Here is a 43,530-nt window from a genome sequence, read left to right on the forward strand (position 1 = left end):
TCAAGCGGGACGCGCATTCTACGCCATCCGGTTTCTGTGTCAAGCAACTTTTTTAAATTTCGTTGCTTGCCGCTCCTTGAATCTTCCTGCCTTCCTGGCTGACTGGGAGACCTTTCTGCCTGCCCCGTCGAAGTGGTGCGCATTCTAGAGATTTCCGCACAACCGTCAACAGGTTTTTTAAGAAAATTTATCGTTTGGCGAGTTATTGAGCATTTAAGGCATTAAACGTCCATTTTTGCTACTATTCCTCTGTTCAAACAGCGGAATAGAGTGAAATGAGCTTAGGATTTTATAAGAAGGCATATCCCAAACTTGGCAAAAATTGTTACGTTGATGACAGTGCAGTATTAAAAGGTGACATTGAATTAGGTGATGACAGCAGTATTTGGCCATTAGTTGCGGCCCGCGGTGATGTCAATCATATCCGCATTGGTGCTCGCACTAATGTTCAGGATGGTACCATACTACACGTAACGAGGAAGTCGACGCAGCATCCGGCTGGGTATCCGCTGATAATAGGCGACGATGTCACTGTCGGTCATAAGTGTATGTTGCATGGCTGCACACTGGGCAACCGTATCTTAGTGGGAATGGGCGCCATTATTATGGACGGCGCCATCGTTGAGGATGATGTGTTTATTGGTGCCGGTAGTCTGGTGCCACCAGGTAAAGCTCTCGAATCAGGCTATCTATATGTAGGCAGCCCGGTTAAACAGGCCCGCAAACTCACCGAAGCCGAGCAGACCTTTCTTAAACAATCTGCCATTAATTATGTGGAGCTAAAAGACGATTACCTGGCTCAGGCTTGAGAAAGCGACATCCTTAATGCCTGACGAACTGGTTGTGTGTCAGGCATAATCCCACGCCATAAGTAGAAACTTTGCGCCGCCTGCTCCACCAGCATGCCAAGGCCATCCAAGGTTAATCCAGCCCCCTGTGCAGCACACCAATTGTTAAATGCAGTAATTTCTTTGCCATATACCATATCGTAACAGACGGGCTGATTAGCTATATAAGAAGAGGCTATATCAGGTGACTCACCAGATAAGCTGGAAGATGAAGCGTTAATTACCACATCAAAGGCCATAGGGGGTATCGCTTCTAATCCACTTCCCGTTACCGGCCCAAACTGGCAAAAATGGCGCGCCAGCTCCTCAGCCTTAGCCGCTGTACGATTGGCGATATGTAGCATGCCTGGCTGTTGTTTCAAAATGGGCAGCACCACACCACGGGTCGCCCCACCAGCACCTAAAATAAGTACTGCTTTATCTTTTAACCCAACACCATTAAACAGCAGGTCCTTCACCAGCCCAATACCATCGGTATTGTCTCCCAGTAGCTTTCCATCCTGGTAAATTAATGTATTCACCGAACCGGCTTGCCTGGCCGCCGGTGAAAGCTGTTCGACCAGCTTAAAAGCCTGTTCTTTGAAAGGTACTGTGACATTAGCGCCTCGCCCACCAGAGGCAATGAAGGTACTTACACTTTCCGCAAAGCCATCCAAGGGTGATAAGATCGCAGCATAGTGCAAAGATTGCCCGGTCTGCTCGGCAAACATCTTATGAATAAAGGGTGACTTGCTATGCGCAATAGGGTTACCGAAGACTGCGTATTGATCCATGGTATTAAAAAAGATGACAGATTGGCTTGCGAGCCTAACCCAGAAACAGGCTAACGACAAACCCACCAGCCTGTATGACCTGATTGGTGGTAAAGACACAACCTACAAACTCTGCCATCGCTTCTATGACATTATGCAAAGCGACCCGAAAGCCAGCGAGTTATTGGCTATTCACCAAGCGGACTTAACCCAGACCAGACAAAAGTTCTATGAATTTATGAGCGGCTGGTTGGGCGGGCCACCTTTATTTGAGCAAAAGTACGGGCATCCCAGGCTCAGAGCCAGACACTTACATGCAAAGATTAATCAACAGATGATCAACCAATGGCTGTATTGTATGAATCAGGCATTAGAGGATTGTGTGGCGGATTCACGGCTGCGCCAGGTTATCTGGCAGAATCTGGTGCCTCTGGCGCAGCATATGAAAAATCAGGACTGAGGCTCAGCCAACCAGTCAACAGCTTTAAGATAATGTTGATAAAGCTGGTCTTCACGGCTACCCGGCAAAGGTGAATAGTCATATTCCCAGCGGGCCAGTGGTGGCATAGACATCAGAATAGACTCTGTGCGACCGCCGGTTTGCAAGCCAAACAAGGTGCCACGGTCGTATACCAGATTAAATTCCACATAACGGCCACGCCGGTATAACTGAAACTCACGCTCCTGATCACCAAAAGCCAATTGTTTACGACTTTCAATAATCGGCACATAAGCATCGAGATAGCCGTTACCTACCGCTTGCATAAAAGCGAAGCTCTTCTCAAAGCCCCACTCATTGAGGTCATCAAAGAACAGCCCCCCCACACCGCGAGTCTCACCCCGATGTTTAAGGAAGAAGTAGTCGTCACACCACTTTTTATACCTCGGATAAACATCTTCGCCAAATGGCTGGCAAAGGTTACGAGCGACATTGTGCCAATGCAGCACATCCTCTTTGAAGGGATAAAAAGGTGTCAAATCAAAACCACCACCAAACCACCATACCGGTGCTTCACCTGCTTTTTCCGCCACAAAAAAGCGTACATTAGCATGTGAAGTGGGCACAAAAGGATTGTGAGGATGTATTACTAAGGATACCCCCATGGCCTGAAAACTGCGGCCAGCCAGCTCTGGGCGGGCAGCCGTGGCCGAGGGCGGCAACTGCTGACCGAATACATGTGAGAAATTCACCCCCCCCTGTTCTATCACCTGGCCTTTACGCATCACCCGGGTTCTGCCACCGCCGCCTTCCTGACGCTGCCAGTTATCTTCAACAAAGTTACCTTTGCCATCGACCAGCTCCAGGGTCTGGCAAATACTATTCTGCAAGCCCAATAAAAATTGTTTAACCTGATCAAGATTAATTTGCGACATCTGCCGTTCCTATGCTCTGACGACCTGGCCGGTCAGTCCGTTGCGAATCTGTGTAGGTTGCGCCTGCTGACCCACTTCCCCCTGAACAATATGTACGCGCCCTGCAAAAATTCGGGCTACCTCTTCCACAGTTCGGGCCGGTTCCTGTCCAGCCAGATTTGCACTGGTCGACACCAATGGCTTATCGAGAAAATCACACAATGTCCTGACAACCGGGTGAGCAGACACGCGCACCGCGATCAATGGCGAACCACCTGTGATCCAATCTGGTGCCCGTTCAGATTTAGGTAACAACCAAGTATAGGGCCCAGGCCAACTGGAGATGATTTGGGTGCGCCGGTCCATGGGAATAGCGTTGTCATTTATGTAGGGTAGTAGCTGGGAAAAATGACTGGCGATCAGGATGACACCTTTCTCCACCGGTCGCTGCTTTAACGCCAGAATGTTAAAAACCGCTGCCTCATTATCAGGGTCACACCCCAGGCCGAACACGGCCTCCGTAGGGTAGGCCAGCACCTCGCCCTGATAAAACACTCGGTGTAACTCAGCATCAATATTCAAAATGTGTTTACTCATTACCGTTTCACTAATTAGGCGGCATGTTAATAACAGAAGATAGAAGTACTATTCACTGGCCATTTTATGTTGGCAAGCCTTCTGAGGGCAAATCAGCATATTGCCTTTTCGTACCATCAAGGGCCAGTTACAAACCGGACAGGTTTTGGTAACAGGTGGTAAGTTGAGTAGGTAACGACAATGGGGGTATTGGTCACAAGCATAGAAGCTTTTGCCAAACTTATTGGTGCGCCGCAGCAACTTACCTTTGTGGCAGACAGGGCATCCAAGCTGCTCGTCTTCTTGCTGCTCAAGTTTCTCTATATGGTGGCAATCAGGAAAATTAGTACAGCCAATAAACAGACCAAAGCGCCCTTTCTTTACCGCCAGTGGTGAATGGCACGCCGGACAGGCGGTCCCCTCGATCACTTTCACCTCATGGCTTTGATATTCATGCAGGGGCTTGCTGAAATGGCAAGCCGGGTAGCGACTGCAGCCCAAAAATGGGCCGCTTTTGCCGGAACGGATCTGCAGCTTAGCCTGACACTGCGGGCAACTACCATAAGCATGCTGCAGGGCATGTTCATCGGCGTTAAAAAGTGAGTGATCTATCTTTGACATAAGCGGATTATGTCATAATCGGGGCTCGCTTAATATCTAAGCGTTGTAGAAAAGGTACGACTAGTGCAGTGGGCCTTCTGGCTCCTCAAACAGCAGATCTTCCATCTGGGCATAGGCATTTTCTTTGCCTGGCACATTAAACAGCACCATCAATACCACCCATTTGAGATCTTCCAGGCAAAATTCAGCAGCATCAATTTCCATTACCCTGTCGATAACCATCTCACGGGTACTGGCATCCAATACTTTGATTTGCTCAAGAAACATCAAGAAACCACGACATTCCACATCTAAACGCATCTCCTCTTCCTGGGTATAGATGCGAGTAACCGGCATGGCAGACATATGCGCCAGGTACGGATTGGTATCCGATTCCTGTAAGGCAGCCAATTTTTCCAGCCAGGATAATGCCTTGTAAATTTCATCATGATGAAATCCGGCACGCACCAATTCTTCGGTCAACTCGTCCTGATCGACACGAATTTCGGTTTCACTGTGGATGAAGTTCTCGAACAGATACATGAGGATGTCAAACATACTATTTTCCCCTCAATTTGACGTAACCACCGGGGACGGCAGCTACCAGGCCACGCAGCTCATATTCTAGTAATTGTGCAAGCACTTGTGTCACCGGCATGCCGCTGCGCTGTGCAATCACATCAATAGATGTGACTTCAAATTCTACACTAACCAACAATGGATCCTTTGCCAAGCCATTCCCGCTACTTTTTTCTGAGGACGGATGGCCCTGATTTTGAACTTCAAGAGCAAGATTTTGATATTCTTCGAGAATATCTTCAACAGCCGTCACCAGCTTAGCACCTTGTTTGATTAAATAATGACAACCCTCCGTTAGGGGATTGTATATATTTCCGGGCACAGCAAATACGTCCCGCCCTTGTTCCAATGCATAACGAGCGGTAATCAGTGAACCACTGCGCAGTGCAGCCTCAACCACCAGCGTACCCAGACTCAGTCCACTGATAATACGATTTCGTCTGGGAAAGTGCTCCGGTAAGGCGGATTGACCAGGTGCAAACTCAGACAACAAACAGCCACCACATTCACTGATTTGATTTGCCAGAGCAAGATGCCTGCGCGGATAAACGTTAGCCAGGCCAGAACCAAGTACGGCAATAGTCTTGCCATTAACCTTCAAAGCCCCTTTATGCGCCCAGCCATCTATACCCAAAGCAAGGCCACTGGTCACAATAAGCCCGGCGAGGGATAGCTGTCCGGCAAGCTCAAAGGCACTCTGCTGGCCACTGGAAGAAGGACTGCGACTACCGACAATAGCAAGTTGAGGACAATCTAAAATATCAGCTTGCCCCTTTCCAAACAGCAAAAGTGGCGGGCGGGATAATTGCCTGAGCTGATTGGGATAGCGTTTGTCTGACAGAGGCAGAAGAAAATGTTGCGCGTCTTTGCTGAGCCAGTCTAACGAGTCGGCGATCCATCTTTGATTGGGATTTTTCAGTTGTCGTATTTGCTCTTCATGTAACCCGCAGCGGCGCAACTGCTTAGCATCCCATTGCAAAAGCAACGGCAAATGTCCTCCTGTGTCTTGCAGGAGTTTTATCAACAGCTCGCCACTTAAGCCTGACATTTGATCCAACGTCAGCCAGGCCATCATATTGTCTTCGTTTGTCATGCCAGTCCCTGCAATGACCAATCAAGGGTGCGCGACTAAAGCACCCCGCTTAATGATTTTTGATGCCTTAACGATTAGCGCATAACTGGTGTTATCAAACACCTTAAAAATAACCAACTCCCCCACCTTTAGTGGTGGTGCGGTTAACACATCGTCATTTTCTACCATGCCAAACAGCCAACTATTGCTTTCTACATACCTGGGCTTGTCAGCTTCATTAATTGTTGGACCTTGTTGGTAAATGCCCATCACTGTGCCAGCCTGAACATTCTGCTCTGCCCCCAAATCCAGGGCCACGATATCCAGCTTACCCATCAAATTGTGTTCCCGCAGATTGCCGATAATAAAACCGTGCACATCGGTTGCCGCCTGCAACTGCAGATCCTGCATGCCAGTGAGCCGGGCTTTAGCAGTCAGACGATCCCCTTGCACGGCCTCGAAATTGGCATCTTTTACATCTACCAGCATCAGGGCCTGCTGCTCTGTAGGTAACAGCGAGGCATCTGCTACATGGCGGACCTGCACACCAATAGGATTGTCCTGCATGTCATACAAGATATTTTGTTGACGTAACAGCATCAAGGGCGATTCTGTTTCTCCCTGCTGTCCCACCACCAGGTCCCCGGTGGCATAACGCACACCGCCATCATAATCACCAAGCAACTTAGGCAAGGCTTCGTATTCTTCCTCTGCCATCACCAAGCCATGCTCGACAAAAGGCTCAATCACAGTCCAGGGCAACACCGCTATAGGGTCAGCGCTTTTCTCCAGGCGCTTGCCTGCAGGCGACAACTTGAATTCAGCCTTGGATTGGCCATTGCGATTGACCACTAGCATTGGCTCGCCATCCGCTCCCCACTCCAGTTTAAGTTCGTCCCCTGGATAGATCAGATGAGGATTCTTAATCTGCGTATTGTGTCGCCATAATTGCGGCCAAAGCCATGGCTGTTGCAGATATAGAGAAGAGATATCCCAGAGTGTATCTCCTTGCTTTACTACATAGGTTTTCGGCGCATCGGGTTTAATATCGACGGCCATACACCAGGCTGGCACGAGCCATAACCATACCAACCCAATTGACAACTTAAGTCGCATAAATCCCCCACTGAGCCTTGCATGCTCTGTCCCGAATAGCCGCTAACCCAAACAGTTACCGCGGTGTTCTTCATACCTTATCAATATCGCCAGGCTATTATGTTTTGCTGGCGATTGGGCTAGAATAACCATTAAAACCAAGTATTAAATAGCCCGTTGTGGCATTTCGTATGAGATTCCATATGCTTGGATCCATTAACTAGTGTAGCTGAATATAAGATGGCCAAATTAGAAGTTCTGCGCTTTCCGGATGAGCGCCTGCGTACCGTTGCTAAGCCAGTCAAGGAAGTCAATGCTGACATCCGTCGGTTGGTTGACGACATGTTTGAAACCATGAAAGCCGAAAATGGTATAGGTTTAGCCGCCACCCAGGTAAATGAGCATATTCGCCTGGTAGTCATGGATGTGTCTGAAGAACAAGACAATCCACTGGTCTTTATTAACCCGGAAATTACCGAGAAGCAGGGTTCCACCATCAGTGAAGAAGGTTGTCTGTCTGTTCCCAACAATTATGCCAAGGTAGACCGGGCGGAGCGAATCAAAGTCACCGCTTTAGACAGAGATGGAAAAGAGTTTACCCTTGAAGCAGAAGGCTTACTGGCAATTTGTATCCAACATGAACTTGACCATCTGCGTGGTGTGCTGTTCGTTGACTACCTGTCCCCGCTGAAACGCCAGCGTATTCGCAAAAAATTGGAAAAAGAAGCCCGTCAGTTGGAAAGAGTCTGATATCCAGTGAATACAAAACTAAACGTGATTTTTGCCGGCACGCCAGATTTTGCCGCCCGGCATTTACAGGCCCTGTTGGGTTCTACGCATAATGTCATCGCGGTCTATACCCAACCGGATCGCCCGGCAGGAAGAGGCAAGAAGTTACAAGCCAGTGCGGTTAAACAACTGGCACAGGAACATGACATACCCGTATTCCAGCCTGAGACATTGAAAACGGCCGATGCACAGCAACAATTGGCCGAATTAAAAGCCGACATAATGATAGTGGTTGCTTACGGACTTATTCTTCCACAGGCGGTTTTGGATATGCCTAAACTCGGCTGCCTGAATGTTCATGGTTCATTGTTACCCAGATGGCGGGGCGCAGCACCTATTCAGCGAGCCATTTGGGCAGGAGACACACACACAGGCGTCACCATTATGCAGATGGATAAGGGCCTGGATACCGGTGCGATGTTGTATAAAGCCAGCTTGCCTATTGGCGAGCAGGATACCAGTGCCAGCTTGTATGAAAAGTTGGCCGAGCTAGGCCCCAAGGCTCTGTTAACCACGTTGCATGAATTGGACAATCTGAAGGCTGAAATTCAGGATAACGCTCAGGCCAACTATGCAGAAAAGTTAAGTAAGGATGAAGCTCGCCTTGACTGGACATTGGATGCATTGCAGTTAGAACGCAATACACGCGCCTTTAATCCCTGGCCGGTGTGCTTTTTTGAACTTGCAGGACAACCGGTTAAAGTTTGGCAAGCACAGGTTGAGTCAGGCAAGGGGCAACCCGGCCAAATACTGGATGTCAGCAAACAAGGGCTGTTGGTAGCAACAGGCAACCAAGCTCTGCGCATACAAATCCTGCAACTGCCAGGCAAAAAAGCCATGCCTGTGGCGGATATTCTGAATGCCAGAAAAGACTTGTTTGAAGCCGGAAACAGACTGTCTTGAAAACTACATCGCTAAGAGCTGATGCAGCCAGAACACTTTTTCAGGTACTGGAGCAAGGCAAATCCCTGCGGGAATTGCTACCTGAGCTGCAAAGCCAGCATAAAGAGCAGGACCGCGCCTGGTTGCAGGAAATGTTGTACGGGGTTCTACGTCAACTACCGCTGTTACAGTATTGGCTGAGGCAATTACTTGAGAAGCCGTTAAAGTCCAACCAGAAAGCGGTAGAACACCTCATTATGCTGGGTTTTTATCAGTTGGCTTTCAGTCGGGTTTCTCAGCATGCTGCTGTGGCAGAAACAGTAGGAGCCTGCCAAAACCTTAAATGTCCTGGATTGAAAGGCCTGGTTAATGCTTGTTTGCGCAATTTTATTCGCCAGAATCTGCAACAAAACTTGCCTGACGATAAACAGATCCTCTCAGGGCTCCCCAAATGGCTATACAAAAAGCTGTTACAGCATTATCCAGAGCAACTGGATGAAATCAGTGCGGCCATGAACACTAAGGCGCCAATCTGGCTCAGGGTCAATACCACCCGCATCAGCAAAGACGATTTCACCGCGGAGTTAGACAAGGCCGACATTACTTATTTGTCAGAGGGCCTACCTGCGCAAGCGCTGTTATTAACCAAAGGAATGGATTTGACTCAGTTGCCGGGCTACCAACAAGGTTGGTTTGCTGCTCAGGATGGTGCCGCTCAGCAGGCTGCTGCACTGCTGGCTCCACAGAAAGGTGAGCACATCCTTGACGCATGTGCAGCGCCAGGTGGGAAGACCTGTCATTTGCTGGAATATCAGCCAGATATTCATTGCACGGCAATGGATTGTGACCCGGGCAGATTGCAAAGGGTAGAAGAAAACCTGCTAAGACTTGGACACCAGGCCAAGGTTGTGTGTGGTGACGCTGCCAACCCCGAAGACTGGTGGGACGGCAAACAGTATGATCGGATCCTACTCGATGCACCCTGCTCTGCCACAGGCGTAATTCGCCGTCATCCGGATATCAAGTGGCTGCGCAAAGGGGCGGATATTGCAAATCTGGCGCAATTGCAGCAAAAAATCCTGCATGCGATTTGGGCATTGTTGAAGCCTGGCGGCACCCTGTTATACGCAACCTGCTCTATTTTGCCGGAAGAAAACGCACAACAGATCACAGCCTTCCTGCAATGTCAGGCAGATGCCAGATTGTCCCCCCTGCACGAGGCAGACAATATCGATAATCCAGGCTGGCAGATACTGCCTGGCGAAATGCAGATGGATGGCTTCTATTACGCGAGGCTGATAAAGTCTTAATCCAACCCATGACTGTTATGGGTTAACAACAAGAATAGCGGGTTATGAAGATAATCATTGTGGGTGCAGGCCAGGTAGGCGGAACTCTGGCAGAAAATCTGGTAGGCGAAAAAAACGAAATCACCGTGATTGACGCCGATTACGATATATTACGTAATCTGCAAGACCGCCTGGATTTGCAGGTGGTATCCGGTTTTGGCTCCCACCCTGATATTCTGAAAAAAGCCGGTGCAGAAGATGCCGACATGTTGATCGCGGTAACTAACAGCGACGAAACCAACATGATGGCCTGCCAGGTTGCCCACAGTTTGTTTAAAACGCCAACCAAAATCGCCAGAATCCGCTCTGAACAGTACCTGGTTTATCAGGAACAATTGTTTAAACACTCGGATATTCCGGTGAATCATCTGATCGCCCCGGAGCAATTGGTGACCCGCGCGATAAAACGCCTGATTGATTACCCGGGCGCATTACAGGTCGTGGAGTTTGCCGAGGGCAAAGTCAGTCTGGTGGCCGTTAAGGCTTATTACGGTGGCCTGCTGGTTGGCCATGCACTATCAGCCCTGAAAGAGCATATGCCGAATGTGGAAACCCGGGTGGCGGCGATATATCGCCGAGGCAAGCCCATTCGCCCGCTGGGTACCACAGTAATAGAAGCAGATGACGAAGTGTTCTTTATCGCTGCCACCAAACACATACGTGCGGTGATGAGTGAGTTACAAAAACTCGAAGCCAGCTATAAACGTATCATGATTGCAGGCGGTGGTCTTATTGGTGCGGGTCTGGCCAGGCAGTTGGAAGAGAAGCACCAGGTCAAGCTGATCGAATTCAGTCAGGAAAGAGCCCGCTATCTTTCTTCCAATCTGAAAAAGACCATCGTTTTTTGCGGCGATGCATCCGACCAGGAACTGCTTCTGGAGGAGCAGGTTGAGCAGATAGACGTATTTATTGCCGTTACCAACGACGATGAGGCCAATATTATGTCTGCCATGCTGGCTAAACGTATGGGTGCGCAAAAAGCCATGGTGCTCATTCAGCGCAGTGCCTACGTGGATTTGGTTCAGGGTGGAGAGATCGATATCGCCATATCGCCGCAACAAGCCACCATCTCAGCGCTGTTAACACACGTGCGCCGTGGTGACGTAGTAAACGTTTATTCACTGCGACGTGGCGCGGCCGAAGCGATAGAAGCCATAGCCCATGGTGACGCCAATACATCCAAAGTGGTGGGCAGAACCATCAATGATATAAAACTACCGCCAGGCACCACCATAGGTGCTGTGGTGCGTAAAGACGAGGTCATTATCGCTCACGGGGATACGGTGATTGAGGCCGATGATCATGTCATCCTGTTTCTGGTAGACAAGAAGTTTATCAGCGATGTTGAAAAGTTGTTCCAGCCCAGCGCTTTCTTTTTTGGCTAGGGCTGCGGGCTGCGGGCTGCGGGCTGCGGGCTGCGGGCTGCGGGCTGCGCAGCATCAGATATCAAACGGCAGAAAAGAAAAAAGCTCTAAACTTACGTTTAGAGCTTTTTCCGAGAATTGGTGCCCAGGAGAGGACTTGAACCTCCACGGCCTTTCGGCCACTAGCACCTGAAGCTAGCGTGTCTACCAATTCCACCACCTGGGCGAGAAGTGCGCGTACTTTATTGAGTCACGCTCTGGTTGTCAACACTCGTTATGAACTTTTTATGTCGTTCGCGTGTTTTTTCACCTTGGCGTTCAACTTTTAACCTGCGATTTTGGAAAATGCGGTGATACCGTCTGGCGAATTTCATTTCCCCAGACAATGGCCTGGTTGAAAAGCCCATGTAACATCTTCTGGCTCAGGTCTAACTGTCCGGACAATTTAATCAACGCCAGCCAGTTTGCACTTTCAAATGCTCTGGCCAAACCAAGATAATTCTTCAAACGCCCCTCCTGCCCACACAAGGCTTGTTTGATTTCTTCATCAATTGGCAATTTTTCCACTAAATGCTCCATGCTCTGATCAAGCAAAGCATCCAACAAAGAAAACAAGCCAACCAAAAAGCCTTTTGGAGGATTATCCTGATCTTTCTTGGCCAAACTCACCAACTCGCAGAACTTAGCCCTGACCAAAGACAGATGCAATAACTCCATGGGTTTCTCTTCACCCATATTGGCCAGGGCCAGAATAGAGATAAACTTCTTCAGCTCCACTTCCCCCAGATAATTCAGGGCATGGCGCAAGGACGAGATCTTGTAGCGTTTGTTTATGGTTGGGTTATTAATAAACCGCAACAACATGTATGACAGGCCTACATCCCTTTCGAATATGGCGTTGACCCGTTCAAAATTAAAGTCTCTGCTGCTGCTCTCCTGCAGTAATTCCAACAGGGCAAGTTTGGAGGTCGGCAGGTTACGCTGACGAATAACCTCGGGCTTGGCAAAGAAGAAGCCCTGGAAGTAGTCAAAACCAAGTTCTTTGAAACGATTGAAGTCCTCGTAGGTTTCAACTTTTTCGGCTACCAGTTGCACCTTGGCTTGCTTAAACTTGGCAATGTTACGGGCAATGGTCTCGTAGTCACTGCGTAAAGTGTCAACTTTGATAATATCCACATAGGGCAGGAACATGTCCCACTTTGGGTCAAAGTTATGGTCATCCAGTGCCAGCTTATAGCCCTGGTCTTTTATTTGTTTACAGGCTGCCAGCATATTGTTGTCGGTAGGCACAGTTTCAACGATTTCCACTACTACAGACTCAGGATCCAACATGGTGGGAAAACCATGCAACAAGGTTTCTTTGTGGAAATTAATGAACGACGTTTTATGACAGGCTATATCTTCTAACCCCAACGTCAGGTGACTACCAGTCAGAATCTTTGAAGTGGCCTCGTCAGGGCGGATATCCGGAAAACAGTTCTTTCTGCCATCCCTGAATAGCAGTTCATAGGCAAAGACATTCCTGTCACTGTCCAGAATGGGATGGCGGGCTATATAAGCAAACATATTCTAACCCCCGAGCGGTCCGCCTTCGGCATTCTTACAGCAAGCCCGCTATTGTATGCAAAGTGTAAACAAACAGACTGTATCAGATAGCGCTTAGAAAACCAGCGCTATCATACAATATCAGCTGCAGCTGGGATGCGGATCTCCAACCTGCCGCTAACTGACTCAACTGCGCCAGAAGGTCGGTGAAAACAACACCAGCAAAGAGAATACTTCCAGACGACCAAATAACATGGCCAATACTAACCACCACTTCCCCGCATCGGTCACATCCGCAAAGTTCGCCGCCACCGCGCCCAGGCCCGGTCCGAGATTATTCAAACAAGCGGCCGTTGCAGAAAAAGCCGTGATATTGTCCATGCCGGTTGCCACCAGCGCGATCATAATAATTAAAAACACCAGGGCATAGGCGGAAAAAAATCCCCATACTGCTTCAACCACTCGGTCTGGCAAAGCCCTGTCACCCAGTTTCACGGAATAAATGGCCTTGGGATGAATAAGTCTGTCCACTTCCCGCTTGCCTTGCAGGTAAAGCAGCAGTACCCGCACAACCTTCAAGCCACCACCGGTAGAGCTGGCGCAACCACCAATAAAGCTGGCAAAGATTAACAAGATAGGTAAAAAAACTGGCCAACTGGCAAAACTGTCTGTCGCAAAACCTGCGGTAGTACTGATAGAAACCGCATGAAACAAGGCTTGATCCAAAGCAGTTTCAACGTCGCTATACCAGTTATGTGCCGTCAGCGTGGCAAAACAAATCGCCACCAGTACAAACTGGATGATGAAAAATGCGCGCAGCTCAGGGTCATGTATATACACTTTTATGCTGCGATTGCTGAACGCATTGTAATGTAGAGCAAAATTTAGGGCTGAGATCCACAAAAATGCCACACAGACCAAATTAATTGCTGAGCTGTCAAAATATCCCAGGCTGGCGTCATAATTTGAAAACCCCCCTATCGCTACCGTTGAGAAAGCATGGCAGATAGCGTCAAACCAGTTCATACCTGCCACCCAGTACGCCAGCATGCAAGCGATGGTTAATCCCAGATATATGAACCAAAGATGCTTGGCCGTGTCGGCAATCCGCGGAGTCATCTTAGAATCTTTCACCGGGCCGGGAATTTCTGCCCGATACAACTGCATTCCGCCGACCCCCAGAATTGGCAGAATCGCCACAGCCAGCACAATGATGCCCATTCCCCCCAACCATTGCAGTTGCTGGCGATAAAATTGCACGGCTTTAGGCAGATAGTCTATTCCCTCTATTACTGTCGCCCCGGTAGTGGTTAAGCCGGAAAAAGATTCGAAAAAGGCGTCAGTTACCGACATCTGAGGTTGTTCGAGTAACAAAAATGGCAAAGCGCCGAAGCTGGCCAGTACCGTCCAGAATAACGCCACGATCAAGAAACCTTCTTTAGCACGCAATTCTTTACGATGTGCCCGGTTGGGATACCAGGACAAAAGGCCCGTCACCAAACACAAAAAGAACGCCAGTAAAAAAGGCAGACCACCACCGTCTGCGTAAATTAACGAAACAAAAGCAGGAGGAATCATGGTTACGCTGAATAAGGCAACCAACAAGCCGAGAATTCTGATTATTGTGCGGTACTGCATGTTGTCCTTAGCTAACTGCCCCTGTCGTTTGCCGCTCCAGATATTCCAGAAGTTGAAAATGATCTTTCGCTACAAATAGCGCGGTTTGGTCGAGGTAGTGGAAGAGCTCACTTTGTTCTTTACGGTGTACGAGTATGACCCGCTTGCCCTTTGCCATCGCCCTGACAATATCTCCAGCCATTTGCTGTGCATCATTTGGCCCGCTTAGCATAAACACCAACCAGTCTGCACTTTCAAGTAATGACTGGTTTATGCTCAGACACAATCGCTCGGCGAGAATATCATCTACCTGCAGCCTTGTCCCACCAACGTCTTGGTTAGACAAGGCATGAAAAAAGTTTATCGGCAACTGTCTGGACACAAGCACATCCCGGAGTGCCCGGAGCTGTTGAGCGTTATTGCCTGCCAGATATACACGCTGTTGCATGATACTGAGTAAGATTGCCAATTCAGTATCCAATTATTGACCGACTGGGTGGAAATCAAAAGCCCAATTTGATGATTGCGACGCAGTTTACAAAGTTTCTTACAGAGCACCTCTGGTACAGTCCCTCCGCTAAACATACACTACTTGGATCCCTACCCTACGGAGAATCGGATGAAAAGAATATCAATATGGAGCTTGCTGATACTATTGGCCATGCCCGCCTTAGCGTCGCCAAAGCAGGATCAAGTGAAAAGTTTTACACTGCAAAATGGCATGAAGTTTCTGGTGTTGGAGGACCATTCCATTCCAAATGCCAATTCTTATCTGTTTTGGCGTGTGGGTTCACGCAATGAGTATCCGGGTATCACCGGGCTTTCGCATTTCTTTGAACATATGATGTTCAATGGTGCCAAGAAATACGGCCCAAAAGAGTTTGACCGTACCATGGAGGCTGCAGGTGGCAGTAATAATGCGTATACCACTGAAAACCTGACGGTATACACCAACTGGTTTCCGGCTGACCAATTGAACTTAATCTTTGAACTGGAAGCGGATCGTATCCAGCATCTGGCGATTGACCCGCAAATGGTGGAGAGCGAACGAGGCGTGGTCATGTCCGAACGCTCAACAGGGCTGGAGAATTCCAATTTCCGCGCAATCTGGGAAGAGGTGAAGGGCAGTGCTTTTCGCGCGCACCCCTATAGCTGGTCGGTAATAGGTCACGAGTCTGACATCATTAACTGGACAATGGATGACCTTATTCAATACCACAAAACGTATTACGCCCCGAATAACGCCGTTATGGTGGTAGCGGGCGATGTGACCCTGGACGAAGTAAAGACATTGGCGGAAAAGCATTTCGCCCCCATCCCGGCCCAGCAGCCCCCCAGAGAAGTGCACACCGTAGAACCAGAACAGAAAGGTGAACGGCGGGTGTATTTGCACAAAGCCTCGGTTTCCAGCCCCAATCTGATGATGGCCTTTCATGTGCCCAATTCACGCCACGAGGATTATTATGCGTTGGCGGTACTGGCGGATATTCTGTCCACCGGCAATAGCTCCAGACTGCAGAGTAGCCTGGTGTTCGAGCAACAATTGGCCACCGAGCTTTTTGCCTATTTCCCAGAGTCCATTGACCCTAACCTGTTTTATATTTATGCCGTGGCCAATCCCGGTGTCGATGCCAATAAGCTGGAGGAAGGCATTATCGCCCAGTTGCAAAAAATCAAACAGGAAGGCATCAGCGAAGAAGAATTGCAGAAGGTCAAAAACCGTCGCCTGGTAGATTTTTATCGGGAGATGTCCACCATCAATGGTAAAGCCAACACCTTGGGTACCTACGAAATGTATTTTGGTGACTATCAGGCGCTGTTTGATGCCCCGGCAAAACTGGAAAGTCTGACAACGACAGATGTTCAACGTGTAGCCAAACAATATCTTAAAAAGGCCAACCGCACAGTCGGCATCTTAGACGCTCAGGAGGACAGCCATGCAGACGATCTCTAAGTTTATTATTTCCGTTTTACTTTGCAGTCTGAGCCTGGCTAGTGTGGCGGCAGAATTTGTGCTGCCAGCTTATGAAAAAGTCACGCTTAAAAATGGCCTGACCTTGTATCTGATGGAACAACATGAAGTTCCTTTGGTAGACCTGTATATCACTGTGAAAGCTGGTGCCACTGCTGACCAAAAAGCAGGTCAGGCCAAATTAACGGCGGCAAACCTGTTGCTTGGCACGCAATCTCTGTCTCGCGCGGAGCTCGAAGCCAAATTGGATTTTATTGGCGCCGAATTAGATGCCGATGCCATGCTGGAGTATTCAACAATACAGGCTTCTGCCGCCAGTAAGGATCTTGATCAGATATTGGGTTGGGTTCGTGACAGCTTACTGACACCGGCATTCAATCAACAGGAATTCAATAATCACAAGCAACGTTACCTGGCTGGTCTGCAGCAAAAAGCAGAAAGCCCAAAGGCGGTGATTAAAGACTACTTCAATGCCCAACTTTTCAAAGGGCATGCCTATGCTGCACAGGTAGACGGCTCCAGCCGGTCGGTAGCCACTATTGAGCTTGAGGATATTAAGGACTTCCATCAGCGTTGGTACAAGCCCGACAACACCGCTGTCATCGTGGCGGGAGATTTTAATACTGAACAGCTTAAGAAAAAACTGCAGTCGCTCTTTGCAAATTGGCAGGGTAACACTGAAGCCATGCCCGCAATTACAGCGCCGACCTTTCCCACACAAGCGCAGTTGATGCTGGTGGATAAGGCAGATGCCGTAGAAAGTACCTTTATGATTGGTGGGCCTGGCATTGCCATGAGCAACCCTGATTACGTAGCCGTAAGCGTGATTAATACCGTATTAGGTGGGCGCTTCACATCATGGCTTAACGATGAATTACGCGTTAATTCTGGTCTGACCTATGGCGCACGCAGCACGTTTGAAGCCTATCAGCAAAGTGGCAGCTTTTATATTTCCACCTTCACCAAAACCGAAACCACCAAGCAAGCCATAGACTTGGCCCTGCAGACATACCAAAGGTTATGGGAAAAAGGCATAGACCAGGAAACTCTGGAGTCAGCCAAGGCCTATGTAAAAGGTCAGTTCCCACCGCGCTATGAGACCTCTACTCAATTGGCAAATCTGATGTCGTCTATGTTTGTGTATGGCTTTAACGAGGACTTTATCAATAACTTCTCTAGCCAGGTAAATGCCCTGACACCAGACAAAGCAAAACAACTGGTGAACAAATACTTCCCCAAAGCGCAGTTGCAATTTGTGGTAGTGGGTCGTGCCGATGCAATTCGCGAAAGCTTGAAAGACTATGGTCAGATGCAACAGGCCAGTATTCAGCCAACACAAGAGTGAATTGTACCCTTTAGGGTTTATTAAAAGCTGACATCCTGATGGCCAAATCAACACCTTGATTTGGCCATTTGTTTTTTTACTTAGAATGTTTTTTTGTGATGAGATAGCTGCAGCGTCTGGCTCCGTCAAGAATATGCTCCATACGCTGCACATGATACTGTTCACCAATGCAGGCCTGAAAAAGTTCCAGCTCCGAGCGGCAAAACTGCTGGCATTGATTGGCTGCGGTGCAGATTGGGCAATGGTTTTCCATAAACCAATAGCCGCGGCCCGGCTCCTCCTGCCAACTGGCCATGTACCCTTCCCGGCTGCGAATTTCACTCAGACACATTAGTTTATCGGTGATGTTTTCGAGCCCCTGCATGCTTGCCAGATACTCCTTTCGACTGGTCGCTTCGCGGCGACGAATAATCTTCTCCAATCCCTGCTCGCCAAACTCCTGCTTTGCCGACGCCAATAATTGCAGACTAAGATGTGCGTGCATATCCCCAAAGCGTTGCTGGGCAAGCTCGGTCAACTGCCAAAACTGCTTGGGACGACCCACCTGACCCTGGCGGGAAAAGTGACTGACCAGGTTTTGTCGGGCTAATTGCAACAGATGTTGCCTGGCCCCCATTGCCGTCATCTGTAAAGCATCAGCCAATTGCCGGGCGGTCATCTCACCCCGGTTTTTAAGCAGGTACAGAATTTTATCGCTGCTGGCTTGCACGGAGCATTCTCATACCAAGGATAAAACCTTATCTACCAGCTTATTTATACCCACTGCCGCTTCTGCAATATTTTGCGCCAGCATGTAAGCTGGGGTAGTTACCAGTTTTCGTGATTCATCCACAACAATGTCTTGCACCTGACAGCTCACATGGGTTGCATCCATTGCAACAAGCGCATCTGCCGTAGCCGGGTCATTACCAATTGTTAGCTTTACCTGCTGACCATACACCCTGGCAGCCAATGCCGGTGCGATACACATATAGCCAGCGGGTTTACCACTGTTGGCAAATGCCTGACATACCTCCATGACCTGCGGCTGAATCTCACAATTCTTCCCATTGACAGCAAAATCACACAAATTTTTTGCTGCGCCAAAACCGCCAGGCACGAACAGTGCAGAATATTCAGCAGGATCAAGCTCGCTGATGGGCAAAATATCGCCCCTGGCAATGCGCGCAGCTTCCACCAATACGTTACGCTGCTCACCTTCGGCCACTTCGCCAGTGCGATGGTTGATGACATGCAGTTGGAGCAAATCCGGAGCGAAACACTGGTATGCCACACCTCGCTGGCTAAGGGCCAGCATGGTCAATACGGATTCATGAATTTCCGCCCCGTCATATACACCGCACCCACTCAATAAAATCGCCACTTTGCTCATTTTTCGCTCCAATGCCCGTCAATACTGGCTTATGCTATTTGCTTCAAAACCACATAGCCAATCAATCTAAAAATTAATCAATCAAGGCTTTTCTTCGACTTTGGGTATGGTAGAGTAGCTCTCCCCTGCGGCCAAGTGCAATTTCCAGGCTGCAGGATTATCCACAAAGGATTATAAAAAAAATAACAGGTCCTGCGGTCCCCTGTTTTTTTCATAAGCCAGTATTTATAAGACTTTCCAACACTTTGCTTTTGTATAGGCGAGGTGCGTTATGTTATGCAGGAAAACTTAATCAACAACCTTATCCACAGGTTGTAAAGTCTGTGGATAATCCTTGGCATAGCTCAACGTCATCGCTTATGGCATCCTAGCCAGCATTCTCAGCCAGAGCTCAAGACCATGTCGACAAAACCCACTTATCCTCTGATTCTAGTAGATGGTTCCTCTTATTTGTTCCGAGCCTTTCACGCCATACGTGATCTATCCAACTCCAAGGGCCAACCCACTAATGCTGTTTACGGCGTTATCAATATGTTGCGCAGCCTAATCAAGCAATATCATCCCACGCATATGGCTGTGGTATTTGATGCCAAAGGCAAAACGTTCAGGGATGACATCTACCCAGAATATAAAGCTCAACGCCCGCCGATGCCGGATGACCTGAGAGTGCAGATAGAGCCAATCCATGAAATTATCAAAGCGATGGGACTGCCTATTCTGGTGGTTGAAGGAGTCGAAGCCGATGATGTTATCGGCACATTGGCCCGACAGGCCAGTGCAGCCGGCATTCCAACGCTGATTAGTACTGGTGACAAAGATATGGCCCAGTTGGTGGACGATAAGGTTACCTTAATCAACACCATGACCAATACCCTGATGGACCCCCAGGGCGTCGTTGAGAAGTTTGGTATACCGCCAGATCTAATCATTGATCTATTGGCCCTGAAGGGCGACAAAGTTGACAATATTCCCGGTGTACCTGGTGTGGGTGACAAAAGCGCGCTGGCGATGCTACAAGGTTTGGGTGGCATAGAGGAAATTTATGCCAGACTCGATGAAATAGCGCAATTGGACTTTCGGGGCGCCAAAACCATGGCCATCAAGATGCAGGAGCATGAAACACAGGCCAGGTTATCCTACGAGCTGGCTACAATAAAAACCGATGTCGAATTAGCTGTTAGTCCCGAACAGTTGCTGCCTACCACGCCAGATAAACCACGACTGGCCAGTTTGTATAGCGAGTTCGAATTTAAACGCTGGCTGGAAGAGTTGGGCCAGGAACAAGACCAAGCCCTGCCAGAAACGCAGGTAGCAACGGAGATTAGCGCAGAAGATTATGAAACCATCCTGGATAAGGCACACTTCAACCTGTGGCTGGATAAGTTAAAGTCAGCTCCTCTGATTGCACTGGATACTGAGACGACCAGTCTGGATTATATGCAGGCCCAACTGGTGGGCTTTTGCTTTGCCGTCGCGCCTGGACAGGCGGCCTACCTGCCCGTGGGCCACGACTATATGGATGCACCGGCGCAACTGGACAAGGAATGGGTATTACAGCAGTTAAAGCCACTGCTGGAAGATGAACAGTGTCGCAAGGTAGGTCAACATATTAAGTATGATAAAAATGTGCTGGCAAACCATGGTATAAACCTCAAAGGTATTGCCTTTGACACTATGCTGGAGTCTTACGTAAGCAACAGTGTGGCCGGTCGCCATGATATGGACAGCCTGGCTGAACGCCATCTGGGTCATCAGACCATTCATTTTGAAGATATCGCTGGTAAAGGAGCCAAACAGCTAACCTTTAACCAAATTCCGCTGGAGCAGGCAGCTAAATACGCCGCAGAAGATGCCGATATTACGCTGCGGTTGCACCAGGCTATGTGGCCGGCTCTGGAACAAAACCAAGACCTTTGTGCCGTCCTCACTGATATCGAGATCCCTCTGGCAACCGTGCTGTCAAAGATGGAGGTTCAAGGCGTATTAATCGATGCCCAGAAGCTCAACGAGCAAAGCCAGCAACTGGCCGTACGCATTATGGAACTTGAAAAGCAAGTGCATGAGCAGGCCGGGCAAGAGTTCAACCTGGGGTCCCCCAAGCAGTTGCAGGAAATTTTATTTGAGAAAATGAACCTGCCGGTGATTAAAAAAACCCCCAAAGGTGTGCCATCGACATCTGAAGATGTGCTGCAGGTGTTAGCCAATCAGTATCCTCTGCCTAAGCTTTTGATGGAGTACCGGGGGCTGACCAAGCTCAAAAACACTTACACCGACAAACTGCCCAAAATGATCAACCCAAAAACCGGCCGGGTGCATACTTCTTATCATCAGGCGGTAGCAGCCACTGGCAGATTGTCATCTACCGATCCTAATCTGCAGAATATTCCAATCCGTACCGAGGAAGGTCGCCGGGTCAGACAGGCCTTTATTGCCTCACCAGGCTATAAAGTGGTTGCAGCGGATTACTCTCAGATAGAGCTGCGAATTATGGCCCACTTGTCTGCAGATAAAGGTCTGCTGAGCGCCTTCTCACAAGGTAAAGATATTCACCGGGCAACGGCTGCCGAGGTATTTGGGGTGGAGCTGGACGAAGTAACAGCCGAGCAAAGACGCAGCGCTAAGGCCATCAACTTCGGACTGATTTATGGCATGTCAGCTTTTGGTTTGTCTCAGCAGTTGAATATTCCGCGAGGCGAAGCCCAGAGTTACATGGATTTGTATTTTGAGCGCTACCCTGGCGTATTGAAGTATATGGAAACCACCAGAGAACAAGCGAAAGAGCAGGGTTACGTCAGCACCGTGTTTGGCAGACGCCTCTATCTGCCCGAAATCAAATCCAGCAATGCTGCCCGTCGCAAAGGGGCTGAGAGAGCGGCTATTAATGCGCCCATGCAAGGAACTGCGGCAGATATCATCAAAAAGGCCATGTTGGCAGTAGATGCCTGGATTGACCAACTCCCCGTTGGAGAAGTGCGGATGATTATGCAGGTACATGACGAACTGGTATTTGAAATAAAAGAACAAAACCTGGAAGAAAATAGACAAAAAATCATTAGCCTGATGGAAAATGCTGCAACCCTGGCGGTTCCTCTGGTAGTGGAAGCTGGCATAGGAGCCAACTGGGATGAGGCACACTAGCCCAAACGGTCGAAATCAACGCAATGTAATTTAGTTACAAAAACCTCTTGCTTTTATCCGGAACATGGCTATTATTCAAGCTGTAGGGTACAGAGGTAAGATGTTCTATCTTTCAGACCTTTGCTTTAGGCCCCGGCATTGCCGGGGCTTTTTTTATGTTCAGAATGAACGGCACGAAAAACAGCCCCTGCGTTTTCGTCACTTCCGCCCTCCCTGGCGGTCGTATGCATTGGGTTCATGGAGAAACAGGAGCCTTGATGCCCCCTTCAACAATGCGTTAAGAAAAGCACACCCAGACTTTTTTATAAAAAATCGATTTTCTTCTGAACTTTTCAGCAACATCAGCGTCTGAATATACGGTTTATGTGTGTGTCCCTGAGTTTGTGTCTGGCCCCATCCATTGGATGGGGCTTTTTTTATGGGTAATCAGGTAGTTGCGGAGGCTGGCGAGAGTTGAATCAGGCTGGTGTCGGTACTGTTTGTTTATCCGGAAGACCAAACCATTGATTCAAAATCGACTCCACTTCCGGCAAGCCAAATCCATTCAATGAAGAGAATGCATGCACCTGAACATCGCCACAGAAGGCCAGACTGGCTTCCCGTGCCATTAATAACTGGGCCTTACGCTGCCCCGACTTGAGCTTGTCGGCTTTAGTTAACAACGCCAGCACGGGTAACTTACTTTGCACAGCCCAATGGATAAGTTCCTGATCCAAATCTTTAAATGGATGACGAATATCCATCAGGACCACCAGTCCTTTCAGACTTTTACGTTGTTGGAGGTATTCCCCTAAGGCCTTTTGCCACTTTATTTTCATCTCCACCGGCACCTGAGCAAAACCGTATCCGGGTAGATCGATCAGGCGTCGTTCCGTGTCCAGAGAAAATACGTTAATCAGTTGCGTGCGGCCGGGCGTTTTACTGGTGCGCGCCAGCCCCTTTTGCCTGGTAATGCGGTTCAAGGCACTGGATTTACCTGCATTTGAACGCCCCGCAAATGCGACTTCAATGCCCTGGTCATCGCCAAGATGCCGGATATCCGGGGCGCTTAACAAAAATTTGGCGTGGCTGTAATGACTCACATTGTCTCCCGACAGGCCGCATGGCCTTTATGACTTAATATGGATAACGATGGCAAACTGCCATATTCAGGCGCAAAGTATAACATTGTCATCGATTCAGAGCTTGATAAGCCAGTTAAAACCCTACAAATCAACGGGAAAATATTTTCCTGCGGGATTAAATGTGTAAAATACGGCAAGACCAGTAGCCAGCCCACATAAAGCTCAACGAGAATTATTATGAAAAAGATCTTCCTGATGCTTTGCCTCACTTTAAGCCTGCCGGTAATCGCCGCCGGTGACGCTGAAGCGGGAAAAGCCAAGTCAATGACCTGTGCAGCCTGCCATGGTGCTGATGGTAACAGTGCAATGGACATGTACCCCAGTATTGCTGGCCAACACGCCAGTTATATCGTCAAACAGCTACAGGATCTGCGTTTAGGTGCGCAAAGTAATGGTGAGCAAGGGCGCTACGATCCAGTAATGTCAGGCATGGCAGCACCATTGTCTGATCAGGACATCGAAGATTTGGCCGCCTACTTTTCAGAGCAAAAAGCCAATGCAGGTAGTACACCCGAAGATGTTATCGAAGCAGGTTCCAAGCTGTTTCTGGGTGGTGATCTGGAACGCGGAATTACCGCCTGTGCGGCCTGTCACGGCCCAAGGGGTGACGGCATGGGTTTAGCCAAATTCCCAGACATAAGTGGCCAGCATGCGACTTATGTGAAAAAACAACTGGAAGATTTTCGTGCTGGTAAGCGCAATAATGACCCCAACGGAATGATGCACGATATCGCCATGCGCCTGACAGATGCGGATATTGAGCTGCTGTCAAAATACGTGGGTGGTCTGTACTGAGTTTAAAGTACAGAAATAAAGCCGACCTACTGGTCGGCTTTTTTGTAAACCAAAGACAACCTGTCTAGACATCTTTACGAAAACACCAATGTTGCACAATTTTAATGCAAGTGGCACCTTGTAAAAAAGTTGTAAAATAATTTTTATCCTGTATTCTTTCGCATCAACAACAAGGACTATGAAGCGCCCAGGAAGGGAAATACATAGTAGTTCGTTGCGTTTAGCTCGCTCTTGGAATCCAGGGAAGATTTAATAAAGCGTCTGGAAGACCAATAACAAGAAGCTTCGTGAACAAAAAGAAAAAGTGAAGCACGTTGATAAGGCAGTCAGCACCGTTCAGGATGAACGATAAAACGGGAGAAGTGTCATCTGGCACTTGGTTATACGAAAGGCGATAGTTAAACTATCGCCTTTTCTTTTATGCATAGAAAAATGACTTGTCCACTCTGTGCCAGTCAGGATTCTGACTTCTATCATCAGGACAACCGCAGAGATTACTGGCAATGTCTACATTGCCGGTTGGTTTATGTAGACCCGGCGCATAGGCTCACACCTGAAGCCGAAAAAGCCATTTATGATCTGCATGAAAACCTTCCTGATGATCCAGGTTATCTGCGTTTTTTATCCAGATTGGCGCAGCCTTTGATGGACGTACTCCACGCCGGTGCCAAGGGATTGGATTATGGCTGTGGCCCTTCCCCGGTATTGGCAGAATTGCTAACGCAAAATGGTTATCCAACTAAAGGCTACGACCCATTTTACTTCCCAACGCAGCCACAAAGCCGCTATGACTTTATTAGTTGCACTGAAGCCATCGAACATTTTTACCAACCTGGGAAGGTAATAGGCGATTGGATGACCCTGCTGCGACCAGGTGGACTACTGGCCATAATGACAAAACGGGTATTGAGTAAGGAGCGCTTTGCGAACTGGCATTATAAAAATGACCAAACCCATGTGTGTTTTTTCAGTGAAGAGACATTCCAGTGGCTGGCAGACTATTATTCCTTACGATTACAGATAGTCGCTGCAGACGTGGTGTTTTTGCATAGCGACAAAGTGTAAAATACCCTGATTCAACCTGAGTAAGCCTTCATGCCTAAACCACTTCGTCCAAAAAAATCACCTAAGTCCAACGTTGTTGAGGATAAAAAACCTAAGCGTCGGACCGGCAAACCCGCAGGCAATCGCAACAACACGGTTCCAAAGCGCGAGGAAAAGGTGGCCAAAGCCCAGCGGGACCCCCGTATTGGCAGTAAAAAACCTGTTGTTTTGATTGCAGAAAAAGCTAAAACCACAGATAAGGCTCGCTTTTTTTCACCCGCAGCAGAACTGAAAGCCATTGAAGCCGACCAGCGTCTGGACGGTTTAATGGATAAAATCGATGCAGGACAGGCACTTACAGCTGAAGAACAACGTTATGTTGATGACAAGCTGTCCCGGCATCAGGAGCTTTGCGCGTTAATGGGCATAGCAGCAGAGGTTGATCAGGAAGTTGATGAGCAGGACCTGCTAGATAAATTCGAAAATAGTAGCCTGGATCCATTTAGGAAATGACACTAACAACAACACATATAAGCCTGATAATTGCCGCGCTAGTGATTGTTGCCGCTTTGGCATTTTATGCCGGTAAGTTGCTCTACCAGCTTAAGCAACAAACCCGCCAGCAGCGCGATGTCCAGAAACGACGCGAACAGCATCTACGCCAGAGTATTCAAACCATTGCCATGGCACTGGATCAACAGCAGTGTAGTTTGTCTGAAGGCAGTATCCGGCTTTGCGTATTGTTGGAGAACCTGGATAAAAATCAGGATCATGCCAGCCATTTTCCAGCACTACATGAGCTGTATGCGAAGATAAAGCACATGCCTACTCACGACGCCTACAAAGCGTTACCCAAACAAGACCGACTGCGTATGCAAATGGAGCGTGAAGAGTATGAGGCTGAACTAGAAAGCCGAATCCTTAAAGAGATCCAGCATCTGAAGTCTTATTAGTCCCTGCCCCGTTTTATCAAATAAATCCCATCTAACAGGCATTGCTGTCACTCAGTTAAACCCACACGGCGTAGTGCCGCTTAAACACATCATGTTGAAGGCGTAAATTGCCCTACTTTCCATGCCGCTCAAAAGGTATACTTGGCAGCATTTTTCAAACCAGTAAGACAGCGGATACTATGCAAAAGTTTGATGTCAAAACATTTCAGGGCCTGATTTTAGCCCTGCAGGATTACTGGGCACGCCAGGGCTGTGTCATTATCCAACCACTGGATATGGAAGTGGGAGCGGGAACTTTCCATCCCATGACATTCTTACGCGCCATCGGCCCTGAGCCCATTAGTAGCGCTTACGTACAGCCATGCCGCCGCCCTACCGACGGAAGATATGGGGAAAACCCCAACCGATTGCAGCATTACTATCAATTCCAGGTGATGCTCAAACCGTCACCCGATAATATCCAGGAGCTTTATCTCAGTTCTCTGAAGGAGCTGGGGTTTGATCCTCTGGTGCACGATATCCGATTTGTTGAAGATAACTGGGAATCGCCTACCCTGGGCGCCTGGGGATTGGGCTGGGAAGTCTGGCTGAATGGTATGGAAGTAACACAGTTTACTTACTTCCAGCAGGTCGGTGGACTGGAATGTGCCCCGGTTACAGGGGAAATTACCTATGGCCTTGAGCGGCTTGCCATGTACATTCAAGGGGTAGATAGCATCTATGACCTGGTTTGGACCGACGGGCCGATGGGCAAAGTAACCTATGGCGATGTGTTTCATCAAAACGAAGTAGAACAGTCAACTTACAATTTTGAGTATGCCGATGTTGATGCACTGTTTAGAAACTTTGATCAGTGTGAGAAAGACAGCCAGCTTTTAATTGAAAAAGGCCTGGCACTGCCTGCTTATGAACAGGTTATGAAAGCCTCCCATGCGTTCAATTTACTCGATGCCAGACACGCTATTTCGGTCACTGAACGTCAACGTTACATTTTACGGGTCAGGGCTTTAGCTAAAGCTTGCGCACAGAGCTACTACGATTCCCGTCAGTCCCTGGGTTTCCCCATGTGCAAGCAGGAGATCAATTAATGCGACAGGACAACCTTTTAGTTGAGATTGGGACCGAAGAGCTGCCGCCAAAATCTCTTACCAAATTAGCAGAAGCCTTTGCCCTGGAAATGGGCAAGCTACTTCAACAAGCTGAGTTAAAGTATCAGGAAATCAACTGGTATGCCTCACCCAGGCGCCTGGCCTTGTTTGTGCGCGATCTTGCCAGTGAACAGGAAGATAAGGTGCTTGAAAAACGCGGCCCGGCGGTGAGCGCGGCATTTGACGCCGAGGGTCAACCTACCCGGGCAGCCTTGGGTTGGGCCCAGGGCCTTGGCATAGATATCAGCGAAGCGCAGCGCCTCTCCACCGATAAAGGTGAATGGCTGTTGCACATGGCGAAAGTTAAAGGCGAAGGCTTGCCTGCCCTGCTACCAGGCATGGTCGGTCAGGCGCTTAAGGCTCTGCCCATACCCAAGCCTATGCGGTGGGGTAATAAAAGCACTGAGTTTATTCGCCCTGTACATACAGTATGTATGATGTATGGCTCTGACCTGATTAACGGCGAGGTGCTGGGAGTGAGCTCTTCAGACCGGCTGTCTGGCCATAGATTCCATCATCCTCAGCCCGTTGTACTGGCGCATGCAAATGACTATCTTACCGCACTGCGTCAGGCCCATGTGTTGGCCGATGCGGCTGAGCGCAAAGAAATCATTCGCCAGGGATTAATTAAGGCGGCGGAGCAGGAAGGTGCGCAGATTATCCCAGAGGAAGGCTTGCTGGAAGAAGTCACTGCCCTGGTAGAGTGGCCCGTTGTATTAACGGCCTCTTTTGACGAACGCTTTTTGCAGGTACCCAAAGAAGCCCTTATTCATACCATGAAGGGTGACCAGAAGTATTTCCCGCTGTTTTCAGCCAAAGGTGAGCTGTTACCCAGATTTGCCTTTGTCACCAATATTGAAAGCAAAGACCCGAGACAGATTATTCAGGGTAATGAAAAAGTAATTCGTCCGCGTCTGGCCGACGCAGAATTCTTCTTTAGCACGGATAAGAAGCAAAGCCTGGCCAGCCGCTTGGATAGTCTTGGCAATGTGTTGTTTCAACAGCAGCTTGGCACACTAAAGGACAAATCAGAACGGATTGCCAGTTTAGCCAGCGTGATTGCCGAAAGTTTACATACTGACCCGTCTCTCGCTCATCGGGCCGGCTTGCTGTCTAAGACCGATTTGATGTCGCAGATGGTCATGGAATTCCCTGAAGTGCAAGGTGTAATGGGAATGCACTATGCCAGATTGGACGGCGAAGATGAGTTGGTTGCTGTGGCGCTCAACGAGCAATATATGCCACGATTTTCAGGTGATGCATTACCTGACTCACACATCAGTTGCGCGGTTGCCATCGCCGATAAGTTAGATTCACTGGTCGGTATATTTGGCATTGGACAGGCACCCAAGGGCGATAAAGATCCTTTTGCGTTACGCAGAGCGGCGATAGGTGTTCTGCGTATTACCGTAGAAAAGAACCTGCCTTTGGATTTGGTACCACTGATTGAAGCGGCCGTGAAATTGTTCGGCGATAAGCTCACCAATACAGATACCGCAGAGCAAGTGTTCGAGTTTATACAGGCCAGATTCCGCGCTTGGTATCAGGAACAAGATGTCGACGTAGATGTTATTCAGGCGGTGCTGGCCCGGCGCCCTTCCCGACCAGCGGACTTCGATGCACGTATTAAGGCCGTACAACACTTTAAGACATTAGAAGCTTCTCAGACGCTTGCAGCCGCAAACAAACGAGTCGCCAACATTTTGTCTAAAGTCGAGGACCAAATTGGCACTCAGGTGGATAAGGCGCTGCTGAAAGAAGACGCAGAGAGAGAACTAGCCAGTGATTTGCTGCAAGTAACAGAAGAAGTACAGGAATCCATGGCCACATTGAATTACAAACAGGCATTGATATGTCTGGCGACTCTGCGTGATTCTGTGGATAGCTTCTTCGATCATGTGATGGTTATGGATGATGACCCTGCGATCAGGGCGAACCGATTGTCGCTTCTGCAGGGGCTACGTGAACTGTTTTTGCAAATTGCCGATATATCTCTGATTAACTAGCCATCGAAATTTCAAATTCAAGGCCCACTTATGTGTGGGCCTTTTTGTATACCACGCAATAAATTATCGCTACTTCTGTAAAGCATTCACTTTGCCCCCTATGTTTTGTTATAACTATGGGTAATATTGGACGCTGTGACGAATTGAGGAAAACAGGAATGTCATTGCCAAGAGCGCTTATCATCACCTTTCTTTTGGGCTCGCTGGCTGCTTGCGCCACTCGCCCCGGCATACCAGAGCCTGAGCAGGTTAAGGACCTGTATCTACGAGGTGTATTTACCTGGTGGGAAGCTGATGAAAACTACAAGATGCAGCGTCTTTCAGATACTCAATTTAAAGGTGAAGCGGAGCTCATTGCAGATGGTCAGCCTTACGATTTTCGTATTGCCGATGCCAACTGGTCAAATGGTGCAAACTGTGGTTATTTAACAAAGACAGCGGACGAGCTAATTGTATTGGACAAGCCAGTTCACGCGGATTGCAATAGCAGTAATAACAATTTTAAGTTTACTCCGAAAGAAACCGCTGTATATGAGTTTTTTATAGACTTTGCGTCCCCGCAGCCGACCGTCCGGATTCGAAAGAAATAGTTGTAACCTATTGAATTTAATAAAAAAGCCGGCTTTCGCCGGCTTTTTCTATACATCCAGGTTTGCGACCCTTAGGGCGTTTTCTTCAATAAAGGCTCTACGTGGTTCAACCTGATCTCCCATCAAACAGGTGAAGAGCTGATCAGCGGCAATGGCATCTTCGATGGTGACCTGCAACATGCGACGACTCTCAGGATCCATGGTGGTTTCCCACAACTGACTAGGGTTCATTTCACCCAACCCTTTGTAGCGCTGAATGTAGGTCCCGCGTTTTGATTCAGTAAGTAACCAGTCAAGCGCCTGGGCAAAGCTATCGACTTTCTGGGCTTTCTCTCCGCGGGCAACATAGCCCCCTTCCTCAATCATGCCATTAATAGCCTGATTCAGGTCTCGGATACGTTTGTATTCTGTGGAATCGATAAAATCATGGTCCAGACGATATTCTGTATCAATACCATGTTGGCGCATTATGATAACCACATACCAGTTGGAACGCTCGCGGTCTTCGCGGATTTCAAATCGGTATAGAGCGCCGTCACTCTCATGCTCTTCCAGTTCTTTCACCAGCTTTTGTCCCACCGCTTCCAGCTTATTGGTATCAGACAGGTCCTGCAAATTCAGGATATCTGAGTACACCAGACGCGTTAGCATCGCCTTAGGCATGATACGGCTGATTCTGTCTATCATGCTCATCGTAGTCTGATATTGTTTTACCAAACTTTCCAGAGCCACTCCGCTGATGGCTGGCGCGTTCTCATTAACAAACAACGATGCGTTGTCCAGCGCCATGGACGTCAGATAAGCCGTCAATGCAGGATCATCTTTAATGTATTGCTCTTGCTTACCCTTCTTCATTTTGTATAGAGGAGGTTGAGCAATAAAGACATGGCCCCGTTCGATAATCTCTGGCATTTGCCGATAGAAGAAGGTCAGCAACAATGTGCGAATATGCGAACCGTCAACATCAGCATCTGTCATGATGATTATACTGTGATAACGCAGTTTTTCCGGGTCGTACTCGTCACGGCCTATACCGCAGCCCAAAGCGGTAATAAGTGTCGCTACCTCCTGCGAGGAAAGCATTTTATCAAAACGTGCTTTTTCAACGTTCAGGATCTTGCCCTTTAACGGCAGAATGGCCTGATTTTTACGGTTCCTACCCTGCTTTGCAGACCCTCCGGCAGAATCTCCTTCCACTATGTAGAGTTCGGATAGGGCTGGATCTTTTTCCTGACAGTCAGCTAGCTTTCCGGGAAGCCCGGCTAGATCCAGGGCTCCCTTACGACGCGTCATTTCTCTGGCCTTTCTGGCGGCTTCACGAGCACGGGCAGCATCAATTATTTTGCCGGCAATGATTTTTGCATCACCAGGATTTTCCAGTAAAAACTCCTGTAACTTCTCACCCATAGTGGTTTCGACCGCGGGCTTCACCTCAGATGACACAAGTTTGTCTTTCGTTTGAGATGAAAATTTTGGATCCGGTACTTTTACTGAAACAACAGCAGTTAGCCCTTCCCGAGCATCATCTCCACTGGCATTGGTTTTTGACTTCTTATTCAGTCCTTCCGCTTCCATATAGTTATTCAAGGTACGGGTCAGTGCCCCCCTGAAACCGGCCAGGTGTGTACCACCATCTCGTTGTGGGATGTTATTGGTGAAGCAATAGATGTTTTCCTGAAAGCCGTCATTCCATTGCATCGCCACTTCTACGCTAATGCCATCGTCTCTCTCACTGGAGAAATGAAAGGCTTTCTGATGCACAGGTGTTTTGTTCTGGTTTAGATACTGTACAAAGGCTTTGATGCCACCTTCGTAGCAGAAGTGATCAGACTTCCCATCACGTTCATCGGTCAGATAGATAGAGACGCCTGAGTTCAGGAAAGAGAGTTCTCTTAAACGCTTTGCCAAGATGTCATAGTGAAATTCAACATCAGAGAATGTCGCGGGGCTGGGCCAAAAGCGGATGCTGGTACCTTTCTCATCGGTTTCACCAACCGGCGCCAAAGGCGCTTGCGGCACACCATGATGGTATTCTTGTTCATGGATTTTTCCACCGCGACGAATGCGCAATTGCAACTTTTCAGATAAGGCGTTTACTACAGAAACACCCACACCATGCAATCCACCCGAAACCTTGTACGAGTTATCGTCGAATTTACCACCGGCATGTAAAACCGTCATAATTACTTCAGCAGCAGATACGCCCTCTTCAGGGTGAATTTCGGTGGGTATGCCACGACCGTTGTCTTTGACCGAGACAGAGCCATCATTATGTATGGCAATGCGAATATCTGAACAGTGTCCCGCCAAAGCCTCATCGATGGAGTTGTCTACAACCTCAAACACCATATGATGCAGACCGGTGCCATCATCGGTATCGCCAATATACATTCCGGGTCTCTTTCTGACCGCATCCAGTCCTTTTAGTACTTTGATACTCGATGAATCATAGTTGTTTTCAGACATTTTTATATCTACTCCTCTTTCACCTGGCCATGTTCCACGTGAAACATTTTTTTATCTGTGTAACCTTCCAGAAAGGCTACCTGCTGTTTTTCAACTGCTGTTACAAAAATCTGTGCTGATGAATCCAAAAGAGCCTTCACAAAGGCCTCACGTTTACCGGAGTCGAGCTCCGCCCCAATATCGTCCAACAAAAAGATGCATGATCTACCCTTCTGTTGCAGAAGATACTGAGATTGCGACAGTAACAACGCAGCCATCAACATTCTTACTTGCCCACGCGACAGAACTTCTTGCGCAATGATGCCGTCTGCCTTTATGCGCAGATCTGCCTTATGAGGCCCTGACGAGCTATAACCAAACTTGATGTCCTTCTGAAGATTTTGCTTCAGAACCTCGGCTAGTGGCTTACCTCTTTCCCACCCACTATGATACGAAATTTCGAAGGAAAACTCAGGTAGAAAATAGCTTAGGTTGGCAAGTATATTGGGCTTAAGCGCTTCCACGTAATCAGTTCTAAGCCGGTCCAGATGTTCGCCGCAATCAGCAAATGCGGCGTTCCAAAATGTTGCTTCCTGGCTATGAATGCCCCCGCCTCTGAGTAATGCATTTCGTTGGGAAAGAACTTGCTGGAATCTGCCAGCTACAGATAAAAAAGACTGTTCCACGTGGAACAATCCCCAATCTAAAAACTTTCGTCTTAAGCTGGGAGCGCCATAAATAACGTCTGTACTGCTCGGCGTGAACAACTGAACCGGCAAAAGTCGAACCAAGTCAGATGAACGAGATAGTGCCTCGCCATTTACCCTAGCTAGAAAATCGCCATTCCGAAATCTCTGATAACCAATACTGGCTTCGTATTCCTTCTCATCTTTAGCCTTACAGAACACAGTAAATGAATCTTGCAGATGCTGAATCACATTCTGATGCTTGGCACTTCGGAATGACCGAGCAAAGCCCAGATAATGAATGGCCTCAAGGAAAGAAGATTTCCCACTTCCGTTTGCACCGTAAATGACATTCAACCCGGCAGTCGGATTAAGACTAACGTCCTGCAGGTTTCTAAACTGCTGGACCTGAATACGCTCCAGTTTCATATGTAAACTGGAGCGAAAAGAAAAATGTGGTGTTGCAAATTATCTCTATAGCCTCATTGGCATAATGACATAGAGTGCAGAATCATCTTTTGCATCTTCTATCAATGCACTGCTGTTAGAGTCCGACAAGCTAATCTTTACGTTTTCAGAAGACAATGCATTCAACACATCAATCAAATAGGCTACGTTAAAGCCAATCTCAAGATTAGCCCCCTCGTAGTTAACATCGACAATTTCTTCGGCCTCTTCCTGCTCGGGGTTATTAGCAGTAATCTTAAGCTCCCCGGTTGCCAGGTTAAGTCTCACTCCCCTAAACTTTTCATTAGAAAGAATGGAGGCACGAGAAAACGCCTGTTTCAGAATTTCTTTACTAGCTTCAACCAGCTTATCGCCGTCTTTCGGCAACACTCTGCGATAATCAGGAAAACGCCCATCAACCAGCTTACTGGTAAATATGAAATCGGTTGAGAAAATACGAATGTGATTTGCACCAATTTGAACTTTTAGCTGCTTATCGTCATTTTCAATAAGACGGGAAATCTCCATGACCCCTTTTCGAGGAACAATTACCTGTCTGTCAGGCAAAGCGGTCCCTTCATACTGAATCCGGCACAACGCCAAACGATGGCCATCAGTAGCGACAGTACGAATAATGCCATTCTCTGTTTCCAATGACATACCATTCAGATAGTACCGTACGTCCTGCTGCGCCATGGAGAAATGGGTACTGTCGATCAATTTTTTTAGTTGAGACTGAGAAATTTCAAACTCAACCTCGCCTTGCCAGTCTTCCAGGTTTGGATATTCAGTTGCGGGTAGCGTAGATAACGAATAACGCCCCCGTCCCGACTTCAACAGCGCCTTGTTGCCTTCCAGATGAAATTCAACATCAGTACTATCAGAAAATCCTTTTACAATATCCAACAGCTTCTTCGCAGGAACGGTGATCTCGCCATCCTCCGAATCCCCCACCAGACTCATATTGGATATCAGCTCCACCTCTAAATCAGTACCCGTCAGCCATAGTGTTCCCTCACTTACTTTAATAAGTACATTTGAGAGTATAGGTAAAGTGTGTCTGCGTTCGACTGCACCGGCAACCAACTGTAGTGGCTGTAAGAAGTTTTCCCTACTTATAGTAAATTTCATGAGCGACTCGTTGTTGTTTTAAGACGACAGGGTTCGAATCAAATTCTGATAATCTTCTTTAATATCATGACTCTCTTCTCGAAGCTGGGTTATTTTTCGGCATGCATGCAATACAGTTGTATGATCCCGCCCACCAAATGCATCGCCTATTTCGGGCAAGCTATGGTTGGTCAATTCCTTAGCCAGGGCCATTGCCACTTGCCTGGGTCTGGCAACACTACGGCTTCTTCTTTTAGAGAGTATGTCGGCTACCTTGATTTTATAATACTCGGCGACCGTTTTCTGAATGTTATCTATAGTAACCAGTTTTTCCTGCAAGGCTAATAGATCTCTGAGCGCCTCACGAACAAAATCTATGGTAATTGGTCTGCCAGTAAAGTTGGCGTTGGCTATTACCCTGTTTAACGCACCTTCCAGTTCCCGGACATTGGAACGTAATCGCTTAGCTATAAAAAATGCCACTTCGTCGGGAAGATGAATCCGATTTTCGACCGCTTTTCTCATCAAGATGGCTACCCGGGTTTCCAACTCTGGCGGCTCGATAGCAATAGTTAATCCCCAGCCAAAACGAGATTTCAGCCTATCCTCCACACCATCTATTTCTTTAGGATAGCGATCAGATGTGAGGATGATCTGTTGATTACCTTCCAATAACGCATTAAATGTATGGAAAAATTCTTCCTGAGATCGATCCTTTTTGGCAAAAAACTGAATATCATCAATTAGCAATGCATCAACAGACCGATAATAACGTTTGAATTCCTCTATAGCATTATTTTGCAGGGCCTTTACCATGTCCTGAACAAATCGCTCAGAGTGCATGTATACAACCTTGGCATCTTTATTACGTGCCATCAATCCATTACCTACGGCATGCAATAAATGGGTTTTACCCAAACCTGTACCGCCATAAATAAACAAGGGGTTGTAAGCGCCACCGGGGTTATCTGCAACCTGGCTGGCTGCAGCTCTGGCCAGTTGGTTAGATTTACCCTCAACAAAGTTATCAAAGGTATAGGTCAGGTTGATATTACTCTTGTGCTCTACCCTAACTCCCTGTCCTGCCATATTCTGCTGCGGCTGAGCAGATACGGGGGGGACATTGAACGATGTTGTCTGCCCCTGATGAAAGTTAGCCGGAGCCTGACTTGTCATACTAGGCACCACAGACGACGCAACGCCCACATCAAAGTGTAAAGCTGGCGCCTGCTCGGGCGCACAAATCTCATCAAACAGTTCAGAAATACGTGAAATGTATTTGTCTCTGACCCAATCAAGCACAAAACGGTTAGGCGCAAACAAGGTCAGAGTTGAACTGTCATATTGAGCCTGCAAGGGGCGTATCCACATACTGAACTGTTGAGTCGGCAACTCTTGCTGCAGCCGCCTGAGGCACTCTTCCCACAATGACATTGACAACCCCCGCCGGCACTAGCACCCGACCCAGAAAATTGATGAAGAAAAAACGAACCGGGCAAAGATCTCAGATGATCTGCTACACCCGCTTTAGACTAAGGCTGTGAATTATTGCGCAAATTTATCCACAAGTTCAACATTGATCTTATCTGCATTTGTGCAGCTCCCACACAAAACCACTATATCATTGTTTTAATTATATTTTTATTTATGTAATGGCAGGACAATTTAAAATACTAAGTGAGCTTGGTTGGATTGACGGGTGGATAAAAACCCCGCATATAATGAAAGAATTAGCAAGCCTATCGACTATAACTGTGGATAAAATCAGGGCATAACCCTAGGTTATTAACAGGAACGATCGATTAACGTAAAGCAAAGCACTAACAGATCACCAATTTACGTTGACATAAGCTGTACAGATCTCTAAAATTCGGCGTCCTTTTGAGCACATCCCGTGCTTAAATTGATCCATCAGTAATTGAAAGCGGCGGACTAGGTTATGAAAAGAACATTTCAACCAAGTAATTTGAAGCGTAAACGTTCACACGGTTTTCGTGCCCGCATGGCGACAAAGAATGGCCGCAAGGTTCTTGCCAGTCGTCGTGCTAAAGGCCGTGCTCGTTTATCAGCCTAATTGCATTTATCGAAGTGGGTGAAAATCAATTTTCTCGGGAGTCAAGGTTACTTACTCCCACCCATTTCGAGAATGTATTTCAGCAAGCCATACCTGCAGTATCTCCACAACTAACACTGTTGGCCAGACATAACGGCCTATCCCATCCAAGAATTGGTATAACACTGTCGAAAAAAAGGGTCAGGAAAGCTCATGACCGCAATCGGCTTAAGCGTGTTATTCGAGAAAGTTTTCGACTAGCCCAACATGATCTACCCAGTGCTGATATAGTGGTAGTGGGAAAATCCGGGTTAGATAAAATGACCAATCAGCAATTGTCTGAACTGTTAAGTCGGTTATGGAAAAAGCTAAAACAGCGATGCAATCAGCAAGCGTCTGGCTGATTCGCCAGTATCAAAGATGGATATCTCCCATGCTTGGCCCAAGATGCAGGTTCAATCCAACCTGCTCGGAATATGCGATAGGTGCAATAAATCGTCATGGATTGCTGATTGGTTGTTGGTTAAGCACCAAACGCATATTAAAATGCCACCCTTTACATCCGGGGGGAGACGATCCCGTCCCGCCGAAAACTTAAAATAAAAGTAGTCTGTTATGGAATCCCAAAGAAGCTTTCTTCTCATTGGTCTGGCCCTGGTCAGCTTTTTATTATGGCAACAATGGCAAATGGACTATGGTCAACCGCCGGTCCAGCAAACGCCGTTAAGCCAAAACACTGATGTCTCACCGGATAGAGCAACAACATCTGACGATGTTCCCAGCGCTGATATTCAACATCTGCCAGCCTCTGCCGAGACAAGCAATCGCCTGATAACGGTCGTTACCGACAGCCTGGACGTGTTAATAGACACCCGCGGTGGCGACATAGTATCGGTTAAATTAGCCGACTATCCCATTACACAGGGCTCCAGCGAGAGCTTCCAGTTGCTGACGCAAGACCCGGCCCATCTCTATATCGCCCAAAGCGGTTTAATCGGCCCGAATGGTCCAGATTCTTCCAGTAAAGGTCGACCTGTTTACACTGTTACCGCAGAAGAATATCAGCTTGAAGGTGACAGTCTGGTTGTCCCACTTAGCTATCAGACTGAAAGTGGCCTGCAAATCACCAAGAACTTTATCTTTAAAAAAGGCCAGCACGATATTGAAGTGCAGTATCAGGTCAATAACCAAACTACCGCTGATATACAAATTCAGCAGTATGCGCAGCTAAAACAGACACTGGCTGGCCCGGAAGGCAGCATGTTTATGCCCACATACCGCGGAGCTGCCTATTCCACTGCAGAGCACCGTTACAAAAAGCATCAGTTTGATGACATTGAAGACGAAAAGCTAAATGAAGTAACACAAGGTGGCTGGGTAGCCATGTTACAGCACTACTTCGTTTCGGCCTGGGTTCCACCTCAGGATGCCCAAAACACGCTGTACAGCCGAATCTTAAGTGCGCAATACGCCAGCATCGGCTTTAAAGGTAATCTGGTCAATATTGCCGCTGGTGACCAAGCAGAAATCAGCAGCATATTTTATGCAGGCCCCAAAGATCAGGATGATTTGGAGCTGCTTGCCAGAGGCCTGGACCTAACCGTTGACTACGGCATTCTGTGGTGGTTGTCCAAACCGCTGTTCTGGTTACTGCAGTTTATCCATGGTTTGGTGGGTAACTGGGGACTGGCAATTATCTTTATCACAATCATCGTTAAAGGTGCCATGTATCCCCTGACTAAGGCGCAATACGAGTCCATGGCCAAGTTACGTGCTTTGCAGCCAAAGATGCAGGCATTAAAAGAAAGGTATGGTGAAGATCGCCAGAAGATGTCGCAGGCGATGATGGAAATGTACAAGAAGGAAAAGGTCAATCCGATGGGTGGCTGTTTCCCTCTGTTACTGCAGATGCCAATATTCCTGGCCTTGTATTGGGTATTCCTGGAAAGTGTTGAATTACGCCATGCTGACTTCTTCCTGTGGATTACAGATTTGTCGGTGAAAGACCCCTACTTTGTATTGCCGATATTAACTGGCGCCAGTATGTATCTGTTGCAGAAACTGCAACCCATGACCATCCAGGATCCAATGCAACAAAAGATAATGCAGTGGATGCCGGTAATGATGAGTGTGTTCTTCTTATGGTTCCCGGCGGGTCTGGTATTGTACTGGCTAATCAGTAACGTGATTACGCTGGTGCAGGCGAAAATGATCTACGCGTCAATGGAAAAACGCGGTATCAAGTCGCATTAAACGCCATAATTTAAAGGCCCGATGCAAGGGCCTTTTTTATCCTTCAGATAAAAAGTATTCAATCATCAATAAGGAAGCCCCATGCCATCTTTTGATATCGTCTCTGAAATAGATTTGGTTGAAGTAAAAAATGCCGTCGACAATGCCATCCGCGAACTGGATACCAGATTCGACTTTCGTGGCGTTGAGGCAAGCTATGAACAGAAAGACAATCAAATTACCCTAATCGCCGAAGCAGAATTCCAGTTGCAACAAATGCAGGAAATTTTGCGTTCCAAATGCGCCAAACGCGGCGTCAGTACCGCAAGTATTGAGCAAAAAGGCATAGATCGCAGCGGCAAAACCTTTAAACAGGTATTGGTTTTCCGCCAGGGTATCGAACAAGATATGGGTAAGAAGATCACTAAGCTGATTAAGGAAAGCAAAGTCAAAGTGCAGGCTTCTATTCAGGGAGACCAGGTAAGAGTCAGTGGCAAGAAGCGCGATGACCTGCAAGACGCCATTGCGCTGATTAAATCAGCCGACCTGGGGCAACCTTTCCAGTACACCAATTTTCGCGATTAACCCATATGACCGCTGCGCAAACCATAGTGGCACAAGCGACGGCTCCGGGTCGTGGTGGTGTAGGTATTATCCGGGTATCAGGTGACAAGGCAGCCTATGTTGCTGAGCACATACTGGGAAAACTACCCAGACCAAGGTATGCAGAATATTTGCCTTTTTATGATACCCAAGGGCAGATATTAGATCAGGGTATTGCCCTGTATTTTAAAGGGCCACATTCCTTTACAGGTGAAGATGTACTGGAGCTGCAAGGCCATGGCGGCCAAGTCGTTATGGACATGCTGCTACGTAGTATTCTAACCATCCAAGGATTGCGGATGGCCAGACCGGGGGAGTTCAGCGAGCGGGCCTTTTTAAACGACAAATTAGACCTGGCCCAGGCAGAAGCCATTGCCGATCTGATTGATGCCAGTTCCGAACAGGCTGCACGTTCAGCCCTGCGTTCACTGCAAGGCGCTTTTTCCAATCAGGTTCATCAACTAGTTGAACAGGTTGTCCATCTGCGCATCTATGTTGAAGCGGCCATAGATTTTCCCGATGAAGAGGTGGATTTCCTGTCAGATGGCAAGGTACAAACAGACCTGCAGAATATTATCAGTCAACTCGCCGACATTCTCAGCCAGGCGCAACAAGGCAGTATTTTACGCGAAGGTATGCGGGTGGTTATCGCGGGTCGCCCCAATGCGGGTAAATCCAGCCTGTTGAACGCTTTGGCTGGTCGGGAAGCCGCTATTGTCACCGATATTGCCGGCACCACCCGGGATGTCCTTAAAGAACATATCCATATTGATGGTATGCCCTTGCATATTATTGACACAGCCGGTTTACGCGACAGCGACGATAAGGTGGAACAAATAGGCATCCAGCGGGCCTGGGACGAAATCGCTCAGGCAGATCGGGTGCTGTTAATGGTAGACAGCAATGAAACAGCACTAACCGATCCACATGCTATCTGGCCTGAGTTTATCGATCGGCTACCCAAAGGGGTAAAAGTGACATTAATCCGCAACAAGGTGGATCTATCCGGCGAACCAATCGAAAAGCTTGAAGCCAATGGACACACCCTGATTCGTCTCTGCGCCAGCAAGGCCCAGGGAATAGAGCTACTCGCTCAGCACCTAAAAGACTGCATGGGTTTTGATGCCAATACAGAAGGTCAGTTTATCGCCCGTCGCCGTCACTTAGATGCGCTTGAACGCGCAGCACAACATCTTGAAAATGGCCTGCACCAGTTACTTAGTCATTTGGCAGGTGAGCTTTTGGCAGAAGAACTGCGGCTGGTTCAGCAACAGTTGAATGAAATCACCGGTGAATTTAGTTCAGATGACTTACTGGGGCGTATATTCAGTTCTTTCTGTATCGGTAAATAGCTGGGTCAAACAAAGGAAAACAAACACCAAACAAAGTTAAAATATCTAATATATTCATATATTTAACTTAATCGTTGTCTTCCTATCCCTTCCTTTGATTGCTATTAATGGGCCTCTGACGGCCCACCTCCCTTTTTCCGGTGGGCCACTATTGGACCACCAACCAAGGGGATACTCATGAAGTTATCTATCGAAAAGAAATCACCTGACAGCGCTGGACGCCAGCAATTGTTACTCACCAGACATTACGGCTCAGTCATCAATGACCAGGGTAAACGGGTAAAGAGGCGTAAACGCCAGTCGCTTGATCTATTCATTTATGCCAAACCTAAAGATAAATCACAGCGAGATTACAACAAGGACACCCTGGCACTGGCCGAGAAAATTCGGGCGCAGGCAATAGTTGACCTGGCCAGGAATGAACATCACTTTGAAGATGCTGAGCGACAGCAGCAGAGCTTCTTTGATTTTATGGAGCAGATCATCGAAGAAAAGCGCAAGACGGACAGCAAATCTAACGTTTCCATCTGGGAGTCAACGCTGATGCATCTGCGAAGATACTGCGGAAGCATGGAGCTCTCTTTCAAGGACATGGATGCTGAACGGTTAAAAGGCTTTAGACATTACCTGTTAGACGAAGCAAGAACAAAATCTGACACTCTGCTTTCCAAAAATACCGCGTCTTCTTACTTCAACAAGATCAGAGCAACCCTAAGCTCAGCTTTTCACCAGGGGATTATTCATCGAAATCCAGTCAACGAAGTCAAAAGCATTCAACCCAAGCAAAACAAACGGAGTTACCTGGTAGAGGATGAAATCAAGGCCATATACGCCGCCGAGTGCCGCTATGACGTTCTCAAGCGAGCCTTCTTGTTTAGTTGTCTTACAGGTATGCGATGGAGTGATATACAAAAGCTAACATGGTCAGAGGTGCATAAAAGCGACGACGGCTACCGTGTGATATTTGGCCACAAGAAAACACAATACAATCAATATCTGGATTTACCGCCTGACTCCATAGCTTTGATGGGCGAAAGAGCCGGTTTGAACGAACGGGTATTCAAAGGTCTGAAGTATTCATCCTATAGTAACGTTGCATTGGCTCAGTGGGTGATGCGGGCAGGCATTACCAAACACATTACTTTTCACAGCGCCAGGCACACCTTTGCCGTAAGGATGTTGACCCACGGAGCAGACATTTACACTGTATCCAGGCTTCTGGGACACTCAGAGCTGAAAACAACCCAAGTGTATGCGGATATCATTGAGACTAAACGCAAAGAAGCGATGATGTCGCTTCCAAGTATTCTGCAGTGAAATGGTTAAACTGGGAAAATTGGGAAACTGGGAAAGTATATGTATTTCAACAAATTAATACGCCTCCAACTTCCCTTTTTCCCCTCCACCTCTTCCCTGGGCCGGGGCTACCCGGCCGCTACTGTCACACAAAAGCAAGAATTAGCAGACTGATTTACAGACATGAGGCCTCCTCTTCTGGTGATCCAGAATTGCAGCCTGCTGCCGGAACGAACCAGAAAACATTCATCCTCGTTTGTTACTGAGGATAGAACCAATCTCTCGATAGGTGCTCTGGTGCGTTTAATCTCGCGATACTCAACGATTCTTGCTCTGGCAATAAACTCATTCTTAGTCATGTTAGCCCCTTTTGCTTATGTGGTTGGTGAGTTTTTAGGCGCTCGTCGCCTAAAGGCGCGCCATACCACATGGGCTACATGCACTGCGGAGTTCAAAGCCAGTCAAGCTATAAATCGCCCGAAGGGTTGCGCAGCAAGGGGGCCCCGTATGCGGGGTTCCGATTTATAGCTTTACTGGATTTGGACGGAGTGGTTTAGGGCTAATTAATTTCTTGCAGCAGGTATAGCGGTTAGTGACATGATCCTTCTTTTAAAGTCTTCATACTCATCACCACTCCTTAGAGATAAATTAGCTATCGAATAAAATCTGTCTGTAGATGGAGATTCACTCTTTGCTTTTTCCATGTCCAGTTGATTTACGTTCACAACTGTCCAGCATTCAGTAAATCCGTCTTTTCTAGCTTTCTGATGACTCTTTTCAGCCTCACCAATTCGGTTGTGGATATTAGATACGTCAGTTCCGCTCTTCACTTCGATCGCAACCACATTCCTATCATGACCAACAGACATCTCCTCCTTAATAATAATATCTGGGTCAGGGGCAAACTCGATAGCAAACAGTCTACCTGTAGCACTCCTGACCTCCATCGAGTTTTCCCCCAAATTCTCCACAGAGTGCTCAACTATTTCTTTAATTATCTCGAATACCTGAATAATTCCAGCAGCTCCTCGAGCATTGTTTGCCCCTCCCCTAAACTGTGGTCCCACTGTTAACAGCGTGAGATCATCAAGTAATTCTCTCGAAACTCTAAGGGGGCCTACTCCCTTTAACAGAGCCGAAGCTGCGGTACTAAAAGCTATACATAAATCCTCAATGTCACTTGCTGCCACTTTCCCAATGCGTCCATTCACTTCCATGGATTTGAAATGGCCAACTCCAAACCCTTTATCTCGCCCATAAAACTCTTTCTGACTATAACCAAGCAACAGTCTATAGTATCCAAGTAGATAAGGATTCTCTCTGAGAACAATATGTAGTGGTCAAGTCATATTGGCCACAGGTTTATAGTTACGCCAGTATCTTCGTTCTGACTCGTTT

General features: G+C 47.8%; 41 protein-coding genes and 1 tRNA gene. 23 read left to right on the forward strand and 19 right to left on the reverse strand.

Features of this window, described 5'->3' with window-relative positions; all coding sequences use genetic code 11:
* The first annotated feature begins 275 nt into the window (after positions 1-275).
* On the forward strand, positions 276-809 hold the full coding sequence (locus ABD028_RS20840; protein ID WP_102794825.1) for a gamma carbonic anhydrase family protein: 534 nt from the start codon (positions 276-278) through the stop codon (positions 807-809).
* On the opposite strand, the gene aroE is transcribed toward ABD028_RS20840, so the two are convergent.
* A complete protein-coding gene (gene aroE, locus ABD028_RS20845) occupies positions 800-1,621 on the reverse strand; it encodes a shikimate dehydrogenase (RefSeq protein ID WP_343847323.1) in 822 nt (273 codons plus the stop codon). The genes ABD028_RS20840 and aroE overlap by 10 nt on opposite strands.
* Before the next feature lie 13 nt (positions 1,622-1,634).
* Here aroE and ABD028_RS20850 point away from each other — a divergent pair, with 13 nt between their 5' ends.
* Positions 1,635-2,060, forward strand: a complete 426-nt coding sequence (locus ABD028_RS20850; RefSeq protein ID WP_102794878.1) for a group II truncated hemoglobin — start codon at positions 1,635-1,637, stop codon at positions 2,058-2,060.
* Here the strand turns inward: ABD028_RS20850 and hemF are convergent.
* From hemF to ABD028_RS20880, 6 genes are read right to left on the reverse strand one after another with little or no spacing between them, the layout of a single operon-like run.
* A complete protein-coding gene (gene hemF, locus ABD028_RS20855; protein ID WP_102794823.1) occupies positions 2,051-2,974 on the reverse strand; it encodes an oxygen-dependent coproporphyrinogen oxidase in 924 nt (307 codons plus the stop codon). The two genes, ABD028_RS20850 and hemF, sit on opposite strands and share 10 nt — an antisense overlap.
* A gap of 9 nt (positions 2,975-2,983) precedes the next feature.
* Positions 2,984-3,550 (reverse strand): L-threonylcarbamoyladenylate synthase type 1 TsaC, encoded by a 567-nt coding sequence (gene tsaC, locus ABD028_RS20860; protein WP_343847324.1) that lies wholly within the window; start codon positions 3,548-3,550, stop codon positions 2,984-2,986.
* Positions 3,551-3,598: 48 nt separating this feature from the next.
* A complete protein-coding gene (locus tag ABD028_RS20865; RefSeq protein WP_343847325.1) occupies positions 3,599-4,150 on the reverse strand; it encodes a DNA topoisomerase family protein in 552 nt (183 codons plus the stop codon).
* A gap of 60 nt (positions 4,151-4,210) precedes the next feature.
* Positions 4,211-4,687 carry a DUF494 family protein gene (locus tag ABD028_RS20870; protein WP_102794820.1) on the reverse strand — a complete coding sequence of 159 codons (477 nt, stop codon included), beginning with the start codon at positions 4,685-4,687 and terminating at the stop codon, positions 4,211-4,213.
* Between the two features lies 1 nt (position 4,688).
* Complete coding sequence (gene dprA, locus ABD028_RS20875; protein ID WP_343847326.1) at positions 4,689-5,801, reverse strand: DNA-processing protein DprA; 1,113 nt, start codon at positions 5,799-5,801, stop codon at positions 4,689-4,691.
* Positions 5,802-5,822: 21 nt separating this feature from the next.
* Complete coding sequence (locus tag ABD028_RS20880) at positions 5,823-6,896, reverse strand: LysM peptidoglycan-binding domain-containing protein (protein ID WP_343847327.1); 1,074 nt, start codon at positions 6,894-6,896, stop codon at positions 5,823-5,825.
* A 219-nt stretch (positions 6,897-7,115) separates the two neighbouring features.
* Between ABD028_RS20880 and def the strand changes: the two genes are divergently transcribed.
* From def to trkA, 4 genes are read left to right on the forward strand one after another with little or no spacing between them, the layout of a single operon-like run.
* Positions 7,116-7,625: a peptide deformylase gene (gene def, locus ABD028_RS20885; protein WP_102794817.1), complete on the forward strand. Its 510-nt coding sequence runs from the start codon at positions 7,116-7,118 to the stop codon at positions 7,623-7,625.
* 6 nt (positions 7,626-7,631) lie between these two features.
* Positions 7,632-8,567, forward strand: coding sequence for a methionyl-tRNA formyltransferase (fmt, locus tag ABD028_RS20890; RefSeq protein ID WP_343847328.1), 936 nt, complete (start codon positions 7,632-7,634; stop codon positions 8,565-8,567).
* On the forward strand, positions 8,564-9,856 hold the full coding sequence (rsmB, locus tag ABD028_RS20895) for a 16S rRNA (cytosine(967)-C(5))-methyltransferase RsmB (RefSeq protein WP_343847329.1): 1,293 nt from the start codon (positions 8,564-8,566) through the stop codon (positions 9,854-9,856). The genes fmt and rsmB overlap by 4 nt, the downstream gene beginning before the upstream one ends.
* A 44-nt stretch (positions 9,857-9,900) precedes the next feature.
* Positions 9,901-11,280 (forward strand): Trk system potassium transporter TrkA, encoded by a 1,380-nt coding sequence (gene trkA / locus ABD028_RS20900; RefSeq protein ID WP_102794814.1) that lies wholly within the window; start codon positions 9,901-9,903, stop codon positions 11,278-11,280.
* Between the two features lie 118 nt (positions 11,281-11,398).
* Here trkA and ABD028_RS20905 read toward each other — a convergent pair.
* The 4 genes from ABD028_RS20905 to ABD028_RS20920 all read right to left on the reverse strand — a co-directional run bounded on the left by ABD028_RS20905 (position 11,399) and on the right by ABD028_RS20920 (position 14,890).
* Positions 11,399-11,485 (reverse strand) — tRNA-Leu (locus tag ABD028_RS20905).
* A gap of 92 nt (positions 11,486-11,577) precedes the next feature.
* Positions 11,578-12,825, reverse strand: coding sequence for an EAL and HDOD domain-containing protein (locus tag ABD028_RS20910; RefSeq protein ID WP_102794813.1), 1,248 nt, complete (start codon positions 12,823-12,825; stop codon positions 11,578-11,580).
* A gap of 165 nt (positions 12,826-12,990) precedes the next feature.
* A complete protein-coding gene (locus ABD028_RS20915) occupies positions 12,991-14,442 on the reverse strand; it encodes a TrkH family potassium uptake protein (protein ID WP_102794812.1) in 1,452 nt (483 codons plus the stop codon).
* 7 nt (positions 14,443-14,449) lie between these two features.
* Positions 14,450-14,890 carry a hypothetical protein gene (locus ABD028_RS20920; protein ID WP_343847330.1) on the reverse strand — a complete coding sequence of 147 codons (441 nt, stop codon included), beginning with the start codon at positions 14,888-14,890 and terminating at the stop codon, positions 14,450-14,452.
* A gap of 150 nt (positions 14,891-15,040) precedes the next feature.
* Here ABD028_RS20920 and ABD028_RS20925 point away from each other — a divergent pair, with 150 nt between their 5' ends.
* Both ABD028_RS20925 and ABD028_RS20930 read left to right on the forward strand, forming a co-directional pair.
* Entirely contained in the window at positions 15,041-16,375 is a 1,335-nt protein-coding gene (locus ABD028_RS20925) for a M16 family metallopeptidase (protein WP_343847331.1), read from the forward strand.
* Positions 16,359-17,738, forward strand: a complete 1,380-nt coding sequence (locus ABD028_RS20930) for a M16 family metallopeptidase (protein WP_343847332.1) — start codon at positions 16,359-16,361, stop codon at positions 17,736-17,738. Before ABD028_RS20925 ends, ABD028_RS20930 begins: the two co-directional genes overlap by 17 nt.
* A gap of 76 nt (positions 17,739-17,814) precedes the next feature.
* Here ABD028_RS20930 and ABD028_RS20935 read toward each other — a convergent pair whose 3' ends face one another.
* Positions 17,815-18,447: a helix-turn-helix transcriptional regulator gene (locus ABD028_RS20935; protein WP_343847333.1), complete on the reverse strand. Its 633-nt coding sequence runs from the start codon at positions 18,445-18,447 to the stop codon at positions 17,815-17,817.
* A gap of 9 nt (positions 18,448-18,456) precedes the next feature.
* On the reverse strand, positions 18,457-19,110 hold the full coding sequence (elbB, locus tag ABD028_RS20940; protein WP_102794808.1) for an isoprenoid biosynthesis glyoxalase ElbB: 654 nt from the start codon (positions 19,108-19,110) through the stop codon (positions 18,457-18,459).
* A gap of 399 nt (positions 19,111-19,509) precedes the next feature.
* On the opposite strand from elbB, the gene polA reads away from it, so the two are divergent.
* Positions 19,510-22,248 (forward strand): DNA polymerase I, encoded by a 2,739-nt coding sequence (gene polA, locus ABD028_RS20945; protein ID WP_343847334.1) that lies wholly within the window; start codon positions 19,510-19,512, stop codon positions 22,246-22,248.
* A gap of 458 nt (positions 22,249-22,706) precedes the next feature.
* On the opposite strand, the gene yihA is transcribed toward polA, so the two are convergent.
* A complete protein-coding gene (yihA, locus tag ABD028_RS20950; RefSeq protein ID WP_102794806.1) occupies positions 22,707-23,330 on the reverse strand; it encodes a ribosome biogenesis GTP-binding protein YihA/YsxC in 624 nt (207 codons plus the stop codon).
* A 219-nt stretch (positions 23,331-23,549) separates the two neighbouring features.
* Here yihA and ABD028_RS20955 point away from each other — a divergent pair, with 219 nt between their 5' ends.
* The 7 genes from ABD028_RS20955 to ABD028_RS20985 all read left to right on the forward strand — a co-directional run bounded on the left by ABD028_RS20955 (position 23,550) and on the right by ABD028_RS20985 (position 29,908).
* On the forward strand, positions 23,550-24,167 hold the full coding sequence (locus tag ABD028_RS20955; protein WP_102794805.1) for a c-type cytochrome: 618 nt from the start codon (positions 23,550-23,552) through the stop codon (positions 24,165-24,167).
* Between the two features lie 432 nt (positions 24,168-24,599).
* The gene (locus tag ABD028_RS20960) at positions 24,600-25,232 is read left to right on the forward strand and encodes a class I SAM-dependent methyltransferase (protein ID WP_216362497.1); all 633 of its coding nucleotides are present in this window, start codon (positions 24,600-24,602) and stop codon (positions 25,230-25,232) included.
* A 30-nt stretch (positions 25,233-25,262) separates the two neighbouring features.
* Positions 25,263-25,724 carry a Der GTPase-activating protein YihI gene (yihI, locus tag ABD028_RS20965; protein WP_343847335.1) on the forward strand — a complete coding sequence of 154 codons (462 nt, stop codon included), beginning with the start codon at positions 25,263-25,265 and terminating at the stop codon, positions 25,722-25,724.
* Entirely contained in the window at positions 25,721-26,164 is a 444-nt protein-coding gene (locus ABD028_RS20970; RefSeq protein WP_343847336.1) for a DUF2489 domain-containing protein, read from the forward strand. Before yihI ends, ABD028_RS20970 begins: the two co-directional genes overlap by 4 nt.
* Before the next feature lie 179 nt (positions 26,165-26,343).
* Positions 26,344-27,252 carry a glycine--tRNA ligase subunit alpha gene (glyQ, locus tag ABD028_RS20975; protein ID WP_343847337.1) on the forward strand — a complete coding sequence of 303 codons (909 nt, stop codon included), beginning with the start codon at positions 26,344-26,346 and terminating at the stop codon, positions 27,250-27,252.
* Complete coding sequence (gene glyS, locus ABD028_RS20980) at positions 27,252-29,318, forward strand: glycine--tRNA ligase subunit beta (protein WP_343847338.1); 2,067 nt, start codon at positions 27,252-27,254, stop codon at positions 29,316-29,318. Before glyQ ends, glyS begins: the two co-directional genes overlap by 1 nt.
* A gap of 158 nt (positions 29,319-29,476) precedes the next feature.
* Positions 29,477-29,908 carry an early set domain-containing protein gene (locus ABD028_RS20985; RefSeq protein WP_343847339.1) on the forward strand — a complete coding sequence of 144 codons (432 nt, stop codon included), beginning with the start codon at positions 29,477-29,479 and terminating at the stop codon, positions 29,906-29,908.
* Positions 29,909-29,956: 48 nt separating this feature from the next.
* On the opposite strand, the gene gyrB is transcribed toward ABD028_RS20985, so the two are convergent.
* Genes gyrB through dnaA form a run of 4 tightly spaced genes read right to left on the reverse strand, consistent with a single transcriptional unit; the run spans position 29,957 to position 36,036 of the window.
* Positions 29,957-32,374 (reverse strand): DNA topoisomerase (ATP-hydrolyzing) subunit B, encoded by a 2,418-nt coding sequence (gene gyrB / locus ABD028_RS20990; RefSeq protein ID WP_343847340.1) that lies wholly within the window; start codon positions 32,372-32,374, stop codon positions 29,957-29,959.
* Positions 32,375-32,382: 8 nt separating this feature from the next.
* Positions 32,383-33,468, reverse strand: a complete 1,086-nt coding sequence (recF, locus tag ABD028_RS20995) for a DNA replication/repair protein RecF (protein WP_343847341.1) — start codon at positions 33,466-33,468, stop codon at positions 32,383-32,385.
* A gap of 45 nt (positions 33,469-33,513) precedes the next feature.
* Complete coding sequence (gene dnaN / locus ABD028_RS21000; RefSeq protein ID WP_343847342.1) at positions 33,514-34,617, reverse strand: DNA polymerase III subunit beta; 1,104 nt, start codon at positions 34,615-34,617, stop codon at positions 33,514-33,516.
* 18 nt (positions 34,618-34,635) lie between these two features.
* Positions 34,636-36,036 carry a chromosomal replication initiator protein DnaA gene (dnaA, locus tag ABD028_RS21005; RefSeq protein ID WP_102794795.1) on the reverse strand — a complete coding sequence of 467 codons (1,401 nt, stop codon included), beginning with the start codon at positions 36,034-36,036 and terminating at the stop codon, positions 34,636-34,638.
* A gap of 499 nt (positions 36,037-36,535) precedes the next feature.
* Here dnaA and rpmH point away from each other — a divergent pair, with 499 nt between their 5' ends.
* From rpmH to ABD028_RS21040, 7 genes are all read left to right on the forward strand, one after another.
* Complete coding sequence (gene rpmH, locus ABD028_RS21010; RefSeq protein WP_082633349.1) at positions 36,536-36,670, forward strand: 50S ribosomal protein L34; 135 nt, start codon at positions 36,536-36,538, stop codon at positions 36,668-36,670.
* Positions 36,671-36,684: 14 nt separating this feature from the next.
* A complete protein-coding gene (gene rnpA, locus ABD028_RS21015; protein ID WP_343847343.1) occupies positions 36,685-37,053 on the forward strand; it encodes a ribonuclease P protein component in 369 nt (122 codons plus the stop codon).
* Positions 37,008-37,247 carry a membrane protein insertion efficiency factor YidD gene (gene yidD, locus ABD028_RS21020; RefSeq protein WP_343847344.1) on the forward strand — a complete coding sequence of 80 codons (240 nt, stop codon included), beginning with the start codon at positions 37,008-37,010 and terminating at the stop codon, positions 37,245-37,247. The genes rnpA and yidD overlap by 46 nt, the downstream gene beginning before the upstream one ends.
* A 17-nt stretch (positions 37,248-37,264) precedes the next feature.
* Positions 37,265-38,902 (forward strand): membrane protein insertase YidC, encoded by a 1,638-nt coding sequence (gene yidC, locus ABD028_RS21025; RefSeq protein ID WP_343847345.1) that lies wholly within the window; start codon positions 37,265-37,267, stop codon positions 38,900-38,902.
* An 81-nt stretch (positions 38,903-38,983) separates the two neighbouring features.
* Complete coding sequence (locus ABD028_RS21030; RefSeq protein WP_343847346.1) at positions 38,984-39,466, forward strand: YajQ family cyclic di-GMP-binding protein; 483 nt, start codon at positions 38,984-38,986, stop codon at positions 39,464-39,466.
* 5 nt (positions 39,467-39,471) lie between these two features.
* A complete protein-coding gene (mnmE, locus tag ABD028_RS21035) occupies positions 39,472-40,836 on the forward strand; it encodes a tRNA uridine-5-carboxymethylaminomethyl(34) synthesis GTPase MnmE (RefSeq protein WP_343847347.1) in 1,365 nt (454 codons plus the stop codon).
* A 177-nt stretch (positions 40,837-41,013) separates the two neighbouring features.
* On the forward strand, positions 41,014-42,153 hold the full coding sequence (locus ABD028_RS21040) for a phage integrase SAM-like domain-containing protein (RefSeq protein WP_343847348.1): 1,140 nt from the start codon (positions 41,014-41,016) through the stop codon (positions 42,151-42,153).
* A 542-nt stretch (positions 42,154-42,695) separates the two neighbouring features.
* On the opposite strand, the gene ABD028_RS21045 is transcribed toward ABD028_RS21040, so the two are convergent.
* The gene (locus tag ABD028_RS21045) at positions 42,696-43,463 is read right to left on the reverse strand and encodes an XcyI family restriction endonuclease (RefSeq protein WP_343847349.1); all 768 of its coding nucleotides are present in this window, start codon (positions 43,461-43,463) and stop codon (positions 42,696-42,698) included.
* Between the last annotated feature and the right edge of the window lie 67 nt (positions 43,464-43,530).

Origin of the sequence: Bowmanella denitrificans (assembly GCF_039522935.1) — a bacterium.
Lineage (GTDB): Bacteria > Pseudomonadota > Gammaproteobacteria > Enterobacterales > Alteromonadaceae > Bowmanella > Bowmanella denitrificans.

What these genes read in the sequence shown, in the direction of transcription:
- ABD028_RS20840 (WP_102794825.1), top strand. Translation starts at nt 276, where the DNA reads ATGAGCTTAGGATTTTATAAGAAGGCATATCCCAAACTTGGCAAAAAT.
- aroE (WP_343847323.1), bottom strand. Translation starts at nt 1,621, where the DNA reads ATGGATCAATACGCAGTCTTCGGTAACCCTATTGCGCATAGCAAGTCA.
- ABD028_RS20850 (WP_102794878.1), top strand. Translation starts at nt 1,635, where the DNA reads ATGACAGATTGGCTTGCGAGCCTAACCCAGAAACAGGCTAACGACAAA.
- hemF (WP_102794823.1), bottom strand. Translation starts at nt 2,974, where the DNA reads ATGTCGCAAATTAATCTTGATCAGGTTAAACAATTTTTATTGGGCTTG.
- tsaC (WP_343847324.1), bottom strand. Translation starts at nt 3,550, where the DNA reads ATGAGTAAACACATTTTGAATATTGATGCTGAGTTACACCGAGTGTTT.
- ABD028_RS20865 (WP_343847325.1), bottom strand. Translation starts at nt 4,150, where the DNA reads ATGTCAAAGATAGATCACTCACTTTTTAACGCCGATGAACATGCCCTG.
- ABD028_RS20870 (WP_102794820.1), bottom strand. Translation starts at nt 4,687, where the DNA reads ATGTTTGACATCCTCATGTATCTGTTCGAGAACTTCATCCACAGTGAA.
- dprA (WP_343847326.1), bottom strand. Translation starts at nt 5,801, where the DNA reads ATGACAAACGAAGACAATATGATGGCCTGGCTGACGTTGGATCAAATG.
- ABD028_RS20880 (WP_343847327.1), bottom strand. Translation starts at nt 6,896, where the DNA reads ATGCGACTTAAGTTGTCAATTGGGTTGGTATGGTTATGGCTCGTGCCA.
- def (WP_102794817.1), top strand. Translation starts at nt 7,116, where the DNA reads ATGGCCAAATTAGAAGTTCTGCGCTTTCCGGATGAGCGCCTGCGTACC.
- trkA (WP_102794814.1), top strand. Translation starts at nt 9,901, where the DNA reads ATGAAGATAATCATTGTGGGTGCAGGCCAGGTAGGCGGAACTCTGGCA.
- ABD028_RS20910 (WP_102794813.1), bottom strand. Translation starts at nt 12,825, where the DNA reads ATGTTTGCTTATATAGCCCGCCATCCCATTCTGGACAGTGACAGGAAT.
- ABD028_RS20915 (WP_102794812.1), bottom strand. Translation starts at nt 14,442, where the DNA reads ATGCAGTACCGCACAATAATCAGAATTCTCGGCTTGTTGGTTGCCTTA.
- ABD028_RS20925 (WP_343847331.1), top strand. Translation starts at nt 15,041, where the DNA reads ATGAAAAGAATATCAATATGGAGCTTGCTGATACTATTGGCCATGCCC.
- ABD028_RS20930 (WP_343847332.1), top strand. Translation starts at nt 16,359, where the DNA reads ATGCAGACGATCTCTAAGTTTATTATTTCCGTTTTACTTTGCAGTCTG.
- elbB (WP_102794808.1), bottom strand. Translation starts at nt 19,110, where the DNA reads ATGAGCAAAGTGGCGATTTTATTGAGTGGGTGCGGTGTATATGACGGG.
- polA (WP_343847334.1), top strand. Translation starts at nt 19,510, where the DNA reads ATGTCGACAAAACCCACTTATCCTCTGATTCTAGTAGATGGTTCCTCT.
- ABD028_RS20955 (WP_102794805.1), top strand. Translation starts at nt 23,550, where the DNA reads ATGAAAAAGATCTTCCTGATGCTTTGCCTCACTTTAAGCCTGCCGGTA.
- ABD028_RS20960 (WP_216362497.1), top strand. Translation starts at nt 24,600, where the DNA reads ATGACTTGTCCACTCTGTGCCAGTCAGGATTCTGACTTCTATCATCAG.
- yihI (WP_343847335.1), top strand. Translation starts at nt 25,263, where the DNA reads ATGCCTAAACCACTTCGTCCAAAAAAATCACCTAAGTCCAACGTTGTT.
- ABD028_RS20970 (WP_343847336.1), top strand. Translation starts at nt 25,721, where the DNA reads ATGACACTAACAACAACACATATAAGCCTGATAATTGCCGCGCTAGTG.
- glyQ (WP_343847337.1), top strand. Translation starts at nt 26,344, where the DNA reads ATGCAAAAGTTTGATGTCAAAACATTTCAGGGCCTGATTTTAGCCCTG.
- glyS (WP_343847338.1), top strand. Translation starts at nt 27,252, where the DNA reads ATGCGACAGGACAACCTTTTAGTTGAGATTGGGACCGAAGAGCTGCCG.
- ABD028_RS20985 (WP_343847339.1), top strand. Translation starts at nt 29,477, where the DNA reads ATGTCATTGCCAAGAGCGCTTATCATCACCTTTCTTTTGGGCTCGCTG.
- gyrB (WP_343847340.1), bottom strand. Translation starts at nt 32,374, where the DNA reads ATGTCTGAAAACAACTATGATTCATCGAGTATCAAAGTACTAAAAGGA.
- recF (WP_343847341.1), bottom strand. Translation starts at nt 33,468, where the DNA reads ATGAAACTGGAGCGTATTCAGGTCCAGCAGTTTAGAAACCTGCAGGAC.
- dnaN (WP_343847342.1), bottom strand. Translation starts at nt 34,617, where the DNA reads ATGAAATTTACTATAAGTAGGGAAAACTTCTTACAGCCACTACAGTTG.
- rpmH (WP_082633349.1), top strand. Translation starts at nt 36,536, where the DNA reads ATGAAAAGAACATTTCAACCAAGTAATTTGAAGCGTAAACGTTCACAC.
- yidD (WP_343847344.1), top strand. Translation starts at nt 37,008, where the DNA reads ATGGAAAAAGCTAAAACAGCGATGCAATCAGCAAGCGTCTGGCTGATT.
- yidC (WP_343847345.1), top strand. Translation starts at nt 37,265, where the DNA reads ATGGAATCCCAAAGAAGCTTTCTTCTCATTGGTCTGGCCCTGGTCAGC.
- ABD028_RS21030 (WP_343847346.1), top strand. Translation starts at nt 38,984, where the DNA reads ATGCCATCTTTTGATATCGTCTCTGAAATAGATTTGGTTGAAGTAAAA.
- mnmE (WP_343847347.1), top strand. Translation starts at nt 39,472, where the DNA reads ATGACCGCTGCGCAAACCATAGTGGCACAAGCGACGGCTCCGGGTCGT.
- ABD028_RS21040 (WP_343847348.1), top strand. Translation starts at nt 41,014, where the DNA reads ATGAAGTTATCTATCGAAAAGAAATCACCTGACAGCGCTGGACGCCAG.